The organism is Serratia sp. JSRIV004, assembly GCF_019968705.1.
Taxonomy (GTDB): domain Bacteria; phylum Pseudomonadota; class Gammaproteobacteria; order Enterobacterales; family Enterobacteriaceae; genus Chania; species Chania fonticola_B.
In genome coordinates, this window is sequence record NZ_CP074140.1 from 4535761 (window position 1) to 4591593 (window position 55833).

Genomic DNA, 55833 nt, shown 5'->3' on the forward strand with positions numbered 1-55833 from the left:
GGCGTTGATGGACAAGATGAACGATATCATCGCCAAACATTACCCAGGGGTACTGCCAGAACGGGTATAACCATATTCTCAGAGCCAGACGAGCTACCGGGCTGATGAGCACTTAAATCATGTTAGCCCTTATCCTACCTCTCTTCTATTTCCCCTCAAAAAGGGGTGAAAAAACTTTTAGGCACCTAAATAGGCACCAGCGAAAAGTTGAACTAGAATCTACCTAATTAAATTCAATTAGTTACATATCCAATTCAGACTCCCCCAGCCACCAAATAGGTCGCCAGTGATACCAGATAGACCCGGCGACAGTAACGAAAAAGCCCGCAATTCACATTGCGGGCTTTTTTGTGTTTTAAATTCAATTATTTAAAATAAAATCAGTGAGTTAATATTGTTTTCCTTTGCTAAGGATACCAACATCACCTCTTAACAACCTTGGGCTGATGCTGAGCCAAAATCAGGTTAAACAGTTACCCACTGCGTCATCACCTACTTGACGTTTTTTTCTCCGCATAATCCCTAGTCTTGATGGGTATTTAATGCGTGGTTTTCCATGGGTTAAGCAGTAAATTTTTATCGCATAATAAATAATTTTCATTATCATTGCGTTTCCGCAGTCAAAACTCATCCCGCTAAGAGTAGTGATAAATGAAAAAGGTCATCTGTGCGTTAGGAATGGTGCTCGCCTCGGCCAGCTCTGCTTTGGCAACCACGTATCCTCTAACCATTGAGAATTGTGGCTATAAAGAGACGTTTACCAAAGCCCCCGAGCGCGTCGTCGCACTGGGACAAAATACCGTCGAGATTCTGCTGCTATTGGGATTGCAGGACAAGATAGTCGCCAGTGCGTTTTGGCCGACTAAAGTGCTGCCGCAACTGGCTGAACAGAATGAGAAAATCAAAACGCTGACGGTAGAAATACCAACGTTGGAATCCATTCTTGCGCAAAACCCTGATTTTGTTCCCGCACAACTGCCTTTACTGCTCGGCCCAGAAAGTAAAGTCGCCAAGCGCGAAGATCTCGCCACCGTTGGCGTGAATAGCTACATGTCTCCTGGTATGTGTGCAACCAAAAAAGACATTGGCGATATGTACGGTAGCCGCCAAAAACTGTGGGACATGACCTTCCTTTATCAAGAGATTGCAGACTTTGCCAAAATCTTCAACGTCGAAGATCGCGGCCAGGCGTTAATTGCCGATTTTAAACAACGCGAAGCAAACCTTCGCCGGGAGTTCGGAAAAAACAACCAGGATCTTTCGTTTGTCTTCTGGTTCTCTAGCTCTTCCCCCTCCTCTGACGCCTATGTCGGCGGCAAGAACAGCGCCTCCGGTTTTATCGCTAATCTGTTAGGCGGCCATAACGCCATCACCTCAGAGACTGAGTGGCCAACCGTCGGTTGGGAAAGCATCATTGCCGCCAACCCCAATGTGATAGTGGTTTCAAGCCTTGACCGAAATCGCTGGGCGCTCGATAACGCAGAAGAAAAGATTAAATTTCTCAAAACCGATCCTGCTGTTAGTCAATTAGATGCGGTGAAAAAAGGCCACATCGTCGTGATGGACGGCCAGGCAATGAACCCAACGATTCGTACCCTCTATGGTGCAGAACAAGTTGGCGAACAGCTCAGAAATCTTGGGCTAGATAAATGACAGCAGTGGCGCAACCGATGAAACAGACGTTTCTGCTAGCCGCGTCGACTGTTTTTTCAGCGGTGTTGCTAGTGCTGGTGATCGCGATTGGCGTTAGCGTGGGTGAGCTTTCTATCCCGCTGCGAAGCGTGTTCTATGCCATAAGCAATAAACTCGGGCTGACAGAAGTGCCCCTTAGCCGCATTTACGAAAGTGTGATTTGGGACTTTCGCCTGAGCCGTGCGCTTGTTGCGGCTTGCTGCGGTGCCGGGTTGGCCATATGCGGTGCGGTGCTGCAAAGTCTGCTGAAAAATGCGCTGGCAGAGCCTTACGTGCTTGGCGTTTCTGCAGGCGCTTCAACCGGCGCGGTTTCAGTGGTCGTATTGGGCATCGGTACCGGCGCCGTGTCGCTCTCCGCCGGGGCATTTGCGGGGGCATTTGCCGCCTTTGCCTTTGTCGCCTTTTTGACCAATGGCGCACGTGGAGGCAATGAGCGCACCATTCTGGCGGGCGTTGCTGCGTCCCAGCTCTTCAACGCGATTACCGCTTACACCATCAGCACATCCGCTAGCGCGCAGCAGGCGCGTGACGTGATGTTCTGGTTGTTGGGCAGTTTCAGCGGCGTGAGATGGCCAGAATTTCAACTGGTGCTGGTAGTCGTGTTGGTAGGGCTTGCAGTGTGCCTTTACTATTCTCGAGCGTTGGATGCTTTTACTTTTGGCGATGATGCAGCCGCCTCGCTGGGCATCGCCGTGCCCTGGGTCCGCCTGCTCCTGTTCACCATCACTGCGCTGATCACAGCAACCATCGTCAGCATGGCAGGTTCCATCGGCTTTGTGGGCTTGGTCGTTCCGCATGTCATGCGCTTCTTTTTTGGGCCATTGCACCGCAGGTTACTTATCACCTGCGCATTGGCAGGTGCCATCTTGATGGTGCTGGCCGATATAGCTTCGCGCTTACTGATAGCCCCGCAAAGTCTTCCGGTCGGCGTGGTCACCGCGCTGGTTGGCGTGCCGTTCTTTGCCGTTATCATCTACCGCTCAAGGAATAAGTGATGAGTATCGCCGCTGAAAATATTACCTGGAGTGTGGGTAAAAAAATCATCGTCAACAACGTCTCGCTGAGCGTTTCGAGTGGTGAAACCGTCGGATTACTAGGCCCTAATGGCTGCGGAAAGTCATCACTGCTGCGGATCCTCGCTGGATTACGGCGCCCCCACTCAGGTACCGTCACGCTGGACGGGCAAAATATCGCTCAGATAACCAAAAAGCAGTTGGCGCGTCGGGTGGCCTTTGTGGAACAGCACGGCATGACCGAGGCCAATATGCGCGTTGTCGACGTGGTCAAACTGGGGCGAATTCCCCATCACTCTCCATTTTCCAATTGGACCGCGCAGGATGACGATACTGTCACCGCCGCGCTCCAGCGCGTGGATATGCTCGGCAAGAGTGAACAGGGGTGGCAGAGTTTATCGGGTGGCGAACGCCAGCGTGTTCACATTGCACGAGCTCTTGCACAATCGCCGACGGAGATCCTCCTGGATGAACCGACCAACCATCTGGATATCCGTCATCAGATACAGTTGATGAAACTCGTCAGCGAACTGCCAGTGACCAGCATTGTGGCTATTCACGATCTCAACCACGCCTCCATGTTCTGCGACTCGTTGATTGTAATGCAACAAGGGCAGATCGTCGCCGCTGGTAGCCCGCAGGAGATCCTCACAGAGTCTCTGCTTTGGGATGTATTCAAAGTAGAGACCAAGATTGAAATTTCGCCCTTCCACGGAAAAAAACATATCCACTACATCGCTTAATACCGGGTTATTAGCATGCCTTTGCCAATTATGCGGTCAGTGACTCAGGTCTGGCCGCCTGTATTACTGGGCAGCCAGTTTGTTTTTAATATTGGCTTTTACGCCGTTGTGCCGTTTCTGGCCGTGTTTTTACGCGAAGACATGATGCTGTCCGGCGGACTCATCGGGCTGATATTAGGTTTGCGAACGTTTTCGCAGCAAGGCATGTTTATCGTTGGTGGTGCGTTATCCGATCGCTACGGCGCACGTATCATTATCCTCTGCGGCTGCATGATCCGTGTGGCAGGCTACCTGCTACTGGCTCTTGGCGAGTCACTATCTCCGATTATCATTGGTGCCTGTCTTACAGGCATCGGCGGTGCCCTGTTCTCTCCATCAATCGAAGCGTTACTGGCAAAGGCTGGAACGCAAAGCGAATTACAAGGGAAACGCAGCCGGGCAGAATGGTTTGCGTTGTTTGCGGTTTGCGGAGAGCTGGGGGCTGTACTGGGGCCGGTGGCAGGAGCATTATTGACAGGGTTGGGTTTTCGTCAGGTTGCACTGGCGGGGGCGGGTATCTTCGTGATAGCACTGGTGGTGTTGTTTTTCTGCCTTCCAGCTACGAATGTCAGAAAACAGACACTAAACATCCTTCCGTGGTGGACGACATTCCGTAAACCACGGTTTGTCGCTTTTATTATCGCCTATAGCTCGTGGCTGTTAAGTTATAACCAGTTATATTTTGCGCTGCCGGTGGAGATCCAACGTGCCGGCGGCAGCGAAAAAGATCTTGGCCCGTTGTTTATGCTGGCATCGCTGCTGATTATTGCCCTACAGTTACCGCTTGCACGCTTTGCTCGTCACATCGGGGCTGCGCGCATCCTGCCCGTGGGTTTTCTGCTTATTTCCGTCTCATTTCTTAGCGTCGCGCTGTTTGCTTCTACCCCTCCGCCAGAAAACGGATACCGGCTTTTACCTGCGGCCTGTTTTGTGACGTTATTGACCCTGGGGCAAATGCTGCTGGTGCCTTCAGTGAAAGACTTGATCCCATGGTTTGCTAACGAATCGACGTTGGGCGCACACTATGGTGCGCTTGCCTCAGCCGGAGGGTGTGCGGTACTGGCGGGAAATTTCTTGCTTGGCAACCAGCTTGACGCCGCATTGGTTCCTTCCTATGAAGCCATTTTCCCTTGGCTACACTTGGCGTTTTTCCCATTTTGCAGCGCGATAGCAATGGTTGTGATTTGTCGCCCTATGCGAAAATAGACCACACAGCACTCATCCGATCCTGGGATCGTCGTGACACTAACTTAAGGAAGATACTATGGTGATTTACAGTTTTTTCGTGAAGGGCGAGCAGATTGTGGTACTGGATAACTCTGTACCTGATTTCGCAGATAATCAAAAGCGCCTGTTAGATAAAGGCTATGCCAAGCAATTTGAAGAGTTGCAAGCCACCTCCCCGCAAGCGGCCCTTGCCAGATTTAAAGACATTAAGGGTGAGGAATACAAAACAGCGCATGCCTTTACCACTGGGGGCGTGTTTACCTCACTGATTGGTGCTTTATTGCCGAAAGGCTGACAGCACAGCTTGCTGGGGGCTCAGGTGAATGACTTTTGCCCCCACTCACCAATTAAAGACTGCCCCAGTCCGGCAGCTTGTTTACCCGTTTTCGCCAATAGTGAAATAACGCCATTGAGAAGCCAAACAATATCCCAGCCAGCAAGCTTGTCTGCAGCGCCACCAATACGCTGTAGCATTGGCTTTTCCAAATCGTAAACCACATGAACAGACCCCATACAGAACCAAAAAAGCCACCGAAGCACAGCACATTCTGCCAGAACGGCATAAACGGCGGCGGTGGGATCTGGACGCCTAACTTCCACAGCAGGCGCTGGAGCGGTGGAGCATAATTGCTACGCCACATTTTTTTCTCTGCCATCAACGCTAATGCCCGTTCTTTCTTCTCTTGAAACGTCATCGTCGAATCCCTTCACTGGAAACAGGTCTTCTTTTTTATCAGGTAGAAACATGTTTGAAAACCAGTGGAGGAATATTTTTATTTACCATCTGGATATCTAGCCACCTTAAGTAAACTTAATTATCGGTAAGTGTTATGCTAACAATTAATATCTCACCCGTTCTAAAAAAAATTAACTAAAAGAGTAAAAAGCACTTTCAAAACAATCAGCTATACTGTAATGATAATATTTACCTTTGGGAAAGTTACCGTGCAGACAAAACTAGACCTCAACCTTGCCCGTATTCTTTGCGAGGTGATCGACGCAGGTTCAGTTTCTGCCGCCGCAATGAACCTTAAAATCAGCATCTCCGCGGTCAGTATCGCGCTAAATAAACTACGCAAGCACCATAATAACACGCTGTTTTTCAGGCAAGGCAATGGCATGATGCCGACAGCTTTAGCACTGGAGCTATACAAATTTTATCAGCCAGCGCTCAATCTGTTTGACGAAGCAGAGAAATTCCAGGCTGATGCCATGTTGCCAAGCCGTGTGCAAAAACTACGTATTGCCACTGTCCCGCTGTTGGACTTGTTTCTGGTGGACAAATTTTTGGACGCCCCGGAATTTTGCAATGGGGCGGGTTGGGATGTCCTTGCAGTTTCTCAGGATCCCACAGTGCGAATAGAACGCCTGCGCAGAAAGCAGATCGATCTCGATATCGGCACGGCATTGTCGAACGACCGATCGTTGCTCTGTTATCCCATTTTCTATGGGGGGATGACGATGGTTTGCGCGAAAGATCATCCCCGCATCAAACAATCGGTGACGTTAGAACAATTTCGTCAAGAGTCACTATTAGGCTTTATCTATTCGGAAGAAAAACTGGGTAAGGAAATACCCGGTATTCAGCATAATGATGAAGATCTATTATTCCGCAACTTCCGCTCATCATCCATTATTACTATCCTGCTGCAAACGGCAAAAAGAGAGCTGGTTACAATGATACCCTCCGCATTGGCACCTTGGGTGTGTGAAAGGTTCGGTTTACGCGTGGTGGAGCATGATTTCCCCATTAAACATACCGTTGGTTACTATACGCACATTCATCGTTCAGAAAAGAACAATCCTTTGCTACAAAAGATAATCAACTTTTTATCTGAGCTAGGATAATTTCATCAACATCATTAGATCGAAGAACACCAGTGGTATAACCCCGAGCTCCAAGGGGTTATATCGAGTGTCTCAACGTTCTATATTTGATATTGACTGTATTACTTTCAGTTTATTGTTTATACTCAAAAACTACGGAATGGAACCTGCCGATAACAATGTATGTTTTTCATTAATAAGGATATGGCTATATGCATACTATGACTAATTGAGAGGTCACAATGACAAATCGCAAATATCTTACCCTATCTGAAGTGGAACGCCTGCTGGAGGCCACCAAACAAGGCTCTGACCCGGAGAGAGATTACTGTTTAATCTGGATGTGCTTTATCCACGGGTGTCGGGTCAGCGAGATCAACAGCTGGCGCCTGTCGGATATCGACCTCCCCAATAACCGCATATATGTCCACCGTTTAAAGAACGGCCTTTCTACTATCCATCCTCTGTATGAAGTTGAACTTAAGGCGCTTACCGGCTGGATGAACGTACGCTCTCGGCATAAATATGCCGCCAGTGAGTGGTTGTTTTTATCGCAAAAAGGCAACCGGCTTTCACGCCAGCGAATTTATGACATATTGCGTGATTGCAGCCGCCGTGCAGGATTAGAAGTGGATGCACACCCCCACATGTTACGCCACGCCTGTGGTTTCGCTCTGGCAGATAGAGGTATGGATACGCGGTTGATCCAGGATTATCTGGGGCACCGTAATATTCAACACACCGTGCTTTATACCGCGACCAACGCCCAACGCTTTCTGCGTGCCTGGTAATCAATAACTAGTAGGAAAACCACTCGGAAGGAATGTAATAATTTGTGATTCTATGGACATATTGTTCCAAACTGACCACGATACTAAAGAGTAATAATTTTCTTGTCAATAACCCTACATTCTTCGCTGTTTCCATTCATTTAACTCAACAAATTCAATAGATTATTTTTAACTCCTAAAAATCCTTCTTTTTATTCCAACAGAACTTAGCAAATCTTTTAACAATAAAAAAAATCGCATGTCGAGTTTGTTAAACAAATTATCGGAATAAAAAACCACTCAGAAACGCAAAAACACCGTAAAAACTCCAGGAAAACCCCTCATCCGATGGAAAACCAGTGGTAACCACCAAACTGGTCAAATTGGAACAAAATGAACAGTTATCTGCTCACTTCGTAACCCGAACAACCAAGGAAAACATGCGTAGAAACGCATAATTATTAATGAGATGCGCGCATCTCGACCCAAAAGGAAGTTTTACATGAAAAAGAATCTGCTTGTTGCTGCTCTGATGACCGCCGGTGTTCTGTCTGCTTCTGCTTTCGCGGCTGACGGCAAAATCAACTTTGTTGGCGCCATCACTGACGACGCCTGCACCGTGGTAAACGACATGAGTAACCCGCTGACCGTAACGCTGGGCACCGTATCCAGCAAAGCGTTCACCACCATCGGGTCTACTGCAGCACCGACCAAGTTCACCATCGCGCTGACCAACTGCCCGGCCACCATGACCTCGGCAAAAGTGAAGTTTGATGGCACCGCAGACGCCAACGAAGGCAGCATCCTGGCTCTGACGCAGGAAGCTGGCGTGGCCACCAACGTGGGGATCCAGTTGACGGATAAAGCCAACGTTGTTGTGCCATTGTACACCGCGTCTTCATCCTATGCGCTGGTCCCGGGTGCCAACAACCTGGACTTCGTGGCACGTTACTACTCCACAGCAGCAAGCGTGACCGCTGGCCCGGCTAACTCAACCAGCAACTTCACCATCATTTACAACTAATCGGCTGTCCCTCCCACCACGTCCTGGTTGGGAAGGCATCCCCACGGGCCGGCTTCGGTCGGCCCATCTTTTTTCGGAGCTTTGAATTGTTATGAACACCTGGTTAAAAACCCTTTGCCTGCCTCTCTTGCTGACCGGCGCGCTGGCGCAGGCGGCCGAAATCGGCGGCGTTACCGTCGGCGGCACCCGCCTGATTTACAACGGCGGCAAGAAGGAGGCTTCACTGAGCGTCACCAACACTGACATCAACCCCTATCTCATCCAGTCCTGGGCGGAGACCCAAAACGGTGGCGCTGAGAAAGCCCCCTTTATTATCACGCCTCCGTTGTTTCGCCTCGACGGTAACCAGCAGAACCTGCTGCGTATCGTGCGCACCGGCGGCAGCCTGCCTGAAGACCGCGAGTCGCTCTACTGGCTGAATATCAAGTCCATCCCGGCAGGTAGCAAGAAGGAAGGGGCCAACACCCTGCAGATTGCCGTCAAGACCCGCATCAAGCTGCTTTACCGCCCGCAGGGCATCAAGGGCACGCCGGAAGAGGTGACCAGCAAGCTGACCTGGTCACAGAGCGGAGCCCAGCTGACCGTCACCAACCCGACGCCGTTCGTCATGAACTTCCAGCAAATCAAGGTGGGTGGCCGTGAACTCAAGGACATCACCTACGTACTGCCGATGGGCCAGGCCACCTTTACTCTCCCGGCCGGCGTCAGTGGCCCGGTCAGTTGGAAACTCATCAGTGACTACGGCGGTACCGGCGCAGAGCACACCCCGGGGCACTAACAGCATGTTGATGCGGAGCATGGACATTCAGGAGCGGGAGGGCGCAATTCTCCCGCACGCAAGGAGTAGTGAAGAATGAATAATAATAAACCCCGAGTGCGCCTGAGCCAGGTGGCCTGCTTTGTAGCAGCCCAGATGGCGCTGATGACCGGGACAATGATGACAGCCCAAGCGCGGGACTACTTCAACCCCGCCCTGCTTGAACTCGGCAACCCCGGTCAAAAGGCCGTCGACCTGACCTCCTTTGAGGACAAGGGCGGCCAGATGCCCGGCACCTACCGGGTGGACGTGTTCCTCAACAATGAAAAAATGGAAACCCGCAACGTCGAGTTCCGCCAGGGCAAGGACGCCAAGGGCAACGAGACCCTGCAGCCCTGCATCCCGGTCGACGACCTCACCAGTTGGGGCCTGCTGACCAAAAAGTTCCCGGAACTCGGTGCACCGGGCAGCGCCTGCGCCAACCTGGCGGCCATTCCCCAGGCCAGCAGCGATTTTCGCTTTGCCCGCCAGCAGTTGTTACTGAGTTTCCCGCAGTCGTCCGTGAACAACGCCGCCCGCGGCTGGGTCGACCCGAAGCTGTGGGATGAGGGGATTCCGGCGGTGCTGCTCAACTACAGCGTCACCGGGGCCAACAACTACGCCAAAAACGGGCGTGGCGATGACAGCAACAGCCAGTACGTCAACCTGCGTCCCGGCGTGAATATCGGGCCCTGGCGGCTGCGCAACTACACCACCTGGAACCGCTCCAGCAGCAGCGGCCAGGATGGGCAGACCATCGACAAGTGGGACACGGTCTATACCTACGCCCAGCGCGACATCATCGCACTGAAGAGTCAGTTTACCGCCGGGGATACCACCACCGCGGCCGACGTGTTTGACAGCATTCCGTTCCGCGGGGCCCAGCTGGCCTCCGACGACGAGATGGTGCCGGAAAGCCTGCGCGGCTATGCGCCAGTGGTGCGCGGGATCGCCCGCAGCAACGCGCAGGTGACTATCCGCCAGAACGGCTACGTGATTTACCAGACCTACGTGTCGCCGGGCAGCTTTGAAATCACCGACATGTACCCGTCCGGTGGCTCCGGTGACCTGAACGTCACCATCAAGGAATCCGACGGCAGCGAACAGCAACTGGTCATTCCGTTTGCCTCCCTGCCGGTGTTGCAGCGTGAAGGACGGCTGAAATACTCGGCCACTACCGGGGTCTACCGCTCCTACGACAACAGCGTGGACAAGACTCCGCTGAGCGAAGGTACGGTGATTTACGGCCTGCCAGCGGGCTTCACGATTTACGGCGGCGGCCAGTTCAGCAGCAAGTACCAGTCGCTGGCGGCCGGGGTCGGCAAGAACCTGGGGGACTTCGGGGCGATGTCCGTCGACGTGACCCAGGCCTGGTCGAAGCAGAAAGACCAGGAGAAAGAGAGCGGCCAGTCATGGCGCGTGCGCTACAGCAAGAACTTCGTGCAGACCGGCACCAACTTCTCAGTGGCGGGTTACCGCTATGCGACCAGTGGCTACTGGGGCATGCAGGAGGTGCTGGACACCTACACCAGCGGCAACAATACGCCGATGCAGGAGCGCCGACGCAACCGGGCGGAGCTGACCTTGTCACAGGACCTGTGGCAGGGCGGCGGCAACCTGGGGCTGACGGCGGCACGGGAGGATTACTGGGATACCGAGCGGCGCATGGAGTCGTACAGTGCCAGTTACAACAACTCGTGGAACGGCATCAGCTACGGACTGAGCTACACCTACAACCGCAACTCGCAGGCGGCCTACGGAAACAGCATGGGCGATAGCAGCATTGGCGGCGGCAACCGCGGGCGTATCTACGACAAGGACCAGCAGTTTGCCCTCAGCCTGAGCATACCGTTGAACCGGCTGTTCGGGGGTAAGCACCCGACCTACGTCAACTACATGGCCAACAGCAGCAAGAACGGCAACACCACCAACAGCGTGAGCGTAGGTGGCACGGTACTGGACGACAACAACCTGAGCTGGAGCGTACAGCAAGGTTACGGCACGAAAGGCCAGGGCAACAGTGGCAGTGCCAATGCCGACTGGCGGGCAACCTACGGGGAGCTCAACGGGGGGTATTCGTATGACAAGAACAGCCAGCGCGTGAACTACGGCGTGCAGGGGGGCATTCTGGCCCACGAGAACGGTGTGACCCTGGGTCAACCGTTGGGTGAAACCTTGGTACTGGTGGCCGCACCGGACGCGAAGAGCGTCAGCGTTCAGGGGCAGACCGGGGTGAAAACCGACTTCCGCGGCTATGCGGTGGTGCCGTATGCCAGCCCATACCGTAAAAATGACGTAACGCTGAACACCGAGACCTTCGCCGACAACACCGACGTGGCGATTACCACCCAGACGGTTATTCCAACGCGCGGTGCCGTCGTCAGAGCCCGTTACCAGACCAGCGTGGGCAACCGGGTGTTGATGACGCTGATCTATCAGGGCGGCAAGCCGGTCCCGTTCGGGGCCATCGTGTCGGCGGGGAACAGCAAGGACGCCGAAGGCTTTATCGTCGGGGACGCGGGTCAGGTATACCTGACCGGGCTGGCGCAGAGTGGGCAACTGAAGGTGCAATGGGGCAACGGCGCGGATGAACAGTGCCGCGTGGATTACAGTCTACCAAACGGTGTCCAGGGTATAGCTGCTATAAACGGACAATGCCGGTAGCCGCTAAATAGTTAGCCCTTTTGACAACAGTACATTATTTAAAGGTATGAAAATGAATGTTTTATTTTCAATTAACAAAAAGCGAAGCTGGTCAATAATGCTGCGGATGTTACTCTTGCTTTGTCTATCGGTATTAACGATGGAGAATGCCTATGCACTCAAGTGCGTGAATGCGAGCGACCAGTCATTTTCATTCGTTGAGAACATAGGGAGCGTAGCTGTACCCATTACCGCACCGAATGGCACACTGATATGGCGTTCAGAAAACAGAACGATGACTATAACGTGCTGGAAGGATTTCGGTGGTACAACGGAATCTCCGTATGCTTATTTTAACCCTGCATCAGCCTCTTTAGGCGCAGGCATTCGCGTTGGCATGAATTTTAATGGCACTGACGTACCCAATATTTTCAGCGCCTCAAAATTGGCTGTACCAGGCGTCAGAGTCCCTGAATGCTTCAACACCGAGGCGGTGTGTAAACCAATCACGTCAACGACCTTTACCATTAGCTACTATATCTATATTAATAAATATGGAACACCCAGTGGCAGTAATTATTCTGGGCCAAACACCTTGGCAGTCTTTCAACTGGACGGCGTTGGCGGATTAAACATCACCCCCAACTCAAACTATCGCTATTCGACCACGAATATGCAAGGGATCCGTTTTACCGCCTGTGAGGCCGCTATTTCTGTTTCGCCGAGTTCGATAGATTTTGGCACGGTAGCCGCAACGTCGGCTTCAGCCAATACGGTAGCCGCAAGTAGTAACTTTACCGTTAACATTACCAAGAGTTGTAACGATCCATTTAAGCTAACCGCATCATACAGTTCGCCAACCAACCGACTGGATGCCAATACGCTCAATGTGCTTGCCGGCGTTGGCGTAAAAATAAAAAACCTGACCACCGGCAATTATATCCAATATTCGGACGTTGAAGATCTTGCAGATTTAACCATCGTCAATAGTGCCTCTGTTCCTTACCTTGCCGAAATGGTTTGGCAAAATAGTACCCCAGCCTTGGGAACATTTAGTACGGCGGTAACAATAACAGCGTATTACAACTGATTTAATTCCCCCTAAAACGTATCAGGAGATAACTATGTTTATCAAAAAAAATGGAATTTCAATCGCTATTGCTAGCGCCACTTTATTCGTCAGCATGATGGCAAGTGCAGCACCGGTTACCGTAACCATTACCGGCAAAGTTATTGCTGCTGCCTGTACCGTCGACAACAGCGGTGCTTACACAGTTACCATGCCCGATGTGACCGCCGCCACCCTGAACCCGGCCAACTCCTACGGCACCTGGAAGACCTTTGACGTCACCCTGAGCAACTGCCCGGCGGGCACCACCTCCGTCAAGGCCACCTTTGACGGTACCGCCGACGGTGCCGATGCCAACAAGTACGCCAACACCACCGGCACCGGTTATGCCACCAACGTCGCCGTCCAGGTGCAGAACCGCTCCGGCACCGTCGCCGACAAGGGCAAGAACAGCACCATGACCGTCAACGTCGACGCCAGCCGCAACGCCACCTTCGACCTTCAGGCCCGTCCGTACAGCACCCCAGGCGGCGGCACCGTCGGCAACATCACTACCGTGGTGCTGATGAACTTCACCTACAACTGATTGCGTTAACCCCTGGCAGGAGAGCCACTCATGTTTAAACGTGTCTTTATGCTCAACATGTTGCTGTCCGCCCTCGCTGTCCTGCCGGGCACGAAGGCGCAGGCCACTGATGTCAACATCACCGGCAAAGTCATCGCCTCTTCCTGTACCGTCAGCCCGGTGCTGGCGGCAGGACAGACGATCGACCTCGGCACCCTGGGCAGAACCCGCTTCCAGTTCGCCAATGATGCCGGAACCTGGAAGAGTTTTACCCTCAACCTGACCAACTGCCCGGCCGGTACCACCACGGTCAAGGCCACCTATACCGGCACCCCGAACGGCACCGATGCCACACTGTTTGCCAACACCGAACCGGTGGCCACTGCGGCCCCCAACATGGCGGTGCAGATGGCTAAGGATAGCGACCACACGGCCGTGCTCTCCACCGGCAGCACCATGGACGTCACCGTCGACACGCTGACCGGCACCGCCACCTTCCCACTGGCGGCCCGCCTGTATACGCCCACCGGCGGTGCCCAGGCCGGACAGGTGTCCAGCAGCGTCCTGGTGAACTTCACCTACCAGTAATCATCAGGGGGCCTGCCTCGGTGGGCAACCTACACCACAAAGAGAGGGAAGCATGTCTTTTCTAATGGAGAATACCGGCGTACCTGTGCGCACCCTGCTGGTGCTGGAGCCCTACGACATTCCCTGGTTGGGGATCCAGCAAATGCTGCGCACCCAGCTGGGCCACCGCGTCTCGCTGATACGTCTGCACGACACCGACCGGCTGGCTGAAACCGCCCAACGCCATCAGGTGGACGCAATACTGCTCAGCGCCGTCGGCCACCGTTCCGAGGTGCTGCCCCTGTTGCAGCAACTGTCCCTCATCCTGCGCAGCTCGAAGCAAGCACACATCGCCGCCTACCTGCGCAAGGACCTGCCCCACCTGGAGGATTTGCTGCAGGCCTTCGGCGTCAACACGCTGTTCCGCGGGCCGCTGGACGCAGCAGATCTGGCCCATTACCTGCTGCCCCATCGCCCGGTCTTTCACCCCGTTCGGCTGACCCATCAGGAGTGCCGGGTTGCCCAGGCCCTGTTGACCGGCAAGAGCGTCACCCGGGTGGCCCAGTTGATGCGCAAGGACATCCGCACCATCAGCGCCCACAAGCAGGCGTTGCTCGGCAAGCTCAACATGGTCAGCCGTGGCGAACTGCAGGTACTGGGCGGCCAGTTGATGGCCGACGAGGTCCGGTTATGACCCCGGATACCCGCGCACCAACCACCAGCAAACAGGGGATCCTGATGCACGCCTGCCCGCTGGTTCGTCAGGGACTGCTGTGCCTGCTCAGCGAGCAGTTGCCGGACTTTCGCTTTCAGAGCGTTGACTCCTTCAGTGACCTGGGCCGTCAGCCCGGCCTGACGACCGCCGACCTGGTGGTGAGCGACCTGAGCGATGATGAACATAGCGTGGCCTACGGCGCCGACTGGCTGGTGTGGCTGCAGAGTATTCTCGGCAACAGTCCGTTGGTGGTCATCACCGAGGAACTGTCACACCCGCAGTGGCTCGCACTATCCCGGCAACCCGCGCTCTCTGCGCTGGCCTTGCAAACGCCGCAGGCCGAACTGGGCCCGCAGTTGCGCCAGATACTGGCGGGCACACCGCTCATCAGCCCGCGGCTGCTGCCGCAGTCGCCGCCAGTACCCGCACTGGCCCGGCTGACCGGGGGGGAGCTGCAGGTGTTCGCGCTGCTGCATGCCGGATACAGCGTGACGCAGATTGCCGCGCATCTGCACCGCAGTGTGAAAACGATCAGCACCCATAAACGGCACCTGATGTACAAGCTGCAGGTCGACAATGAAATCGCTCTGTTTGCCCGGGTGAAAAACCTCGATGAACAGACCTGCGGCCTGGATAACGGACAGCAGTTTGTCAGACAGTCCCCGCCCTGCGTGCCGTAGCCCCCCGCCGTCAGGACTGGATTTATCCCCACCGTCACGGGGTTGACAGTGACTACACACTAATCTCACACAGGATGTGTCCATGATTTATCTGGCTACCGATGATTACTATTTTTCCCTGGGCGTCGAAGCCATTTTCCATGGCCTGAACCGACCTATCACCCTTATCCCCCTCGATGAGGCAGACGACACCGGGGTTCTCCCTACGTTGACCAGCGACGATACGCTGCTGCTGGCAGTGGAACAGACGGAAATGCTGACCCTGCTGCTGGTCTGGGCACGCCGTCAGGGAGCCCGGGCGCTGCTGATAATGGATAACGCCTCCGCCCGGACGCTGAACAACATCACTCAATGGTCGCAGGGGGTGCTGTCGAAGAAGATGCCGCTGGCCAACCTGCCGTTGTGTGTCGGGGCGGGCTGCGCCCACCTCAAAGACCTGTCGTTCCTGACGGCACGGGAAATCAGCATCATGGGGTCGCTGGCCGGTGGGAAGACACCGCACCGGATTTCACGGGAGCTGAACCTCTCGGTGAAGACGATCTTCTCGCACAAGCTGAGTGCGTTGAAAAAGCTGGGGCTGAACCACCTGAATGCACGCTCGGTGCTGATCTTCGGCAAGATCTTCCAGGGCCTGGCTCCGCTGTGACACGCATAGATCAACCTGGGGCGACCTTACGTTCGACCCAGGCTGTTCCTCCCCTCCCCCAATCGCCAACGTTATCCCCTAACCAACAGCAGTAAAATCCTGGTTCTACCAGAATAATCATCATCTGACTTATAGCTCATTGTTTTAAATGAACTTTATTGATTCGTAAAAGTGGATTTTATGAATCGTGCGTATCCTCATCTAAGATTTCTCTGTAGATTCTGTCTCACGCCTTAACGAGGCATTCAGAATACCTTACTGGGAATAAACAAATGACACAGAGAAAATACCTGCTGGCAAGTGAAGTAGAAGCCATGATTAATGCCGTGCCTCAGGGGCTGAATTATCATCGCGATCGCTGCTTGATTATGATGTGTTATTTTCATGGTTTAAGGGCCAGTGAATTATGTCACCTTAAGCTGTCTGATATTCAGGATGAGTATATTTATATCTCCCGCCTGAAAAGTGGGTTATCCACCACACACCCTTTACAGAAATGTGAACTGGAAGCCCTGGCCTTATGGTTGGAAAAGCGTCAAGGCTGGCTCAATAACGACACGCCTTGGTTATTTTTGTCCCAACATGGCAACCCACTCTCCCGCCAGCAATTCTATGAATTGATTAAGAAGTACGGCATTGCCGCCAAGCTAAACGTTAAGGCCCACCCACATATGTTGCGCCATGCCTGTGGCTACTCCCTGGCAGATAAGGGGAAAGATACGCGACTGATCCAGGATTACCTGGGGCACCGTAATATCCAGCATACCGTGCTGTATACGGCAACCAATATGGCGCGCTTTAACAGTATTACCTTTGACGTTGAGCAGCAAGCGGCTTTGTAATCGATTTTATTCCGCAATGGAATAGACAATAGTTTAAGACGCAAAGTAAATAATCAAACTTCTTACCCAGTCTATCAACCCTGGTGGACAAGTGCCGCCAAAAATCATTCAGCAGGATATAAAAATGATATATCTAGTTTCCGATGATAGCCGAGATGGATCCACTAAATGCAATCACCCTGACGATCGGCCTGTTTGTGTTAACGTTTTTCAATCCTGGCGCCAACCTGTTCGTCGTGGTGCAAACCAGCCTGGCTTCCGGCAGCCGAGCAGGCATGCTCACCGGGCTTGGCGTAGCGCTGGGTGACGCCCTTTATTCCGGGCTGGGCCTGTTTGGCATGGCAACGTTGATCACCCAATGCGAGGGGGTCTTCTCGTTCCTCAAGGTCATCGGCGGGTTATATCTTCTATGGTTTGCCTATAAGAGTATCAATAAGCAGGCAACGCCACACTCTCCTGCGATGCAACAACCGCTCAGTGCGCCTTGGTATGTCTTCTTCCACCGTGGCCTGATCACCGACCTCTCTAATCCGCAGACGGTGCTGTTTTTCATCAGCATCTTCTCCGTAACCCTGAGCGCCAATACGCCCACCTGGGCCAAACTGAGTGCCTGGCTGGGAATAGTGCTCAGTTCGGTTATCTGGCGCGTTTTTCTCAGCCAGGCATTTTCCTTGCCAGCAGTACGGCGCACCTATGCCAGCATGCAACGGGTAGCCAGCCGAGCGATCGGTGTGGTGATTGGGACTTTCGCCATTAAGTTGATTTACGAAGGCTTCACGCGCCGCTCCCTATAGCCGGTATATATCGTTGTGAATGAACCCAAGTTTGGCCTTTGTCTGACGCTTGAAAAAACACGTGCATTTTCCCGTCAATTACTTTAGCATTTACTAAATTTAGCAAATACTAAAATGATTAATGACTGACGAAAACGCCTCACTACTTGCCAGCGCCAATGCCGCCGCGACGTTGCTCAAAGCCATGAGCAACCCCCGCCGCCTGTTGATCCTTTGTATGTTGGTGGACGCGCCAGGCACCAGTGCCGGTGAGCTGGCGCTAGCTACCGGGCTTAGTCCATCAGCGACCTCACAGCATCTGGCCAAGATGCGCGAGGAAGGGCTGATTGAAAGCACCCGCGATCGGCAGCGCATCAACTACTCAATTAAAAATAACGCCGTGCAGCAGGTCATCAGCACGCTAAAAGCCATCTATTGCCCCTGAGGACACCATGAACATAAAAACGATAACTGCCCAGCAAGCGCAAAAATTAATCATGCAGGGAGCACGGTTGCTGGATATTCGCGGAAAGGATGAGTATGCCCACGAGCATATTGCCCAAGCCAGCTTGCTGTCGCTGACTGATATTGAGAAAGGTGGCAAACCGCAGGCCGTTAGTGAACAGGATGTGGTGATTTTTCACTGTCAGTCTGGCCGCCGTACGGCAGAAAACGCAGCGCTATTGGCAGGGGCCGCAACGCCTGCCAAGGTTTATCTGCTTGAAGGCGGTATCAACGGCTGGAAGCAACAGGGATTGGCTGTCATCAAGGGTAACAACCAGCCACTCCCCCTCATGCGACAGGTGCAGATTGCTGCTGGCTTCCTTATTCTGGCTGGGACAATCTTGGGGTATGTAATCTCTCCCCTGTTCTTCCTGTTGTCCGGCTTTGTCGGTGCTGGATTGCTATTTGCCGGTATCAGCGGATTTTGCGGCATGGCAACGCTGTTGGCCAAAATGCCTTGGAACCAGCCAAAATAGCGAGATGCCCAACCTTAGGGGCGCCGCTGCGCCCCCAACATCAAGGCGAGGCAAGATCCAATGAGTAGACTCGTGACGACTCACCCCACGGGTGATAACCAAGCCCATCAAAGCTGAACCCCAATTTCTCGTAATAACCCACATGGTCGGTACACAGATGCAAACGGGGAAATCCCAGTTCGCCTGCGGCCTTGGCTACGTGATTGACCAACAATGCGCCGCATCCCTGCCCGCGATACTGTTCATCGACGTACAATGCACATAGCCACGGATACAGCTCCATACGGCTGATAAAGTCATTGGTAATCAAACCCGCGCAACCCACAACGGTTTCCCCATCCAGCAACAAATACCACTGCGGCAGCGGGTTTACCGCATCGATACAATGGGTTATCGAGTCTTGATACAGCATCATGGTCTCTGGCGATGCCCACTGACGCTGGAAATAATCGATAGCCACATCGCGATAGGCTGGCTCCTGACGCACCGAAATAATATTCACCCAAGCTCCTGATTTATTCTGTGGTCGCTACATTATGCCCTATTTTTGTTGGCAGTCAGTTGCTGAACGAATACCATTAATGCGCCGCGCTGTTATGCGGTTTATTTAATACAGGAGACGTTATGTCGCAAAATATCTATGACAATCAAACCTTCTTCGACGGCTATGCACAGCTCAGCCGTTCGGTACAGGGTTTAGATGGCGCGCCGGAATGGTCAACCATCCGCAGCATTCTGCCCGATTTGCAGGGCAAAAAGGTGGTCGATCTTGGCTGTGGTTACGGTTGGTTCTGCCGCAGCGCTCGTGAGCAAGGCGCAGCCCAGGTACTGGGAATGGATCTTTCAGAGAAGATGTTGGGCAAGGCAAAAGAGATGACCAAAGATCCGGCGATTGAATACCGTCAGCAGGATCTGGAGGCGTTACAGCTCCCAGCAGCCAGCTTTGATTTGGTCTATAGCTCGCTAACGCTGCACTATATCGAAGACCTCGGCAAGCTGTTCGCAACCGTTTATCAGACATTGGTGAATGGTGGGGAGTTTATTTTTACCGCCGAGCACCCGATTTATACTGCGCCAAAGCATCAGGGCTGGTTAGTGGATGAGGCAGGGCAAAAATCCTGGCCAATCAATGGCTATCAGCAAGAAGGACAGCGTATTTCCAACTGGCTGGCGGAAGGAGTGATCAAGCAGCACCGTATGCTGAGCACCTATATCAATCTGTTGGTCCAGCAGGGATTCACCATCCGTTATCTTAACGAGTGGGGTCCTTCGGCTCAGCAAATCGCCGACAACCCGGCACTGGATGAAGAAAAAGAACGTCCGATGATCTTTATCCTGGCGGTACAAAAACCCGCTGCGTAATGGCTATTCGCTTTATTAAATATCGTTAAAACATCCAATATTGGGGAGGCTGCCTCCCCCCAATACTTTCCAGGCTTATTCACAGCGAACGGTTCTGGGCAACTTCAGGACAACACCGTTTCACTGTCGGTACAACTTACTCGCTCGCCATTTCGCCTTCGTGGCTTTCCGGTTCTGGCTCGCTCTGAACTTCCTCAACCGGCGGCATTTCCAAACGCAGATCGATCCAGCGCCCTTCAGGAATATCCATCGGCTCCCCTGCAACGATTGCTGCGGTATCAATATCAAAGCGGCGTTTGCTGACCTTGACCGTGATAGTACCGTCTTCGGCCGCTTCGGTGGCGACGAAGCATAGGCGGTTACCGTTGACGTCTTGTGGGACTTCGATATTCCAGCCTTCCAGCGCGAAACCTAGCGAACCCGTCACTTTGTATACGCCAACCGAGAGTCGCTCAGCGGTAACGCCCGCAGCCTCGCCATTTACCGCCGCCAGCCCGGACAGGGTAAAGCCATCCAGATATTCGTCGGGCATTTTCTCTAGGTTGCTGGAGAGACGGGCGATAGGTGAGGCTTTCTTAATGAAACCATTTGAATCAACCGTAGTATTGCCACTATGCCATGCGGAAACAAAGTCTAATGTTCCATTGGAACGTGTCCAACCGGCATGTAGCTTTATTGCCCCTGGTGTAGCTCCATGAGATGTATAGATATGCCCTGAGTAAGCCCCGGAAATAGAAGCCGTCATCCCAACCATTGCGGAACCACCTGCTGGTGCACCATTTTGGCCTTCCACTGCACGATGTATACCGGAAGGTGATGAGTTTCTAGTAAAATCAAAAACCTCTGAACTATTTGTGACACCCAAACCGAAGTCGCCAACTTTAATTACAGCTTTATCCCCAACATATAAATTATTTAAAACATGTGCAGTACCTGAACGAGAGTTAACAAAGAATACAGGCTTACCTCGTTCAACCCCCGGACCTAATATCTCATTTCCACAAGTGGGAATAATCGAAAAACCAAACCAAGTACCAATTGTAAAATTATTTGGTCGATCGAAGCTTGCTGTATCATGCCCTCTAAATATAACCGGAAGATTGGAAACGTCAGGAACATCTGTAGGTTGAGAGTGAATTGAATTAAATGTTAAAGTTCGTGGGACGTTAAGCTGACCATCCGCTTTACCAATTAGGCTATGCGAAGCACCTCCCCATCGAATCGTCATTTGTCCTGTTGATGTGTCGCTATAAACCGCACCTTTTTCTATCCCTGCAGCATCTCTAAATCGAAGCAATAGGTTAGGGGTAGTACTTCCGGACTGCATAATTTGATCACCAGTTGAGTTAACTCCCCCTGCAGTTGTCAAATATCCTGCTGCGCTAATTCTTGCCGATAGGTCCGCAGTTGTGCCATTTGAGCTCCAAAAGTTCCATCCTCCCTGGAAGGCACCTTTGTGAGTGATAAAGTCTGTCGCACCAGTAAGGCCATCATCAGCCGATGTTTTTCTATTCCATGAAACCCAAGCCCCTTGTGAAGCTGGTATAAAACCAGTTGCATTTGAAGATGTAGATAATCGAACGGGTTTAGAAAATAACACCGAACTCGCAATACTCTGGTCAAGAGTCGATGACCTAGAAACATAATCAGTTTGGATCTTCGCTAATGTTGGCACAGTTAGCTTTGTACCATCATCCTTGGTAAAGATCATATCCCCAGAGCCAGTGAACCAACTCACCGTATCATTGCGGCTGCCTTGGAAGAAGGTCAGCATTGCCGCAAAGCGAGCGGAGAATTGGCTGATGTCACCTTCATAGGTAGTGATAATAGCGTAACTCTGCCCGCTGGCCGTTGAACCGGCATAGTTGCTATTCAGGGTCAGTGAGGTATTGCTATTAACCTGTTTAACTTCATACAACTTATTATCCGGGGCCAGTAAAATCATACCTGGCATTACACCAAACTTGGCATCGGCCCAAGCGGTGCCGGTACCCGTCACGGTGGCGTTATTAGCGATTAAATTGATAGTGCCTGTTTTGTACCACATAGATTCTTACTCCAAAAAATGAAAAACCACTCGCGGCGGTTTTTAGTTAGTAATGTTATTAAAAATAATATTCTGTGTTGAGCGAGACAATATAATGGAGCATTGCAAGAAAACCCCCACCCAGTTTGCCTCGTATCCATTATTGAACACTCTCAATATCAACTGATTATCACTACTACCGGCTTTTATGGTTATGGGTATGCTGCTTATTATCTCAGGTAAATAGCCATTAGCACTATAGTCTCTATATGATTTAGCTATCACATTGCCATTTAATAACAAAGCAATTGAGCCATTGGCACCACCATACCCCCATACACTTGCTACATTCCCCGGAGCCACAGATACCCCTCGTTCTGGATAGTGACTTAATCCATTAGGTAGCAGCCCTTGTATTACACCTCTTTTCTCAAAGCTGGACGCCATTATAGTAACCAATGGAATATCAACATAAGACTCCCTATTAATGTGCCTAGAGATGTTAATCACGTTAGACATACTGTTGCTATCTACTAGATCGCCTATTATTTTATTGGCGTAAATAGTTCCCGAGAATGTTCCATTAGCCCCAGTGATATCGCCCCTAAAATATCCACCATCCGCATAGATATTTCCACGAACAGAAACCTGATTAAACTGAGCGTTACCGTCAGACTTATTGATAGCCCAGCCCTGCCTCCCATCAATGAAGTTATCAGAGCCTATCCACCCCGTTATTTTCGCGTTAGTAATCGTCCCATCAGCAATAAACGCCGAGTTAATAAACGTCTGGCCATTTTGCACGGCGAAGGGAACAGACACATTGCCTTCATCTTTGGTCACCAAGGCAAATCGATCGGCCCGCACCAGGAATTGCCGGTTACCGGCGTCATCCACCCCCAATGCCAAACCGGCAACGCTGCTTTCCCCCTTCTTACTGGTTTCAACTTTTACCGACCAGGTTGCAGAGACCTTGCCATCCAAGGTCGCCTGCGCAGAACTCACCTGCTGGACTGCCGCCTTGTTATCCCCCACCGCCGTATTCAATAACTTGATATCGTTAGCCGTTGCCGATTGGTTATCGGTCACAGTTTTCGACAGCGAAGTAATAGCCGAAGTATTGTCACCAGTAGCGGATTGCAAAGCGCCAATTTGCTGAGCCGTCGCGCTATTGCTATCGGTCAGCGTTTGGCTCAGGGCGGTAACCGAAGCCTCATTCGCCCCTGTTCGGCTGGTCAGGTCGTTAATCAGCTTGGCCTGGGCGCTGTCCGTATCCACCAGCACCTGCAGCTGCTGATTGAGTTGGGCATTGTTGTCCCCCACGGTGCCTGCTAGCGCTGTCACCTGCTGGGATAACGCCTTGTCTGCTTCCGCACGTACCGTCTGCTCCGTCATCAAGCGCGCATCAACATCACCAAAGCTTGCCCGTAATTCGGTGATCTGCTGCGCCTGGGCGCGCTGATCGTCCGCCATTACGTTCTGCTGGGTCTTGATCGATGCGGTGACCACGTCATTGCTGATAACGTCTTCCGCCTGCTTTAACGACTGTTCGATATCCGCCTTGGCAATGGCTTCAAGCGAGCTGCTAAGTGAAGCCTGCGAACCTGCCGAGTCAGTTTGTGCCTGCTTCAGCTCGCCGATCGCCGCGCTGTTTTCGCCAGAGGTCGCCGTTAATGAACCAATCTGCTCCGCCATGGCCGAGTCTTGATTGGCCAACGTCTGCAGCCGATCGTTGATGGCCGCCGTGTTTTGCCCAACGGTGGAATCCAGCGAACTCAATTGTCGAGATAACGCTTCATCCGCCGTGGTTCGCGCTTGCGATTCAGCGGCGATCGCCGCTTTATTTTCGCCACTGGCCGCCCCCAGGCCGCTAATTAACGACGCTTGAGCACTGCCACTATCCACCAGCGCCTGCAAACGCTGATCCACCTCGGCCTGATTACTGCCGACATCTGCGCTCAGATGGTCAAAGCGTTGTGACAACGCGCCGGTCTCGCTGGCCCTGGTGGTGATCTCCTGCTGTAACTGCGCAGACACGTCGCCAAAGTTCGCGTCCAGCTGCGTGATCTGCTGGGCCTGCGCCTGCTGCCGATCGGCGAAAACGGTTTGCGCCGTGGTTAACCGGGCGCTGCTCTCGTCCAGACGTTGAACATCGTTATCCTGCTTAAGCGCCTGTTCGATATTCGCCTTGGCCGTGGCCTCCAATGCCTGTTGCAGGCTGGCCGTGCTGCTTTCGGCTTCGGTTTGCGCGATGCCAAGGCGGGTGATGGCCGCCGTGTTTTCCTGGCCGGTAGCCTGGATCACGTCAACCCGTTGGCTCAGCGCACCGTCGGCATCGGCACGGGATTTCGCCTCTGCCTGGATAGCCGCAGTGTTACTGCCCGTGCTGGCTTCCAGGCCGGAAATCTGCTGGGCCTGAGCCGAGTCTGTCGCCGCCAGCGTTTTTAGCTGTTGGGTTACGTCAGCACGGTTTTCGCTAAACTCGGAAGTCAGCCCGCTGAGCTGCTGGCCCTGCGTTTTCTGCTGATCGGCCAGCGCTTCGGTTTTCTGCGTAACCTGCGAGTTAACCTTGTCCTGTTCCGTCTTGTTGCTGCCGATTGCCTTGGCGTTGGCAGAAACATTGGATTCCACCTTAGCCAAAGCAGAATCGGCATCGGCCTGCGCCTGCTCCAGCTTGATAATCAAACCCTGCTGATTATCCGCCGTGGCTTTCACCGAGCTGATATCCTTGGCTAACGCCCCATCGGCATCCACACGCGCCGCTTGCTCCTGCGCGATTTGTGCGGCGTTCCCTTCGGCCTTGGCAATCACCACGTCAAGTTTACTGGCCAGTTGCTGATCATCATCCTGCAATTGTGTGATCTGCGAAGCAACCTGAGCCATTGCCGCGTTGGTGCCACCGGTAAGGGCATCGACCTTGGCTTGCAGTTCGGCATCTGCTCGCGCCAAGCTGGCGCGGGTGCTGTCAATTTCCCCGCGTGCGTCCTTGATATCGCTATTCAGAACCTCCTGGGCCTGGGAGAGTTTTTGGCGGTTATGCTCGATGGTCAGGCTGTTTTCGATGGCGGCTTTGCCCAACTGCGTCAAATCCTGTTGCAGCACGTCGACAGCATTGCTCAGATCGGCATTCCGGCCCGCCAGCTCGGCGTTAACCTTGTTCAGCGCCGCTTGCAGGGTATCGACATCCCCTTGCAGCGCATCCCTGTTCGCCTCGATATCGGCCTGCGCCTGGGCGATCTTCTCGGCCAGATCCTGGACGTTCTGATCCGAAGGCAGGCTGTTGATCTTCTCCAACAGATCTTTGCCCAGTTCGGTCTCGGTAATGCTTTGCGCAATTTGCGCCAGCACCACGTCCGCACTGTCCGAAGCCATCCCGCGCACAAACTCGCTCCAGTCGGACTGGTTGCCGGTTTTGTCGGTAAAGGCCGCACGGAAATACAGCACCTGCCCGGCACGCAAACCTTGCATGTCATAGCGATGCTGCGGATAAGGCACATCGGCCAATAAGCGTTCGTCGGCGAAATCCGCCCGGCTGGCTACCATCAGGGTGGTTTTCAGGCCGTCGGCAGAGTTCTGGCCAAAGCCCCAGGCAAGCTGGATGCCAAACACCACATCCTGGGTTGCCGTCAGCGCAACAATCTTGGGCGGCGCACCCGCTTTTCCTGCCAGATAGCTCGGCTCGGCATGACCCCACTGCGAGGAAACGCCCACCGCATTCACCGCACGCACCCGTACGTCATAGTTACCGGCATAAATACCGTTAACATCAAACCCGAGTGAAGGCGTCGCCCCCACATTTACCCAGTTGCCATTATCTTTGCGCCACTGCGCTTCATAGGTCACCGCGCCTGCGACAGCCCGCCAGTGCACCCGCATTGAGGCAACGTTAATCCCCTGGCTGACGTAGTCGTAGCGCGAGATGGCGATATTCGCCGGAGCAGGCATTGCTCCTGGTGGCGTGACGGTGATTGGCGGCGCATCCAGGCGGATGCCGTTATCGATAAAGGCGTATTTATCCGGATCGTGCTCAACGGCGTTAATGGCGAAGGTGCCATCATCGTTGGACTGGACCGACACCACGCGGAACTGCTGGATCGCCAGGTTGTCGGAATCGAAACTCCAGACCGCTTCAGGCTCTGGTTGCTGGCGGAACGGGGCGGTCAGCGTCACCGTAAGCTTGTCTGCCGCGATACTGGCGATAGTGCGAGTTTGTGCCGTGCCGTCCGGCAGATTGACGATCAGGCGATCGCCTTTGCCAAACTCCACTTCACGGTCCAGCACCACCACGCGATCCTGCGCGGAATGGATGCGCCCGCCGTTGGTCTTGCCTGCCAGCATGGCATCCGCAATGCCGATGATCCGAGCTGGCAGCGGGATATTGCCGTCCAACCCGACGGTAAAGCTGACGGTACGATCTTTGGCGTTACTCAGGATCGCCCAGCGCCCACGGCGGTGAGCCTCGGTGCGCCGCGTGCAGCCAATGGCGGTGATTTCAGTCTGGTTAACGCCGTAGCGCTTCACCAGTTCGTTATCGTAAGCCGCTTCCACCGCGTCGGCATAATGGTTGGCCGGATCGCCCCATTTCACCAGCGCCGAGGTATAGCGATTCTTGTAAGAACCCGACGCATAGGCAAATTCACCGCCAATGACGTTGGCCCGCGAATAGACGAAATCCACATCACGTGGCATATCCGCATAGGCAAACAGCTGGTCGTTGCCCCAGTAGGTAATGCCGCGGAAGATGGCGGCGATATCACGCAATACGGTGTAGGCATCCTGCTGCGACTGGATATACACGTCGCACAGGAAACGCGGTTCTTTGCCCCCGCCCCCCAGACCATCATCAATCAGCTCATCGCAATACTGCGCGATGCTGTACAACCCCCATTTGTCGATCTCGGCGGCGGTCACCCGGTTGCCTAAGCCGTAATTCTTGTCCAGCGCGATATCGTAAAACACCCAGGCCGGGTTGTTGCTCCAGGCCCACTTAAAGCTGCCATCCCAATTGCCGCTGTAGGTTCGCGCCAGCGGATCATAGTTGGCCGGCACGCGGATGATTTTGCCCTTCGGCTTGAGCGTAATTTTCGGTACCGAGCTGAACTGCTGGGCATCGAACTCGATAAACAGCAAGGCGGTGTTGGGATAGCGGAACTTGGCGTCTACGATCTCGGTGTAGGTCTGGATCTGGGTCGTGTTTACCAGCTTGCTGCTGGTGGAGTCTGGGGTGATGCGCTTGATGCGCAGCGTCCAGCTGGTGGTTGCCTTAGGTAGATTAATCCGGTGATCGCGCTCGTACAGGCTGGTGGTTTTGCCCTTTAGCGTGCCGGTGACCACGGTTTGATAGGCTCCGCCGTCGGTGGAAAGCTCAATCAGATATTCTACCTGCGAACCGTTCATATCGCCGTTATCTTCCTGCTGGAACAGCGCAGGGAAGCCCATGCGTATGCGCAGCGCGTCGATATCGGTTCGGGTGAAGGTTTTGGTCCAGACGTTAGTGGTGGTCAGCTTGACGTTGACCGGCGTTTCAGACTCCACATCCGGCATGCCCTGGATATAATCCTGAGTCTGGGTGCCGTTACGTACCTCCCACTTCAGGCCGGTAAAGTTTTCACTGCCATCGGGGTTATGCACCGGGGTGCCGTCGAGCAGGATGCGGGTGCCGTCTAACTCACCGGCAATTTCCCCTTCAGACAGCGCCAGCAGGATTTTGATTTTAGCGTTGGACTGCAAATCATCGGGAGCTTCAACCGGCGTATGCGCCGATCCACCACCGCCCTTGCGCCCATGAATAAGTGTCTTTGTCATATCACGCCCATAAAAAAAGGCCGCGAGTGCGACCTAAAGAAAAATGCCCTAAAGGGGCGTTATTGCTGATTTTCGGCGTAAATACCGGCGGAAATCACCGCGCCACCGATTTCCCGCTCGCCGTACAGCACCGGCACTGGGTAGCCCTGCGCCGTGGTGTTGACCGGTGAGCCAAAGGCATAGGACGGTTTGTTTTCTACCGATTGGGAAGAGGACATGCCGAAGTTCGGCTGTGGCGTCATCAGTTGCGTTACACCGCCGAGTACCATCGATGTCCCCATCATTGTTAAACCGGTTACCACAGCACTTTTAGCCGCTAATGCCGTCCCCCAAGCTGCCATCGATCCACCAGCGGTAAAGAATGCCCCGACCAACGCCGCCACGCCGATGACAATCTGGAACATCCCGCCACTCTTACTCCCGGCAATCACCGGCATAATGCGGATATCGGCGTTGCCTTTGGAGGTAGCAAACTCGGCCAGGCCGATATTCTGCGAGCCATTGAAGAAGGCAAACTGCACGCCGTCCTTATGGGCATTCATCATAAAGCTCTCAAATCCGGGCAAGGTGATACACAGAGCCCGCAGCGCTTCGCGCGTATCCGCCACCACCAGCCGATGAGTTTTACCGAACTTTTTGCCCAGTTGGCCACCCAACCGGATCAGTCTTGTTGTTTGCATCATAGAAGCTCCTTTCGGCGGACTACGCGTACCGTCCGCTCCTGAAAATATCCGCTGTAGGGATAACGCTGGCTGAGCTGGCCGAACAGGTGATGCAGCATCACGCCGTCTCCCAGATAGATGCCCGCGTGGTTGGTGACCGGGGCTGAAACCTGCATCATGATCATGTCGCCCGCGCGCATCGGCCCCTGAAATTCTCGGAACCCTTCGGCGTACCAATGATCGTCATACAGGCGGGTTTTGCCGTCGATCCACCATTCATGTTCTACCGAGTAATCGTTCAGCGCGATGCCGTGTTCGTGGCGATAATAATCCCGGATCAATGACCAGCAGTCGGCATGCCCCAACAGCCAACTGCGCCCAACCAACGGGCGCTCACCGCGTGGCACAACTTCGGTGTAATCCCCTTCCGGCCACGAGACGATGCCCCAGACAATGCCCGAGTGATCGCACTGCAGGCGATCCATCTCCGAAGGGATCAACACGGGCACATCTGGGTGGCTGTGGATGATGCGAATGATCTCGCCTTGATCCTCCGCCTGCGCGTATTCCTGGGGGGAAATGACAAAGTTATCCAACGCGTTTTCCGCCACATTGCGGCACGGCAGATAACGCGCCTTACGCCCGTTCTGCACCACAAAACCGCAGGACTCATTGGGATACTCCGCTGCGGCATGCTCACAGATGGCCTGCATGATTTCAGCCTGCATCATTACCTCCCCAACAGGTTGGAGCCTGGGAACCCGCCAAAGGCCAGGGGTTGCGCATCACCAAAGCGTTTTTTGCAGGAGGACACCCGGCCACCACAGACGTCCAACGCCGGATCGTCGATCGGTTCATCGTCCTTATCAAAACAGGCTCCGCCGCTGTAATCGCAACCCCTGCCGCTGCGGTACCAACCCCGTATGCACCAGGTGCAAAGCCCGTGAATTTGCCGCGAGGGCAATTGTTGGCCTTGCAGATCGAACGGTGTGCAGAGCTGGAACTCCACCACGCTGTTGGTTTCGGTGCTTTTGCTGTCAATGTAGAAAACCTGCACTCGCTCCTGCGAAGCATCGGCAAGCGCGTTCCCCTCGGGGAAGTTGACCGCATCCAGGTATTTGGCAAAGGTGTCGTGTACCCGCACTTTCGCCTGCACCATGTCGTTGAAGGTCAGGCACAGTGAGGACACCAGATTGCTGAGGTTGGCGACGCTGAGCCTGGGCGTTGGTTGCGAACCATCGCTGGTTGCTGCCAGGCCGGTGATCTCGTAGGGATAGGCTTCATACTCGTTTCCCTGCCACCAGATCGATTTTGGTTTCAGCCGCTGGGCATCGTTGCCCGCCGCCGCGATCTCGGCCTGAGTGTGGGGAATATTGTGCGCATGAAAACGCATGATGGCCGCGCCAAAGGCGGTGCCATCAATTTCAATCAGCTGGATCAGTTCCCCAGGCACCAGCTTTTGCACTTGACTGTTAAATGACATGATTGCACCTATACGCCGAAGGCTTGTTCAAAGGCAAAACTCAACGCCTCCACATTGCGCGCAAGCGGTGTGACGGAAATTGAATCCGATTTGACGCGAAATAGCGCTTTCTTGCCGTTGGGCGGCGTCCAGAAAAAGGCGACGAGCACGTGTTGATTTAAAAAGGCCAGCATCGACTGGGTCACGGCCGGATGGCCAGTATAGGCCAATTGCCACTGCTGCACCGCCTGGTTCAACCCATTGCTGCTGACCTGTTTATAGCCGTCGCCGAACTGCGCACTTCTGACGTTATGGACAAAGTTACCGCTAGGCGAGGCCTGGGTTTGCCATTGAAAGGTATCGATAAGCATAAAAACTCCGAGCAGTAATAACCGTCAGTCGCTGGGCCAGACATTGCCCCCGATAAGGAGCGATTGGTCAGGCCTGATGCCAGGCTGCGGTTGTTACTATTGATGATTGATAAGAAGATTCAGCGGGCCGCTGAGGCATTCCAGATCAGGCCGCCCGGCTTTAGCTCTTTGCCCAAACGTTCGGTGATCGCCTGATTAACGATGCCCTGCACCAGCTTGCCCATGCCGTCACCGGCAGAGGAGCTATTGGCCGCATTCGCGGAGCCGTCATTGTTCATTACTACGGTGCTGTTGACCGTAATGCCGCCTCCCTGCTCTGCCGCCAGGCCGTACATCGGGGCTTTGTTGCCGCCCACCAGCCCCCCCTCCGCATAGCCGCGCATCATGGCGTAGAGATTGCCCACGCCGATCCGCTGGGTAGCTTCTTTGGTCATCACGAACTCGCCACGGTGTACCACGCCCGCCTGATCGTATTTGCCGCCGTCACCGGTATAGCCACCACTGGAATGTCCTGTTGCTGCAGCCGATGGGTTAATCCAACCCATTGCTTTTTGGATGACAAAAGCTACTAGCAGTTGGTTAATCACCTGGATAATCATTTTCAGGATTGAGGCGGTAAACTCTTGGAAGTTGGCTTTGCCAGTGGTCACCATGCTGGTAAGCATGTCTGATAAACCGCTAAAGGTCGCTTGGCCGATATTGGCCATTGAATCATATACATTGGTCGCAGAGTCCAGATATTCGTTCCAACCTTTTTGTGCTCCTAGCAGCCAATTCCCGCGTTTTTTATCATCATCAACATAGAATTGCTCCTGAGTATCTCTAGCTATATTGTATTTCTCTGCACCAGGTCCTGTAGCTTTATCGTCAATACCAAATTTTCCGCCCCCCTCAATGAAAGCATTTTTAAGTTGATTACGCTCATCAATGCGAGACTGCTCTCGTTTACTTAGCCCATACTTCTTCAACTCCTGTACAGAACGATTTTCCACCGTTCTCGTGTATTGCTCCATCTTAAGTTCTAATTCCAATCCTTGGCGTTTTTCCTGATTAAACTTTTCCTGCTGCTCAGTTTCAAGGATTGCCGTTTTTAGCGCTTCTTTACCCTTGAGAATGGATTGTTCTTGCAATGACAGACGGTTTTCCCCACGAAGACGATTTATTTCCCTATCCAGCATCGCTAGACGTTTCCCTCCTTCGGTAAGGCTGATAAGCTTATTATCCTGGATCATGAGCGCATGATTTTCATCATTCAATAAAGCCAACCGCTCTTGCTCTTGCTTGAGTATGTTCGCGGGCTGTTCGTCATAATACTTAGGAGAACTTATAGCTACTGGCGGTTTATTATCAGCATTGATCTGGTCAACCGCTTTTTTACGATCCTCATCACTCCAATCTTTCGGGGCTTTTGCGACCATCCGCCAAAGCTCAGTTAAGGCGGCGTTGCGTTTTTGTTGCCATGACTGATTTTTGGATAATACATCATTTTGATATTTTAGGGACGCCGTTCTGGCTTCATCAGCTTGCGTTGCATTATTAGTTGATTTCGTAACAACACCATTCAAATCTATAACTGTCTGTATTAATGCTATTTGCGCTTTTAAATCATTGATTCTAGCAAGTTGATTATATCTCCGTTGCTCATAATCATCTCCACCTAACCCTTCCCCAATCCTGCTGGTATAACCATATGAGACCGGTTTTTCTCGTTCAGGTAAAAGTGCCTTTTGTCGATTATCAAGCTCACTCTGTAATTCCGCAAGATTATTTTCCATTGATATTGGCCGCCCAACATCTAATAGCGAATCCCACATAGATTTTTTAGCATCATTTACAGCTTTAATCGCTCGCTCTATCAAGCCAAGATTATCTAAAATTTTTCTGCTACGTTGCCGCTCCGCCTCGCTGTACACTTTTGCAGCAGCCTCACCAGCTTCCTCCTTGTATCCTCGTTTCTCTAATGACGAAATATATTCGTACTGGGATGAGGTTAAATAATGCATCTGTTTATTTAACTCTACAGAACTTTTAGTCGGGCTGTCATAAAGTCTCTGGAAGTTACTGATGGTCACATCAACAGATTGGCCAGTTGCTTCCTGCATTGCAGCTGCAGTCTTAGCTACCGTTTCTAGTTGGCTTGCGTTGAATGAACCTGAACCAACTACCTGAGCAAGTATGCCTGCAGCAGTATGCTGTGTAATTCCATCACCCGAGATAGCTTTTGCCATTTCTTGTAACTGGGAAGATGATTTACCTGCGTAGTCGCCGGTGAGAATTAACTGTTTGTTAAACTCTTCGGCCTCTTTGGCACCTTGGTAATATGCGGTACCCAGTAATGCTGTAGTGCCCACAGCTACAGCAATCAGAGGTCCCATCCTTCCTAATGGAGCAAGTACTTTCTGCACCTGATCATAGGTATCTACTAGCTGTGAACCTTGGTCCAAAGCCTCTTTCCAACCAAAATCTCCAGAGGTAGAGCCAGAAATGGAAGCTGTATTCGAAGCTTGTCCCTGAATCCCTTCCAGCGCTTGCCGGTATTCTTCTATTGCTGCAGTGCTTCTTCTCAAGTTAACGATAAATGCATTGGTACTATCTCCTAGCTGAGACAGTTGTCTACCAATATTGCTATAACGGCTGATCTCCTGCATTCCGCTGCGTAACGTACGATTCAACATTTCGAATCGACTCGTTGCCACAGAAATGTTGCTTTGCAAATCAACCAGATCTCTATTAGCTCGCTGCAAATCACTGGCATTAACACGCAGCGTCATAGTTGTAATATCTGCCATGCCTTACTCCTGGCTATAACAATAAAGCCAGCTCAAGGCTGGCATCATCGCAGACGATTATTTTTGGTGGATCACCTTAAGCGCTGCGGTTTCCATAATTCGGATGTCATTTAACACGCTTGCTTCATCCTCCACGGCATAAACCCGCATTAACCAGGGAAGGCAATTGTAATCTAACCCCGTAATACCTCCCATACCGGTACGCCATTGGGTTGCCATCGCCTGAAAAAGTTGGAATGCAGGCTGCATATCCGGCCAAACATCGAGAACGGTTGTTTCATAGTCATCAGGAGATAGACCAAATGCGGCCAGTTCTTCACGGGGCGTTTCCGGCGAATAGAAGGCTTCAGCAAGCGCGATTAGTTTTTTTCTCGTACCGCCATCAGCTCTTTGGTATAAGCCGTAGCGATAGCATCAAAAGCACGTGGATAGTTGTCCAGCAAAGTGATTAGACTTTCCTGATTCAACTCATCGGGTAAAGTCCAAGTGGCGCAGATCTCACGTAAGAAGTCGGCCATCGGTAGATTGCTATAGTTGCCAGAGCTCAACTGCTCTTCGCTGGCCTCACGAAGCGCTTTCTCCAGTTTTTCCAATTCACTGCGCTTTTTGTGTTTGAAAGTAAACGTCAATACCCCATCACTGTCACCTGCGCGAGGAATGCTAACGTCGACTTTAAAGGTTGGATTCGGTGTCAGGTTAAATTCGGTCATGATTATCTCTCTATCGTTGAATAATTCGGCAAAAAAATCGAGCCCGAAAAATATCGGGCTCGCTGATGGACTGTTTAAGCAGTCACTTTGTAGAACGTCATATCGCAAGACTGCACCGCCAGCGCCACCTGTACGGTTTCAACCTGGTTAACCGCGGTGGTCGGTTGCGGATCAAACGCCGGTACCGCAGACCAGTAGCGCAGCTCCTTGGCTTTTGGCACATGCATGTAGAACGCCAGCGTGATGCCATTGCGATCGGCATCCTGCAGCAGGCTGTAGATCGGCTGAGAAGCATCGTGCGCAAAGGTAAAGGTCTGCGTTTTGGCCGCTTTAAAGGTGGCCAGGTTACGCTGACGATCGTCTTCCAGGAACTGCACCTGCACGTATTGCTGATCGCCGCCAGACTGCGCTACCTCGGTGATCTGAGGAATTTGCGTCCAGTTGGCGATCTTCTGCAAGGAGCCTTTGCCGCCACCGGCCGGGAAGAAGCTCACGTCGGTAGTATTGATGGCACCGATGGTGATGCTGGTATCCACTTGGGCAGTGATCTTGGCCACCAGGCTGTCGATCAGGCCCCAACCGGAGCGTACCATTACGATATCACCCACTTTCAGAGTGTGGCCGGTGGCCACGGTAAATACGGCGCCGTTAGCATTGCTGACTGCGGTAGTGACTACGCCTGGTGCTGTTGGCGCGCCAGCAAATACGGTGGCGCCATTTGGTAATGCAAAACCCATGGTAATTCTCCAATTTCAGATATAAAAAAACCGCCGGATGGCGGTATGCTTGGTTTACTTGCTGGAGAGTTTCCCCCCAGCGATGTTGACTACACTATTGTGGCATTAATACCCGGCCCAATAACCGATAGTCACCGGCAGGGTATATAATTCATCTTTGGCAATCGCTGGCAGGATATTGCCACCAGCGTTGACATAACAGTTAAAAGCATCGTCCGCCAGCACCAATCCCCTGGGGAATAATGAAATTATCTCTTCCGCCAGTTGATAGCCAGTTTTCGCGCCCGTCCCTTTCTTCATCACAATGTTAACCTGATAATTCCCGCTGTAGGTCTGCACCTCTTGGGAAATACCTAACGCCACCGCAGGCTCCGGAGCAATAAACGGTTCCAGATGAAGATCGTCATCCGCCGTAAACGTCACGTTTGCCAAGGTGTATTTAATACTGTTCTCTTCAGCCCAGGCCGTTAACCTGGACTCAAATAAATCATTAATACGCAAGGTGCTCATGGCGCCTCCTGGTTTAACCCTATTGATAAGAGTGCATCACCTTGGGTTAAACCAGTAATAGCACTCTAGCTGATATAATTCGTAGCGAGAAGTTTATTTTAAAAAATATTTTTACCAACTGCGAAACGCAATAACCACGCTATCAATTTACTAGATAAAACTCGTAGCGAATAGATTTTATTAATTTATTTTTCGCCATTAATTTAAAATAACAAAACCACCCCGCATTGCGGGGTAGTAATTACTTCAATTTAAAAATTTTTTAATTTTTATTATCGGTCATCGTTTATCTGTCCATTTCCAAACGAATATTCTGGCTGACCAGACAACCCTCGATAAAACTTTCTGCCACCTGCATCTGTTGCCTTACCCGGCCTTCCGAACATTTCCAGCCGCGAGCGATGGCGGACTTCGATTGCCCGTAAACGTAGTAACGCAAGATCAGTTCCAACTCCTCCGGCTGACGAAGGGCCTGCAGGTGAGCAACGGCGCGATCGACCACCAAGCCGTCCTCGTCACAGCAAGAGGCCTGCTGTTTGCTACTGCCCGGCAGCAACCCTTTAAAACCGGCGGCGATATGCGAATATCCCAGAGAAGAACTTTCCCGTGCCCACACGCCCCAGCGCCCCAAAACCTGTTGAATGTCCCGCATAAGACCTCCTTATTTTTATTGGCTCTAGTGTACCCAGACGAGGCAAAGCCGCCCATCGATGGGTGTTGTAGGAAACCTCACAGGACAAAGCAGGGGGAAAACCGAGCAGAAAACGAAGGTATTGGTGCAGCACTATGACGGGAGGATAGCGCCAGCGGTGGAAAAAAGCATTCAATCTTAACCTTCGGAGGAGATGCCTCCCGCGAAACGGGCGCAGATCAAGACATGGCAAACTGCTCGAGTACCTTGCCTTCCATACGATAGCGCACCCATTCATCTTGCGGAGCCGCACCAATGCTGAGATAGAAATCAATCGCTGGCTGATTCCAGTCCAGCACACTCCATTCCAGGCGTCCGCAACGGCGTTCGCAGGCAAGCTGAGCGATATGGCGCAGCAAGGCTTTGCCCGTTCCCGCCCCACGGCACTTGGGAGTGATATACAAATCTTCCAGATAGATGCCGTTTTTACCCAGCCAGGTCGAGTAGCTCATAAAGAACACCGCATAGCCTGCTGGCTCGCCGTTGACACTGCAAATCAGCGCCTCTGCGCAGGCGTTGGGGCCAAACAGGCTTTCCTCGATCTCTGCCTGGTTGGTACGCACCTCATCACGAGCCTTTTCGTACACGGCCAGCTCGATGATCATATCCAGAATTAGCTTGGCATCGGCTTTCACCGCCGGGCGAATTTCAATTGTCATGATGTTCCCTAAATAGAGTGATTTTCCTGCTTCCAGCATAATACTTAACCAATTCAGGCACAAACGGCAATTTATCGGGCATCTAAGCAGGCCCCCCCCTGCGTAAGGTGGCAGTTGAGGAATGTTTATAGAGGGATCCCTCCGGTCTCCTATACTCAGTTTTCCCCCTAACAGATCTGGAGAAACGATATGTCATTTAGCGTGGGTGATTTTGTGCAGCGTAAAACCGGTGGGCCAAAAATGACCGTTATCGAAGAGGATGGAGAGGCGCTGATATGCAGTTGGGTCGAACTGGGGGTAGAGCAACGCACCGAGGTGCAGGCCAACGAAGTGAACCCCTATCACGAAGACGGCGACTTCGGCGTCTGCTGATATTCCGTGAGCTCTCTCACGCCATCTCCCTAGATAAAATGTGAAGTTGATCTAGTATTTACCAGGTACAGCAACCTATTTTGGGTAGTGGTTAAGGGGTTCACAATGAGCGAAAGTGTAAAAGACGGCACCATTCTGTTGGCCAGAATTTTGCTGATGATCCTGTTTCTGATTTTCGGTTGGATGAAGCTGACCAACTTTGGTGCCACGGTCACGGCGATGGAGGGCTACGGTACGCCAATGCCTTACCTGGCCGCGGTTGTCGCCGTGGTGGTGGAGTTCATTTTCGGTATCTTCATCGTGCTGGGGGCCTTCACCCGGCCGATAGCCATCATTTATGCGCTTTATGTGCTGGGTACCGCCTTTATCGGCCACCCGTTCTGGCGTTTTAGCGGGGCAGAAATGATCGGCAACGAAATCAACTTCTTTAAAAACATCAGTATTATCGCCGGTCTGCTGCTGCTTGCCGTCACCGGTGCTGGCCGTTACTCTCTGGATTATAAGTGGTTTAAACGCTAGCTCTCCCCTGTGGCGGCGCTCCCCTGCGCCGCCATGCTCATACCTTAGCGGCTATGTTTGGCATGCCGTTCGAAGTTATCCGCCTTGGCAGCAGCAGACTTACGTAAGGTGACATAGCACGCCCCTTCACCACCGTCACGTGGCAGTGCCCGGCAAAACGCCTGCACCTGCTCAAACTGCCCCAGCCATTTGGCCAGGTAGCTGCGGATGATGTTCGGATGGCTTTGATCTGTCCGCCCACGGCCATGCACAATCAGCAACGAACGCAGGCTGTCTTTCTCCGCCTGGATGATAAAGCGGAACAGCGCCTGGCGGCAGTTCTCGACCGGCTGACGCAACAGGTTGAGGCTGACCTGTGGTGGATAGTGGCCGTGACGCAGCTTGTCTAGCACCCCTTGCTGAATACCTTCGCCCTTATATTCCAGCGGGGTATCGCAGGGAATAATGTCCAGAAAGCCGGTGCTGAGGAAGTTCTCCAACTGTAACGCCTGAGCTTCCCGGCGAGCACGTTTATCGACGGGATCCTGCGCCTTGAGGTACAGCGTGGATTGCCCCGCGGATAACGGCCTCACATCGGCCATCGCCTGGGCAAAAAAATCGTTCTCTTCGTTGCTCATTTCACATCACTCTCGGGAGATTTCACCCATTGGGGGCTATTGCTTTTAGTGAGAATGGCTTGATTGTAAGACGCCTTGCCAGGGTTGCAAGCAAGGAATTGACGGCAACGGGTGAGGTTGTGAGCGGTTTTCGTTATACTGCAGGCCATTATTGAGTGCCGCAAAGGATCCAACCCATGAATATGCGCGAGCTGGAAATCCAGTTTCAGAATGCAATGAATGAGTTACAAGCCAGCTTCGAACAGCAGCACCGTGAATGGCAACAAAGCTACCAGGCTCTGCAACAGCAACTGGCCGAAGCGCAACGGCGTGAAATCGCGCTGCGCATGCAGAATGAACAGTTGGTCAACAAACTAAGCACCGCCAGTTCGGTGCCGGAACAGCATGCCCTGGTCAAGCAGATCAAGATGCTGGGTGCCCATTTGGATGCGCTGGCACAAGATGCCGCCACCTTTAATCGCCATGTCCATAATAAACAACGGGCCGCAGACAATTTCAGCGGCGAGCAACACTGACAATTTCGGGCGCGGATGCTGCGCACCAAGACGGTAAAAATCATACATGACGTGGATCATCATCGCCGCCCTGATCGTAGTTTTCATTATTGGCTATCGTGTCCTGACCTCCGACACCCGCAAGGCGATAGATTCACTGGCGCATTTGCTGAAAGTAAAACCGATGCTGGTGGAGTCCATGCTGCAGGAAATGGGCAACCGCCACAGCCAAAGCTTTATCCGCATGTTGAACAACGGTTATACCGAAGAGATGCATCAGGCCGCCTATATGCTGTTTATCTACCTGACGTTTATCAAGCAGGCGGACGATGAGCAGATTGGCCTGTGGCGGGAAACGCTGCTGCGTGCCGGGCTGTCGCCGGAACTGCATGCCGAACACACCGAGGCGGCGCTGTTTTACTTTGCCGAACTGGATCTGGATGCGTTTGAACTGGCGCAGTTCCGCCGGGCCTACAACGAACGCTATAACCGGGAAGCATTGGGCAACTGGTGAAGCTTTCCCCCGCTTACGGGGGAGAGTTTAAAGGAACATGCTGTAGAGATAGCGCGAGAGCGCATCGCGGGAGCTGAAACCGTGAGGAATGCCGTAACGCGTGTTGGGCGTATCACCGCTTAAATCCAGGGGAAACTCAAGATACTGCTCGCTGTTACGCATCAACGAGGTAGGCGTGGCAAAATGGAGGCTCTTCTCTTTCAATGCCGGGTGGATCACCAACGCCATTCTGCCCATTCGCGCTTCCCGATTCACATACACGTAGTGCTCGCCCTTGCGAAAACCGTAGGTCTGATCGGTGACATAATCACGCTCAAAACCGGTACTCTCTAACACCTTAGCCACTTCATCCGGCCGTAAATACATCTATTTCTCCTCTCAGTTCTGGGTAGCTTTGCGACCTTACCGTAATCAGGAGATGAAACAATTAATTTATCCGTACTCATTCTGGTTTAGGAATAATCTGCAGCTATTGGCCCCCCGCCTGCTGTCTACGCCATTCGCTGGGGCTCATCCCCTGAACCCGCAGAAACTCACGGTTAAAGTTGGATTTGGTGCTGAAACCGGCCTCCAGCATAATCTCGGTCACCGGGCGATCGCTGCTGCTCAACCACTGCGCCGCTTGCTGAATGCGTAATTGATTCACGTATTGGGATACGTTCATCCCCGCTTGCTGGTTAATCGCCTGGGAGACCTTACGTGCCGGTATGCCCACCTTGCGTGCTAGCCGGGCTAGGTTCAGTGCCGGTTCCAGATAGAGATCGTCCTGGCGGAGCCGCTGGTTGATCAGTTCAAAGCAGTGCTCATCATCCTCTGTTAGCGCCTCGGTTTTCACTGGTGGCAAGGGCTGTTCTTCGGGTTCCTGCTGTTGGCGCTCACGGCCAAGCACCAGTCCGACTCCCAAGACCATCATCACATTGCCAAAAGCCGCCAGTGCGCCAGCATGCCTCCCGGCGAATAGCGAATAATCCAGGGTGATCGCCAACTCGGTCAGGCCGCAGACGATCAGCAGGCCGCCCAATCCGCACCATAAGCGATAGCTCAGCCAACTGTCCGCCAGCGCCACCTGCTGCAAGGCATTCTCACCGCGCCGCAGGTACAGCAAAATAGCCGCGCCATAACCGAGATAGCCAATAACGATCAGCCCATCCAGCGCCGCCAAGACGCGCCACTGCGCCAATAGCACCAATAGCGGGAACGTCAGATGCCCAACAATGCGCCAGCCCATCGGCCCACGGGCTTGCAGCATCAGCACCAGATAACACAAGGGCGGGATCAGGGCGGCCCCCAGCGGTTGTAAAATAGCGACCCAAGGTTGCTGATAGCCAAAACGGATCCCCACCAGCAGGCTTTGCCAGGCGCAGATCAACAGCAACAGCTGTAGCAGCCAACGGTGTGGCCGTGGCCAACCAAGGCGCACGATCAACCCCAGGCACAACAGGCTGAAGAGAAAAGACAGCGGGATAAGCGGCATGTTACCTCTGTGGTTATTCGGGAACGCCCCAGTGTAGTGACCATAATCAGCTAAAACAATTGCTTAACGACCTGGATCGCGATCGAGGTCGCGCCAGGAGAACGCGAATGCGATGGTCTGGTTTTCCCCTTGAAGGAGTCATCATGAAAAAGTTATGGATCTTGTGCCTGCTGTTTAGCAGTGTCGCCACCGCCGCGCCCTGGCAGGTTGCCAGCCGCCTGCAAACGTTTTATAACGGCGATCGCCCATTGGTTAGCCGTATCTATTATCCCACTCATGCCCAAGGCCAGCCGCAACAGGTTGGCGGCAGGCCGGTATTTGCAGGCATCCCTGCTCTGCCAGACGCCCCACCGGCAACCGGGCATTTTCCCTTGGTGATCATCAGCCACGGCAGCGGTGGCAACAATAGCAGCCAAGCCTGGCTGGCGAAGGCGTTGGTGGAACAAGGAATGATCGTGGTTGCAGCCAATCATCCGGGCAGTACCAGCGGTGATTCCATCCCGGCAAAATCGCTCGAACTGTGGCAACAAACGCGCGATATCTCGGCGCTGATCGACGCCATGCTCAAGGATGGCACATGGCAGCCGCGGATCAACGCACAGGCCATTGGTGTGGCAGGGCATTCCAAAGGGGGTTACAGCGCGATATCTGCAATTGGCGGCCAAGTCGCGTTAAAGGATTTTATCGCCGGTTGCCAGCGCCAACCTCGCTCGCCTAACTGCCTGTTTTATGCCGGTGTTAACAAAAACAGCATCTCTGCCACCCAGTTTGACGCTAATTACACCGATGCCCGCATCCGCTTCGCCATCGCCCTGGACCCAGGCATGGTGCCCTATCTGCAACCGGCCAGCCTGCGCCAAATCAGCGCGCCGCTGCTGGTTATCGCCGCACAACGCTTTATGCCGGGCAGCGATCCGGAAAGTCTGGGAGCTGAGTCGTTGGCAACGCACAGCGGGCAGCAGCCAATCAAGGCCGTCGTCTTGCCGGGCAGCAATCACTTCGATTTCTTACAGCTTTGTACGCCAGCCGCCCCGGAGATATTAGCAGAAGAAGGGGAAGCCTTTATCTGTGGCTCTTCCCCCACCGGGCGTGAACGCGCCCACCAGCAAACCATCGCTGCCGTGCTGGCTTTTATTCAGCCGTGGCTATCCGCGCCCGCAGGAAATCGATAAACGCCCGCACCTTCTCCGGCACATGGCGCGTGTTGGGATAGAGCGCATAAATGCTCTGTACCGGGAACTGATGATCTGGCAGCAGGTGGCATAACTGCCCGTTGGCAATAACGGGCCGTACCAACCATTCTGGCAGCAGGGCCACCCCCGCACCTTGTAACGCGAAAGTCAGCAACGCGGTGGCGCTATCGGCCATCAGCCTGGCGTCATCTTCCACCCTGAACAACACCGCCTGACGTTCAGGGGTGAGCACTTGCCAACTCAGCGGCGAAGGGAGGCGGCTGTGGGCCAGCCAGGCAGCCTGAGCCAGTTGAGGCAATGACGCGATCGGCAGCCGTGCAAGATAATCCGGAGACGCTACCGGCAAGATAGCGAAGTTATCGATCAGCGCCGCATGATGGTTGGAGTCCGCCAACTGACCCAGACGGATAGCCACGTCAAACCGCTCGGAAATCAGATCCGCGTGATAGGAAGAAGAAACGTGCTGAATGCGTAAGCGCGGATGCAACTGCGCGAAGGCGGCCAAGGCCGGAACCACAACCTGCGCACCATATTCCGGCGTGCTTGTGATGCGCAGAATGCCACTCAAGCCGTGATGATCGCGACGCACATCGTCGAGCAGGTACTCCGCATCTTGTAATAGCCGTTGGCAACGTGGATAAAAACGCTCGCCAGCATCGGTCAGTGACAGCCGCCGCGTACTGCGCACCAGCAATGAAACGCCTAGCTCGCTTTCCAACTGCTTGATGTTAAAGCTGACCACCGCCTTGGTTTGCCCCAGTGCCTCCGCCGCAGCGGTAAAACTGCCGGTGTCGACCACCGCCGCAAACATCGCTAATCTGGCTAAATTGAGCATCGTTCACCCACCCACTGTCAAAATATTTTTGACAGTGTAATCGCCCAGCGCCGATTTATCAGCCCTTTCCCGCCCGCTACACTGCACGCCTTCAACCGGAGGCTTCATGGCTTATCGCACTAAAGTGGCAATCGTCTATCTGCTCGGATTCTTTGTCGATCTGATCAACATGTTTATCGCCAACGTCGCCTACCCGGCGATCGGACACGCTTTGCAGGCCAACATCAGCCAACTGGCCTGGATCAGCAACGGTTACCTGCTTGGCCTGACGCTGGTGATCCCGCTCAGCGCCTGGCTAGCGCAACGCATTGGCGGGCGGCAGGTCTTTCTGCTGTCGTTGGTGCTGTTTATGCTGGCAACCACGGCGGCAGGCCGCGCTGGCTCGATCGAAGCACTGATCGGCTGGCGGGTGATACAAGGTATGGGCGGAGGGTTGCTGATCCCGATTGGCCAAACGCTCACCTATCAGCTGTTTCGCAGCCATGAACGCGCCGGGCTTTCTGCCGCCATCATGCTGGTGGGGCTGCTGGCCCCGGTGCTCTCCCCGGCATTGGGTGGCCTGATTGTCGATCATCTTGACTGGCGTTGGGTGTTTTACAGCAACCTGCCGCTGGCGGCACTGGCTTTGCTGTTGGCCGTTCTGTGGCTGCGTAACGAGCCTGCGGCCAGCGAGGTTAAGCGGCTGGACGTCACCGGGCTGATTAGCGCCTGCCTGGCACTTACCTTGATCCTGCTTGGCCTGACCCGTCTGAGCGACCCCCATTTGCTGTTGCAAGGCGCTAGCTTGCTGTTCGCTGGGCTGTTGGTGTTTGCTTACTACCTGCGGCACAGCCTGCGCCATCCACACCCGCTGCTGAACCTGCGGTTGGTGCGGGACCCACAATTGCGTATCGCCATGATCGTCTACCAGTGCATCCCTGGTCTGTTCATCGGCGTCAGCCTGGTGGCGATGCTGTACCTGCAAAACCAGCTGGGTATGTCGGCCACTCAGGTGGGCGGGCTGATGGTTCCCTGGTCACTGGCCTCTTTCGCTGCTATCACCCTGACCGGCAAGGTTTTCAACCGTTGCGGCCCGCGCCCGCTGTTTATTGCCGGTTGCGCTTTGCAAGGCCTGGGGATGCTGGCCTTATCGCAGATCGGAGATGCCGGGCAGCATAGCTGGCAAATCTTCGCGTTTGCCTTGATGGGGCTGGGTGGCAGCCTATGTAGCAGCACGGCACAAAGCTGCGCCTTTCTCACCATTGCCGACACCCAGTTGGCCGATGCCAGCGCCCTATGGAATATCAACCGCCAGTTGAGCTTTTGCTTTGGCGTTACCCTGCTCAGCCTGTTGCTCAATCTGTTGCTCGGCCATATGGAGGCGCTCATGGCCTATCGTTACTGTTTTTATCTCGCCGCAGCCAGTACGCTGTTCCCGATGCTGCTGTGCCTGCGTATTACCAACCGCGCCATCGTGCGCCATCTCAACGCTGAACAGGGATCCTGATGAATCGTTATTTTACCGAAGTGATTGACGCCCATGTGGCTATCGCCGACTGGCTGGGAAAAGGGGCTGGGGAACTGCAACCGCTCTTGGCGCGGTTTCAGGCAGATTTTTGCATGATTGCCTTAAACGGCAGCAAGCTGGGGTCCAACGAACTGGAGGGATTTTTCCAGGCGCATCGGGCTGCAAAGCCGGGGCTGGAGATTGCGATCGAAGAAATGAAGATGGTCGCAGAATGGCCAACGGGGGCCGTAGTCAACTATCGCGAGAAGCAAACGCTGCCAGGCCAACCTGCGACCCTGCGTTATTCCACCGTGGTCTTTACTCAGACCGCAGACGGGCTACGCTGGCTGCACCTGCACGAAACGCCTATCGGGCAATAATTACAGGAAGCTGCTGGCCAGGAACAATTGCCAGGCAACCACCAGACCACATAGCGTGACGGCACTGAAGATCACTTCAAACAGGTAGCGGTTCATCATGATGACCTCACCTCAAAAGAAGACACCCGGAAAACCGGGTGTCAGAGTATTCAGCAGAGGAGGCGGAACCTTTGACGGCTCCGCTATCTTCACTTATTTAGCTGCAGGAGCTGCGGCTTTCTTGCTTGATTTGTGGTGTTTTTTAGCAGCCTGGGCTTTCTGAGCGGGTTTGGCTGCGGCTTTTTGGTGCTTTTTAGCAGCCTGAGCTTTCTGAGCTACTGGAGCTTTGGTCGCGGCAGCTTTGTGGTGTTTTTTAGCGGCCTGAGCTTTTTGAGCGGGTTTGGTGGCGGCTTTGTGATGCTTTTTGGCAGCCTGAGCCTTCTGAGCTACTGGCGCTTTTTTGCTGTGCTTTTTAGCGGCCTGAGCTTTCTGCTCTGGTGCTTTTTTGGTGGCTTTCTTGTGTTCTTTCTTGTGGTGAGTCGCTTTAGCTGGAACTTTCTCAGCCGCAGGAGCCGCAGTAGTAGGAGCCGCAGTAGGTGCCGGTGCAGCCGCAGTATCAGCAGCGAAAGCAACAGAAGACAGGCCCATGGTGGCAGCAACGATCAGCGCTAATACTTTTTTCATCTTTAAATCCTCAGATTGTGTTTTTCGGTAAGCCCGGTTGGGCCGTTGAGGAGATAATAGAGGAATCAATTCGCCGTTTCCGTGAGTGATTGGTTTCGCTGAGTAACCAAATGTACAGAGCTTGTCGCCAGGCCCTTAGGCGGGGATAAGCCCCGAAAAAAGCTTCGTTTTTCGCGGGGATAGCCATTAATTTTCGTGATCGCCAGCACACTTCTCAAAATGGTCTACACTTAAAGGACATGTGTCGTAACGGAGAGTCGAATGTTTAACAAGACAGAGAAAGTAGAACGAGACATCGATCAGGACGTGAACCTGCTGGCCGATACGCTGGATGAAGTATTACGTGACTCCAGCAGCAAGACCAAAGAAGAACTGCATGAACTGCACAGTAAGGCAAAAGGGATATTACGCGATGCCCGTGCACGCTTCAGCGGTTCCAGCAGCCTGACACAACATGCTCGCGACGTAGCCGGCAATGCCGATAGCTATGTACGAGAAAAACCTTGGCAGGGCGTAGGCATCGGTGCCGCTGTTGGTATCGTGCTCGGCGTCTTGCTTGCACGGCGTTAACCCATGTAGCTGGTTTTAACCATAAAAACAGATGTGCGTCTGGCCCACGGTTTTCCGTGGGCCGCTTTATTTTCCGCCCTCGATAATCGCCGCCAGCCGGTCCACCGCGCGCTCCGCTTCGCAATAGCTGGTGAAGTTGCCAAAGCCCATCAATAAACCATTATCGGCAGGCGTAGACATCTGCCAATCCGACAATGCCTGTATCGACAACCCCTGTTGCCAGGCTCTCTTTGCCAGCTCACTGTCATTGAGCCCAGCTTGCAAATGCGCCAACATCTGGATGCCCCCGGCCTGCGGTGCCACCGTCAAATAGTCTGCAAGCCGCTGTGTCAGGGCCTGCACCAACCATGCGCGCCGCTGGCGATACAGCAACCGCATGCGCTTCAGATGGCGGTAAAAATGCCCGCCGTTGATAAAATCGGCCACTCCGGCTTGCAGTAACGGTGGGCAACCGCAGCCTCGCAGCTGGCTACAGCGCTCAAAAGCCGCCGTCTGCTCTGCGGGCACCACCAGATAGGCCATGCGTAACGCCGGAAACAGGGTTTTGCTGAAGGTCCCGGCGTACAGTACCCGCCCCTGACGATCGAGGCTTTTTAACGGCGGCAAAGGTTTGCCGTAGTAGCGGCATTCGCTGTCGTAATCGTCTTCGATGATCCATGCCGAGTGACGGGTTGCCCAATCCAGCAGCGCCATACGCCTGGCCAGGCTGAGGGTAACGCCCAGCGGGCTTTGGTGAGTCGGCGTCAGCACCGCCATGCGGGCGTCTGGCCGGGTGGCAATACCGGCGTCAATATCCATCCCTTCCTCATCAACCGGCACTGGGACAATTTGCATGCCGGCGGCGCTAAACAGCGGCTGGGTAACCGGATAACCAGGGTCTTCCAGCCAGACCGCCTCTCCCGGTTTCAACAACGCGTTGATCACCAGCTCTAGCAAAGCCTGATAACCCGCACAGATAAATACCTGTTCCGGCCGACAGACAATGCCACGGGAAAGGTGCAGGTAATGCACGATTGCCTCGCGCAGTTCCGGCAGGCCATTAGGTGGTGGGTGTGCCAGTGAGGCCATCGTGGTGCCACGCAACTGCCGGGCAACGATGCGCTGCCATACCGCCCGTGGGAAGGCATCCAGCGCGGGCAGGCCAAGCTGGAAGGGTTGAGTCGGCCCGGCGGGATGAGACTGAAATGCGGAAGGTGCCGGAGTTGCCAAGGTGGGTACCGCTGACAGCTTGGGGCGCTCAGGCATTTTCAGCAACTGGGAGGAGACATAGGTTCCCGCCTGGCCCCGGCTTTGCAGAAAACCTTCAGCCACCAGCGCAGAGTAGGCATTTTCTACCGTCGCACGTGCTACCCCCAAATCGCTTGCCAAGCCGCGTACCGAAGGTAAACGGCTGTTAGCTACCAGGGTTCCCTGCACGATCGCGTCTTTGATCCGCAGATAGATCTGTCGGTATAGGGGCTCGGCCAGTTGGGGATCCAGCCGTAGGGCAGCAAAAATAGGGCGTGTCATGGCCTGGTTAAATAATCATTTTATGGCTCTATAGCATAGACCATATCGCGGCTAAAGTAGCGCCATACATTGGTTACGTCATTAATCCGAGGTTTGAACATGATCAAGCAACGTTTGCAGTACGCCGAACTGTCACCGGCCCCTTATAAAGCCATGGTGAGCGCATTGGGCGGGCTAGAGAAAGGCCCGCTGGATAAAGCGATCATTGAGCTGATGTTTATGCGCGTTTCGCAGATCAACGGCTGTGCTTTTTGCCTGGATATGCACGGCAAAGCGCTGCGTGCAGGGGGAGCGAACCACGCCAAGCTGGATACGTTGGCGGGCTGGCGCGTCAGCCATGAATTCAGCGAGGCAGAACGTGCCGCGTTGGAATGGGCCGAAGCGGTGACCCTGATTGCGGCAACCGGCGCACCGGACAGTGCCTTTGACGCCCTGAAAGCCCATTTCAGCGATGCCGAAATCAGCGATCTGACCTTTGCCATCAGCATTATGAACGCCTTTAACCGCCTGGCAGTCAGCATGCGGCAGTAATTTTGCTGGCCGGGGCAACCCGGCCTGCTCGATCCTCATCGCAAAAAATATTTCCCCACCGCTTTTCCAGCCTCGGCGCGGCCTGCGCCCAAAAAACCGAAAAACACCACATATAGTGGTGTTGATAATACAAATATCCACATATAGTATTCATTCATCAACACAGGGGGAAACGCTTGGGTTGGTGACGCCGTCAGAAACGCCCTATCATGCTCAACTTTCTGACTTATCCGCCTTTCCTTCAATACAAAAGGTAAATGCGAATCATGAGTATTATTATTTACACCAAACCAGATTGTGTCCAGTGCAATGCCACCTACCGTGCCCTGGATAGACAAGGGATCGACTATCGCGTGGTCGATTTGACTCAGGATCAGCAGGCGATGAACCACGTTAAATCACTGGGCTATCAACAGGTTCCGGTGATTATCGCCGGTGACGATCACTGGTCTGGTTTCCGCCCGGACAAGATCGGCGCGTTAGCCAACGCCCTAACCTCCTGAGGTGTGCCATGGATCCGCTGGTCTACTTCTCCAGCAGTTCGGAGAACACCCACAGATTCGTTGAGAAGCTGGCACTGCCCGCGATACGCATCCCGATCGCGGGCAGTAAAAAAGTACTGATGGAGCACCCTTATATCCTGATCGTGCCCAGTTACGGCGGCGGCAGCAGCGTCGGTGCCGTACCGATCCAGGTGATCCGTTTTCTCAATGATCCGCAGAATCGCGGTTACCTGCGCGGTGTGATTGCCGCAGGTAACACCAATTTCGGCGCCGCGTATGGCATCGCCGGTGACATCATCGCCAAAAAATGCCAGGTACCGGTGCTTTATCGATTTGAGCTACTCGGCACCACACAAGACGTCGCAATCGTTCAACAGGGAGTCACCGCATTTTGGCAACGACAGAACTGACCAGGTCCGCCAGCGCCACGCTGGATTACCATTCGCTCAACGCGATGCTCAACCTTTATGACGCCGAAGGGCGCATCCAGTTCGATAAGGATCGGCTGGCCGCCAGGCAATACTTTTTGCAGCACGTGAACCAAAACACCGTGTTCTTCCACAATCTGGCGGAGAAATTGCGCTATCTGGTGGATGAGGGATATTACGAAGCAGCGGTGCTGGAGCAGTATGAGTTCGCCTTTATCAAGCAGCTGTTCCAACAGGCCTATGCCAGGAAATTCCGCTTCGAGACCTTCCTCGGCGCCTTCAAGTATTACACCAGCTATACGCTGAAAACCTTCGATGGCCAGCGCTATCTGGAACGCTATGAAGACCGGGTGTGCATGGTTGCGTTACGGCTGGCGGCGGGTGATACCGCGCTGGCGCAGGATCTGGTGGAAGAGATCATCTCCGGGCGCTTCCAACCCGCAACCCCCACTTTCCTCAACTGCGGCAAACAGCAGCGCGGCGAGCTGGTTTCCTGCTTCCTGCTGCGTATTGAAGACAATATGGAGTCGATTGGCCGCGCGGTGAATTCGGCACTGCAACTCTCCAAACGCGGCGGCGGTGTGGCCTTTCTGCTGAGCAATATCCGCGAGGTTGGCGCACCGATCAAGCGCATTGAGAACCAGTCCTCCGGGGTGATCCCGATAATGAAAATGCTGGAGGATGCCTTCTCTTACGCCAATCAACTGGGAGCACGTCAAGGCGCTGGGGCTGTGTATCTGCACGCCCATCACCCAGACATTCTGCGTTTCCTGGATACCAAGCGGGAAAATGCCGACGAAAAAATCCGCATCAAAACCCTGTCGCTGGGGGTGGTGATCCCGGATATCACCTTCGAGCTGGCAAAAAATAACGAAGTGATGTACCTATTCTCTCCCTATGATGTGCAACAGGTGTACGGCGTACCGCTGTCTGAGATCAGCGTCAGCGAAAAATACCGTGAGATGGTGGATGACAAACGCATCCGCAAATCCCGCATCAACGCCCGTGAGTTTTTCCAACTGCTGGCGGAGATCCAGTTCGAATCCGGCTATCCGTACATGATGTTTGAAGATACGGTCAACCGCAGCAATCCGATCGCCGGGCGCATCAATATGAGCAACCTGTGCTCGGAAATCCTGCAGGTTAACAGCGCCAGCCGTTACCATCAGGACCTGAGCTATGCCGAGATCGGCAAAGATATCTCCTGCAACCTGGGTTCGCTGAACATTGCCAAAGTCATGGATGCGCCAGACTTCGGTAAGGCGGTGGAAACCGCGATCTACGGGCTGACGGCGGTAGCGGATATGAGCGATATCGGCTCGGTGCCGTCTATCGCCGCCGGGAATCAGGCTTCTCATGCCATCGGCCTGGGCCAGATGAACCTGCACGGCTATCTGGCGCGCGAACGCATCTTCTACGGTTCGGACGAAGGCATCGACTTCACCAATATCTACTTCTACACCGTGACCTACCACGCCCTGCTCGCCTCCAACCGGCTGGCAATAGCACGCGGCAGCAGTTTTGCCGGTTTCGAGAACTCCACCTACGCCAGCGGGGAGTATTTCAGCAAATACATCGAGCAGGAGTGGCAGCCAAAAACCGCGCGGGTACGCGAACTGTTTGCCAACGCCAATATCGCCATACCTGGGCGTGAGGAATGGTTGGCACTGCGCGCTGCGGTGATGATGCACGGGCTGTATAACCAGAACCTGCAGGCGGTGCCGCCTACCGGCTCCATCTCCTACATCAATAACTCAACCTCCAGCATCCATCCGATCGTCTCACGCATCGAGATCCGCAAGGAGGGCAAGATTGGCCGGGTCTATTACCCAGCCCCCTACATGACCAACGACAACCTGGAGTATTACCAGGACGCCTACGAAATTGGCCCGGAAAAGATTATCGATACCTACGCCGCCGCCACGCAGCATGTGGATCAGGGGCTGTCGCTGACGCTGTTCTTTCGCGATACCGCCACTACCCGCGACATTAACCGCGCGCAAATCTACGCCTGGCGTAAAGGCATCAAGACCATTTATTACATCCGTCTGCGCCAGATGGCGTTGGAAGGCACCGAGGTGCAGGGCTGCGTGTCCTGCGCGCTGTGAGGAAGATTATGACAATGCAACGAGTGCAGGCCATCAACTGGAACAAGATTGATGACGACAAGGATCTGGAGGTGTGGAACCGGCTGACCAGCAACTTCTGGCTACCGGAAAAGGTGCCGTTGTCGAACGATATTCCATCCTGGGCTACGCTGACCGCCAAGGAACAACAGCTCACCATCCGCGTATTTACCGGGCTGACGCTGCTGGATACCATCCAGAATACCGTTGGCGCACCGGCGCTGATCGCCGATTCTATTACCCCGCACGAGGAGGCGGTGTATTCCAACATCAGCTTTATGGAGGCGGTACACGCCCGTTCCTACAGTTCGATATTCTCCACCCTGTGCCAAACCCGGGATGTTGACGAGGCTTACCGTTGGAGCGAGGAAAACGCCACGCTACAGAAAAAGGCCAGCATCATTCTGGCGCACTACCGCAGCGACGATCCGCTGTTGAAAAAGGTCGCCAGCGTGTTTCTGGAGTCGTTCCTGTTCTATTCCGGCTTTTACCTGCCCATGTACTGGTCGAGCCGGGCCAAGCTGACCAACACCGCCGATCTGATCCGCCTGATCATTCGCGATGAAGCGGTGCATGGCTACTATATTGGCTACAAGTTTCAGAAAGGCCTGGAGCAGGCCAGCCCGGCCCGCCGCCAGCAGGTGAAGAACTTTGCCTTCGATTTGCTGCAGGATCTCTACGACAACGAGGTGCGTTATACCGAAGAGCTCTACGACGGAGTGGGCTGGACGGAAGAGGTGAAAACCTTCCTGCACTATAACGCCAACAAGGCGCTGATGAATCTGGGCTACGAGGCGTTGTTCCCACCGGCAATGGCACAAGTAGACCCGGCAATCCTGTCGGCGCTGTCACCCAACGCCGATGAGAACCACGATTTCTTCTCCGGCTCCGGCTCTTCCTATGTGATGGGCAAAGCGGTGAATACCGAAGATGAGGACTGGGAATTCTGAGCCTGATAGGGAACAGGATGCTGCGCCTCTAGCTAAAACCTCAACAATTAATAACCCAGTTCCTTCTGGCTACGGATGGCCAGAACAAATACCGTATCAATATCGGGCACGTACTTATAAAGCGCCAAATATCCTCGCGTTTGCTGGCCAATAATCAACTCACGCGTTCCTGAGCCAAGTGGCCTGCCAATCAACGGATTATGTTCCAGTACCGTAATCGCCTGGATAATCTCCTGAATTCGCTGCCCGGTATCGGCTACCTCATAATGCGCCAAATGGTCGAGAATACGCTCGATATCATCCCTGACCTCTGGCGCCAACTCGATTTTGGTCATCGCCCCCCCAGTTTTTTCGCTACAGGCTGGGTGGCCGTGCTATTTCCGGCTACATAGCTTTCCAGATAACCGCGCATATCGTCCCAGGAAATGGTCTCACCCGTGGCGATAATGTTGGCATAACGCTGTTCCGCCTGTTCCTCGAAATCGCGACGTAACTCTTCCCGCTGAGTTTTTTCCGTAATAGCCTGCAGAATAAAACTGTGAGAACTCACGCCAACCTTGTCTGCTGCGGCCGCGACGCGAGCTTTAAGTTCTTCAGGCAGGCGGATGGTGGTGGTTGACATGGTCAAACCTCGGCGATGACAAAAAATGTAGCTCAATTGTGCTACACCACTCTTGAATACTCAATAGCTATGGTTGTTTTTTCATCAGCAAGAGTCACTTAACCTCACCGCTAGCCCCCTCACCCTAACCCTCTCCCACAGGGGTAGGGGACTGAACGAGCCACATTTCAACTACTATGTTCTACTTATACATCAACAAATTACAGATTAACTCCTCAAGATCGGTATGAAAGTACCAGGACCTATCATGTACATTAGTCGACCCACCTTCGCTGAGATATTCGCCTATCTCCCTGTGGGAAAGGGTTGGGGTGAGGTACGGTGATCGATCATGGACTTTAGTTGACTCACCTTCGCTGAGATTTTCACCTATCTCCCAACAGAGCAGGGGCTTTCAGCTCCCTCTCCCTGTGGGAGAGGGTTGGGGTGAGGGGTCATCAATAGAAATGCGACAGCACCAGCAGCGACAGCGAAACGTTGATCGCTCCGCCGATGCGCGTTGCGATTTGGGCGAAGGGCATCAGTGACATGCGGTTGCCCGCAGTCAGGATCGCCACGTCACCGGTTCCGCCTTGTCCACTCTGGCAGCAGGAAACAATGGCCACGTCGATCGGATGCATACCAATCTTCTTGCCAACTAGGAAACCGGTGGCCACCAGCGTGCTCACCGTGGCCACGATCACAATCAGGTTCTGTACGGTGAAGGCATCCACCAGCTCTTGCCACGGCGTAATAGCAACCCCTACGGCAAACAGGATCGGATAGGTCACGGCGGTGCGGAAGAATTTATACACCACCTGCGATCCTTGCTGAATACGTGGCGAAACGCCGTGTGCCAGCTTCACCGCCACCGCGGCAAACAGCATCCCTACCGGGGCCGGCAAGCCGATCAGCCGGTGTAACAACATGCCCACCATATACAGCAGGATAGCCAGCAGCGCGCCACAGGCGATAGTGGCAACATCCACGTTACCGCTCAGTTTCTCGGTTGCCGCGACCTCGCTATCACCCTGCTTGCTCGGCATCAGGCTGCCTTCGCCGGTAAGGTGCGGATAGCGTTTCCCCACTTGGTTCAGCAGGCCAGCAATCACGATCGCCGTCAGGCTGCCCAACATCACGATCGGCAGGATACGCCCCAAAGCTACGCCCTGCTCCATATGCAAAATGGCGGCATAGCCCATCGACAATGGGATCGCCCCTTCCCCCACGCCACCGGCCATGATCGGCAGGATCAGGAAGAAGAAGATCTGGAACGGATCCAGGCCCAACGCCATACCCACCGCCATCCCGACCAGCATACCGGCAACCTCACCGCACAACATCGGCACAAAGATACGCAGGAAACCCTGGATCAGCACCTGGCGGTTCATGCTCATAATGCTGCCGACGATGATGCAGCAGATGTAGAGATAAAGAATATTGGTCGACTTGTAGAATTTGGTGGTGGATTCAACCACCACGTCCGGCAGCAAACCATAGTGCACCAGTGCGGAAGGTATAAAGGTGGCGCAGATGGCGGCAGCCCCCATTTTCCCCACCAGCGGCAGACGCTTGCCAAACTCACCACAGGCAAAGCCGAAGAACGCCAGCGTCGCCACCATCACCACGATATCGCTGGGTAATTTCCCTGCCAGGCAATCGAGCAGGATCAGCACTCCGGCCAGCACGAAGAAGGGCAGCGGTATAATCCCTATTTTGTAATTATCCAGAATATGCCACCACTTTTCGCGCAGCGGAATATCGGCAGTTTTATCTTTGGTAACGAGGTAGGAATCATCGGTTGTGCTCATAATCTGGCCTCTTATTGTTTGTTCGGCCATCATAGAGAAACGCTTGGAGTCACCGCTGTGATTTTGTTCAAAATAAACAAGGGTTTTTAATGGGGATTATGGTTTCTATGGTGTTAATACGATTTATGTAAAATAACCTGTGGAGTTAATGAGTTTAATAATAGGTTTGTTTTCATTCCTCCTTACAATAAAGCCGTGCCGCTGCTCACAACTTGATCTTGGGCAATATTACTTCAAGGGCGACTCATGATAGGGTAGTCACCCAAACGGACACCAGGACTCGCGGCAAACCATGCACATCAAACTCTCTTTTCATATCAAGCTGTTCCTGTGCCTGGTCGCCTTTTCCTGCGTGTTGCTGACGCTGATCGGGGTTTACACTTACTACAAACTGGATGCGCAGTTGCACCGGGATCTGGGTGCCCGCGCCCAAGTGCAGGCTCGTGAGATTGCGCTGATCCCCTCCCTGGTCACCGCAGTTGAAAATAACGACACGCAATATATCGCTACACTGATGAAAAAAATCCGCGCCAGCAGCGATGCCAGCTATATTGTGATCGGCGATAGCCATACCATTCACCTTTACCATTCCGAACACGCCGACCGTTTGGGCACCCCCATGGTGGGGGGCGATAATAAAGAAGTGCTGGAAGGCAAAAGCATTATCTCGATCCGCAATGGGGGGATCGGTATTTCATTACGCAGCAAGGCACCGATTGTGGATGACAATAACCGGGTGATCGGTATTGTTTCCGTCGGGTATCTTAAATCCCATATCGACAGTTTAAATGCCCATACGCTGACCCAGATCGTGGCCTCGATCGTTTTGCTATTGATGGCACTGTTTATCTTTTCCTGGCTATTATCGAAAAACCTGAAACGCCAGATGTTTTCATTAGAGCCGAAAGAGATCGCGCTGCTGGTGCGCCAGCAAAAAGCCCTGCTGGAAGCTATCTATGAAGGGGTGATCGCCATAGATCCGCAACTGCGCATCATCACCATTAACCACGCCGCGCGTGAGCTGCTGGACCTGCGCCAACCGGCCAATAATCTGTTGGGCCAGCATATCGGTGAGATCATCCAGTCGCAGCCCGATTTCTTTGCCGCTACGCAGCTGGGGCACGACACCCATGACGAGGTGTGCCGTTTCAACCATGTGCGAGTCATTGCCAGCCGGGTGCGGATCATGCAGGAAGATGAGCTACAGGGTTGGGTGATCAGCTTTCGCGACAAGAACGACATCAACACCCTCAGCAGCCAGCTTAGCCAGGTAAAACGCTATGCTGACAACCTGCGCATCATGCGCCACGAACAGCTGAACTGGACGGCCACGCTCGCTGGCTTGCTGCATATGCAACGTTATGACGAAGCCGTCCGCTATGTGGAGGCCCAGTCGGAAGGTGCGCAGGAGATCCTCGATTTCATTTCCCAGCGCTTCAGCTCCGCCGCCTTGTGTGGCCTGCTGTTGGGCAAATACTCCAGCGCACGGGAAAAAGGCATTGAACTCCGCTTCGACCCCGCCTGCCAGCTGCGCCAAATCCCCGCCGCGCTGAATGAAACCGAGCTGATGTCGATTATTGGCAACCTGTTGGATAATGCGTTCGATGCTACGCTGCGTTGCGCAGCGCCGCACGAAGCGGTAGAACTCTATATCAATGACAGCAGCAACGAGCTGGTGATCGAAGTGGCCGATCGCGGCACCGGGATTGCACCGCAGGTTCGTGATACGCTGTTTGAACAAGGCGTGACAACCAAAGATAAGGGCGACCACGGTATCGGCCTGCACCTGGTGGCCAGCCACGTCGCTCAGGCACATGGCAGCATCGAAGTGTCGGACAACGATCCGCACGGCGCCATTTTCT

The 55833-nt window shown here is 53.6% G+C and carries 60 protein-coding genes (2 of these 60 cut by a window edge); 36 read left to right on the forward strand and 24 right to left on the reverse strand.

Annotated features, from left to right (window positions below; genetic code table 11):
- The 6 genes from KGP21_RS21660 to KGP21_RS21685 all read left to right on the forward strand — a co-directional run.
- A protein-coding gene (locus tag KGP21_RS21660; protein ID WP_223536264.1) for a DUF4942 domain-containing protein crosses the window boundary here: on the forward strand, positions 1–70 show its 3' portion. The gene continues 782 nt to the left of window position 1, outside the view; 70 of the gene's 852 nt are visible here — the last part of the coding sequence; its start codon lies beyond the left edge, outside the window; it ends in the stop codon at positions 68–70.
- A 581-nt stretch (positions 71–651) separates the two neighbouring features.
- Positions 652–1653, forward strand: a complete 1002-nt coding sequence (locus tag KGP21_RS21665) for an ABC transporter substrate-binding protein (protein WP_223536267.1) — start codon at positions 652–654, stop codon at positions 1651–1653.
- Between the two features lie 17 nt (positions 1654–1670).
- The gene (locus KGP21_RS21670) at positions 1671–2687 is read left to right on the forward strand and encodes an iron ABC transporter permease (RefSeq protein WP_223498240.1); all 1017 of its coding nucleotides are present in this window, start codon (positions 1671–1673) and stop codon (positions 2685–2687) included.
- Positions 2687–3448 (forward strand): ABC transporter ATP-binding protein, encoded by a 762-nt coding sequence (locus KGP21_RS21675; protein ID WP_115160049.1) that lies wholly within the window; start codon positions 2687–2689, stop codon positions 3446–3448. Before KGP21_RS21670 ends, KGP21_RS21675 begins: the two co-directional genes overlap by 1 nt.
- A 15-nt stretch (positions 3449–3463) precedes the next feature.
- Positions 3464–4693, forward strand: a complete 1230-nt coding sequence (locus KGP21_RS21680; RefSeq protein ID WP_223536270.1) for an MFS transporter — start codon at positions 3464–3466, stop codon at positions 4691–4693.
- A gap of 58 nt (positions 4694–4751) precedes the next feature.
- Positions 4752–5009, forward strand: coding sequence for a hypothetical protein (locus KGP21_RS21685; RefSeq protein WP_094982620.1), 258 nt, complete (start codon positions 4752–4754; stop codon positions 5007–5009).
- Positions 5010–5061: 52 nt separating this feature from the next.
- On the opposite strand, the gene KGP21_RS21690 is transcribed toward KGP21_RS21685, so the two are convergent.
- Positions 5062–5409 (reverse strand): DUF6404 family protein, encoded by a 348-nt coding sequence (locus KGP21_RS21690; RefSeq protein WP_223536273.1) that lies wholly within the window; start codon positions 5407–5409, stop codon positions 5062–5064.
- 250 nt (positions 5410–5659) lie between these two features.
- Between KGP21_RS21690 and KGP21_RS21695 the strand changes: the two genes are divergently transcribed.
- The 15 genes from KGP21_RS21695 (at position 5660) to KGP21_RS21765 (ending at position 18611) form a co-directional block, all read left to right on the forward strand.
- Positions 5660–6562: a LysR family transcriptional regulator gene (locus tag KGP21_RS21695; protein WP_223536276.1), complete on the forward strand. Its 903-nt coding sequence runs from the start codon at positions 5660–5662 to the stop codon at positions 6560–6562.
- A gap of 221 nt (positions 6563–6783) precedes the next feature.
- Positions 6784–7332 (forward strand): tyrosine-type DNA invertase, encoded by a 549-nt coding sequence (locus tag KGP21_RS21700; RefSeq protein ID WP_223536279.1) that lies wholly within the window; start codon positions 6784–6786, stop codon positions 7330–7332.
- A gap of 481 nt (positions 7333–7813) precedes the next feature.
- The gene (locus KGP21_RS21705; protein WP_218519007.1) at positions 7814–8335 is read left to right on the forward strand and encodes a fimbrial protein; all 522 of its coding nucleotides are present in this window, start codon (positions 7814–7816) and stop codon (positions 8333–8335) included.
- 91 nt (positions 8336–8426) lie between these two features.
- Positions 8427–9113, forward strand: a complete 687-nt coding sequence (locus tag KGP21_RS21710; protein WP_223536283.1) for a molecular chaperone — start codon at positions 8427–8429, stop codon at positions 9111–9113.
- Between the two features lie 75 nt (positions 9114–9188).
- Positions 9189–11795 carry a fimbria/pilus outer membrane usher protein gene (locus KGP21_RS21715; protein ID WP_223536286.1) on the forward strand — a complete coding sequence of 869 codons (2607 nt, stop codon included), beginning with the start codon at positions 9189–9191 and terminating at the stop codon, positions 11793–11795.
- A 52-nt stretch (positions 11796–11847) separates the two neighbouring features.
- Positions 11848–12864, forward strand: coding sequence for a fimbrial protein (locus KGP21_RS21720; protein WP_223498246.1), 1017 nt, complete (start codon positions 11848–11850; stop codon positions 12862–12864).
- Between the two features lie 34 nt (positions 12865–12898).
- Complete coding sequence (locus KGP21_RS21725; protein ID WP_223498247.1) at positions 12899–13429, forward strand: fimbrial protein; 531 nt, start codon at positions 12899–12901, stop codon at positions 13427–13429.
- 30 nt (positions 13430–13459) lie between these two features.
- A complete protein-coding gene (locus tag KGP21_RS21730) occupies positions 13460–13996 on the forward strand; it encodes a fimbrial protein (protein ID WP_223536288.1) in 537 nt (178 codons plus the stop codon).
- 52 nt (positions 13997–14048) lie between these two features.
- Entirely contained in the window at positions 14049–14669 is a 621-nt protein-coding gene (locus tag KGP21_RS21735; protein WP_223536290.1) for a LuxR C-terminal-related transcriptional regulator, read from the forward strand.
- The gene (locus KGP21_RS21740; protein WP_223536293.1) at positions 14666–15370 is read left to right on the forward strand and encodes a response regulator transcription factor; all 705 of its coding nucleotides are present in this window, start codon (positions 14666–14668) and stop codon (positions 15368–15370) included. The genes KGP21_RS21735 and KGP21_RS21740 overlap by 4 nt, the downstream gene beginning before the upstream one ends.
- A gap of 82 nt (positions 15371–15452) precedes the next feature.
- Positions 15453–16016, forward strand: a complete 564-nt coding sequence (locus tag KGP21_RS21745; protein WP_223536296.1) for a helix-turn-helix transcriptional regulator — start codon at positions 15453–15455, stop codon at positions 16014–16016.
- Between the two features lie 272 nt (positions 16017–16288).
- Positions 16289–16858 carry a tyrosine-type DNA invertase gene (locus KGP21_RS21750; protein WP_218518999.1) on the forward strand — a complete coding sequence of 190 codons (570 nt, stop codon included), beginning with the start codon at positions 16289–16291 and terminating at the stop codon, positions 16856–16858.
- A 155-nt stretch (positions 16859–17013) separates the two neighbouring features.
- On the forward strand, positions 17014–17652 hold the full coding sequence (locus tag KGP21_RS21755) for a LysE family transporter (protein WP_223536299.1): 639 nt from the start codon (positions 17014–17016) through the stop codon (positions 17650–17652).
- A gap of 121 nt (positions 17653–17773) precedes the next feature.
- Positions 17774–18076, forward strand: a complete 303-nt coding sequence (locus KGP21_RS21760; protein ID WP_179249280.1) for a helix-turn-helix transcriptional regulator — start codon at positions 17774–17776, stop codon at positions 18074–18076.
- A 7-nt stretch (positions 18077–18083) separates the two neighbouring features.
- Positions 18084–18611 carry a rhodanese family protein gene (locus KGP21_RS21765; RefSeq protein ID WP_223536302.1) on the forward strand — a complete coding sequence of 176 codons (528 nt, stop codon included), beginning with the start codon at positions 18084–18086 and terminating at the stop codon, positions 18609–18611.
- A gap of 40 nt (positions 18612–18651) precedes the next feature.
- Here KGP21_RS21765 and KGP21_RS21770 read toward each other — a convergent pair whose 3' ends face one another.
- Complete coding sequence (locus KGP21_RS21770; RefSeq protein ID WP_094982623.1) at positions 18652–19113, reverse strand: GNAT family N-acetyltransferase; 462 nt, start codon at positions 19111–19113, stop codon at positions 18652–18654.
- A 122-nt stretch (positions 19114–19235) separates the two neighbouring features.
- Between KGP21_RS21770 and KGP21_RS21775 the strand changes: the two genes are divergently transcribed.
- Positions 19236–19973 (forward strand): bifunctional 2-polyprenyl-6-hydroxyphenol methylase/3-demethylubiquinol 3-O-methyltransferase UbiG, encoded by a 738-nt coding sequence (locus tag KGP21_RS21775; protein ID WP_223536305.1) that lies wholly within the window; start codon positions 19236–19238, stop codon positions 19971–19973.
- 136 nt (positions 19974–20109) lie between these two features.
- On the opposite strand, the gene KGP21_RS21780 is transcribed toward KGP21_RS21775, so the two are convergent.
- The 13 genes from KGP21_RS21780 to KGP21_RS21840 form a co-directional block, all read right to left on the reverse strand.
- On the reverse strand, positions 20110–22020 hold the full coding sequence (locus KGP21_RS21780; protein ID WP_223536308.1) for a hypothetical protein: 1911 nt from the start codon (positions 22018–22020) through the stop codon (positions 20110–20112).
- Positions 22021–22062: 42 nt separating this feature from the next.
- Positions 22063–27804, reverse strand: a complete 5742-nt coding sequence (locus KGP21_RS21785) for a DUF1983 domain-containing protein (protein ID WP_223536310.1) — start codon at positions 27802–27804, stop codon at positions 22063–22065.
- Between the two features lie 59 nt (positions 27805–27863).
- On the reverse strand, positions 27864–28487 hold the full coding sequence (locus KGP21_RS21790; RefSeq protein ID WP_223536312.1) for a tail assembly protein: 624 nt from the start codon (positions 28485–28487) through the stop codon (positions 27864–27866).
- On the reverse strand, positions 28484–29194 hold the full coding sequence (locus KGP21_RS21795) for a C40 family peptidase (protein ID WP_179247093.1): 711 nt from the start codon (positions 29192–29194) through the stop codon (positions 28484–28486). Before KGP21_RS21795 ends, KGP21_RS21790 begins: the two co-directional genes overlap by 4 nt.
- A gap of 2 nt (positions 29195–29196) precedes the next feature.
- On the reverse strand, positions 29197–29949 hold the full coding sequence (locus KGP21_RS21800; protein WP_115160038.1) for a phage minor tail protein L: 753 nt from the start codon (positions 29947–29949) through the stop codon (positions 29197–29199).
- A gap of 8 nt (positions 29950–29957) precedes the next feature.
- Complete coding sequence (locus tag KGP21_RS21805; protein ID WP_024486957.1) at positions 29958–30299, reverse strand: phage tail protein; 342 nt, start codon at positions 30297–30299, stop codon at positions 29958–29960.
- Positions 30300–30418: 119 nt separating this feature from the next.
- Positions 30419–33088, reverse strand: a complete 2670-nt coding sequence (locus KGP21_RS21810) for a phage tail tape measure protein (protein ID WP_223536314.1) — start codon at positions 33086–33088, stop codon at positions 30419–30421.
- 57 nt (positions 33089–33145) lie between these two features.
- Positions 33146–33337 (reverse strand): DUF1799 domain-containing protein, encoded by a 192-nt coding sequence (locus KGP21_RS21815; protein ID WP_024530935.1) that lies wholly within the window; start codon positions 33335–33337, stop codon positions 33146–33148.
- Between the two features lie 110 nt (positions 33338–33447).
- Positions 33448–33798, reverse strand: coding sequence for a phage tail assembly chaperone (locus KGP21_RS21820; RefSeq protein WP_029711939.1), 351 nt, complete (start codon positions 33796–33798; stop codon positions 33448–33450).
- Positions 33799–33872: 74 nt separating this feature from the next.
- Positions 33873–34535, reverse strand: coding sequence for a phage tail protein (locus KGP21_RS21825; RefSeq protein ID WP_021807643.1), 663 nt, complete (start codon positions 34533–34535; stop codon positions 33873–33875).
- Between the two features lie 105 nt (positions 34536–34640).
- Positions 34641–35045, reverse strand: coding sequence for a phage tail terminator-like protein (locus tag KGP21_RS21830; protein WP_071683971.1), 405 nt, complete (start codon positions 35043–35045; stop codon positions 34641–34643).
- A 286-nt stretch (positions 35046–35331) separates the two neighbouring features.
- On the reverse strand, positions 35332–35697 hold the full coding sequence (locus tag KGP21_RS21835; protein ID WP_021807641.1) for an antiterminator Q family protein: 366 nt from the start codon (positions 35695–35697) through the stop codon (positions 35332–35334).
- 218 nt (positions 35698–35915) lie between these two features.
- On the reverse strand, positions 35916–36395 hold the full coding sequence (locus KGP21_RS21840; protein ID WP_209523724.1) for a GNAT family N-acetyltransferase: 480 nt from the start codon (positions 36393–36395) through the stop codon (positions 35916–35918).
- Positions 36396–36584: 189 nt separating this feature from the next.
- Here KGP21_RS21840 and KGP21_RS21845 point away from each other — a divergent pair, with 189 nt between their 5' ends.
- Positions 36585–36767, forward strand: coding sequence for a YodC family protein (locus KGP21_RS21845; protein ID WP_223536316.1), 183 nt, complete (start codon positions 36585–36587; stop codon positions 36765–36767).
- 105 nt (positions 36768–36872) lie between these two features.
- Positions 36873–37286, forward strand: a complete 414-nt coding sequence (locus KGP21_RS21850; RefSeq protein ID WP_021178944.1) for a DoxX family protein — start codon at positions 36873–36875, stop codon at positions 37284–37286.
- A gap of 44 nt (positions 37287–37330) precedes the next feature.
- Here the strand turns inward: KGP21_RS21850 and smrA are convergent, their stop codons facing one another.
- Complete coding sequence (gene smrA / locus KGP21_RS21855; RefSeq protein ID WP_037376550.1) at positions 37331–37903, reverse strand: DNA endonuclease SmrA; 573 nt, start codon at positions 37901–37903, stop codon at positions 37331–37333.
- A 176-nt stretch (positions 37904–38079) separates the two neighbouring features.
- Between smrA and KGP21_RS21860 the strand changes: the two genes are divergently transcribed.
- Complete coding sequence (locus tag KGP21_RS21860; RefSeq protein WP_021178945.1) at positions 38080–38418, forward strand: MbeD/MobD family mobilization/exclusion protein; 339 nt, start codon at positions 38080–38082, stop codon at positions 38416–38418.
- Between the two features lie 46 nt (positions 38419–38464).
- A complete protein-coding gene (locus KGP21_RS21865; RefSeq protein WP_059201588.1) occupies positions 38465–38911 on the forward strand; it encodes a DUF1198 family protein in 447 nt (148 codons plus the stop codon).
- Between the two features lie 27 nt (positions 38912–38938).
- On the opposite strand, the gene KGP21_RS21870 is transcribed toward KGP21_RS21865, so the two are convergent.
- Complete coding sequence (locus KGP21_RS21870; RefSeq protein WP_021178947.1) at positions 38939–39277, reverse strand: DUF2002 family protein; 339 nt, start codon at positions 39275–39277, stop codon at positions 38939–38941.
- 103 nt (positions 39278–39380) lie between these two features.
- On the reverse strand, positions 39381–40385 hold the full coding sequence (locus KGP21_RS21875) for an AraC family transcriptional regulator (RefSeq protein ID WP_223536318.1): 1005 nt from the start codon (positions 40383–40385) through the stop codon (positions 39381–39383).
- Between the two features lie 143 nt (positions 40386–40528).
- On the opposite strand from KGP21_RS21875, the gene KGP21_RS21880 reads away from it, so the two are divergent.
- On the forward strand, positions 40529–41557 hold the full coding sequence (locus tag KGP21_RS21880) for a dienelactone hydrolase (protein ID WP_209530176.1): 1029 nt from the start codon (positions 40529–40531) through the stop codon (positions 41555–41557).
- Here the strand turns inward: KGP21_RS21880 and KGP21_RS21885 are convergent.
- Positions 41517–42413, reverse strand: a complete 897-nt coding sequence (locus KGP21_RS21885; protein ID WP_223536321.1) for a LysR family transcriptional regulator — start codon at positions 42411–42413, stop codon at positions 41517–41519. The genes KGP21_RS21880 and KGP21_RS21885 overlap by 41 nt on opposite strands.
- 106 nt (positions 42414–42519) lie before the next feature.
- On the opposite strand from KGP21_RS21885, the gene KGP21_RS21890 reads away from it, so the two are divergent.
- Both KGP21_RS21890 and KGP21_RS21895 read left to right on the forward strand, forming a co-directional pair.
- Positions 42520–43899 (forward strand): MFS transporter, encoded by a 1380-nt coding sequence (locus KGP21_RS21890; protein WP_223536324.1) that lies wholly within the window; start codon positions 42520–42522, stop codon positions 43897–43899.
- Complete coding sequence (locus tag KGP21_RS21895) at positions 43899–44279, forward strand: DUF4440 domain-containing protein (protein WP_115160030.1); 381 nt, start codon at positions 43899–43901, stop codon at positions 44277–44279. The genes KGP21_RS21890 and KGP21_RS21895 overlap by 1 nt, the downstream gene beginning before the upstream one ends.
- Before the next feature lie 192 nt (positions 44280–44471).
- Here the strand turns inward: KGP21_RS21895 and asr are convergent, their stop codons facing one another.
- Positions 44472–44942: an acid resistance repetitive basic protein Asr gene (gene asr, locus KGP21_RS21900; protein WP_223536327.1), complete on the reverse strand. Its 471-nt coding sequence runs from the start codon at positions 44940–44942 to the stop codon at positions 44472–44474.
- A gap of 261 nt (positions 44943–45203) precedes the next feature.
- Between asr and KGP21_RS21905 the strand changes: the two genes are divergently transcribed.
- The gene (locus KGP21_RS21905) at positions 45204–45512 is read left to right on the forward strand and encodes a YqjD family protein (RefSeq protein WP_021807630.1); all 309 of its coding nucleotides are present in this window, start codon (positions 45204–45206) and stop codon (positions 45510–45512) included.
- A gap of 66 nt (positions 45513–45578) precedes the next feature.
- Here the strand turns inward: KGP21_RS21905 and KGP21_RS21910 are convergent, their stop codons facing one another.
- Positions 45579–47021, reverse strand: a complete 1443-nt coding sequence (locus tag KGP21_RS21910; protein WP_223498263.1) for a PLP-dependent aminotransferase family protein — start codon at positions 47019–47021, stop codon at positions 45579–45581.
- A gap of 99 nt (positions 47022–47120) precedes the next feature.
- Here KGP21_RS21910 and KGP21_RS21915 point away from each other — a divergent pair, with 99 nt between their 5' ends.
- The 5 genes from KGP21_RS21915 (at position 47121) to nrdF (ending at position 51559) form a co-directional block, all read left to right on the forward strand.
- Entirely contained in the window at positions 47121–47552 is a 432-nt protein-coding gene (locus tag KGP21_RS21915; protein ID WP_021807628.1) for a carboxymuconolactone decarboxylase family protein, read from the forward strand.
- A gap of 266 nt (positions 47553–47818) precedes the next feature.
- Positions 47819–48055, forward strand: a complete 237-nt coding sequence (gene nrdH / locus KGP21_RS21920) for a glutaredoxin-like protein NrdH (RefSeq protein WP_021807626.1) — start codon at positions 47819–47821, stop codon at positions 48053–48055.
- 8 nt (positions 48056–48063) lie between these two features.
- Complete coding sequence (gene nrdI / locus KGP21_RS21925; protein WP_021807625.1) at positions 48064–48465, forward strand: class Ib ribonucleoside-diphosphate reductase assembly flavoprotein NrdI; 402 nt, start codon at positions 48064–48066, stop codon at positions 48463–48465.
- On the forward strand, positions 48447–50591 hold the full coding sequence (gene nrdE, locus KGP21_RS21930) for a class 1b ribonucleoside-diphosphate reductase subunit alpha (RefSeq protein ID WP_223536330.1): 2145 nt from the start codon (positions 48447–48449) through the stop codon (positions 50589–50591). The genes nrdI and nrdE overlap by 19 nt, the downstream gene beginning before the upstream one ends.
- A gap of 8 nt (positions 50592–50599) precedes the next feature.
- Positions 50600–51559 carry a class 1b ribonucleoside-diphosphate reductase subunit beta gene (gene nrdF / locus KGP21_RS21935; RefSeq protein WP_037376549.1) on the forward strand — a complete coding sequence of 320 codons (960 nt, stop codon included), beginning with the start codon at positions 50600–50602 and terminating at the stop codon, positions 51557–51559.
- A 47-nt stretch (positions 51560–51606) separates the two neighbouring features.
- On the opposite strand, the gene KGP21_RS21940 is transcribed toward nrdF, so the two are convergent.
- The 3 genes from KGP21_RS21940 to KGP21_RS21950 form a co-directional block, all read right to left on the reverse strand.
- Positions 51607–51894: a type II toxin-antitoxin system RelE/ParE family toxin gene (locus KGP21_RS21940; RefSeq protein ID WP_021807622.1), complete on the reverse strand. Its 288-nt coding sequence runs from the start codon at positions 51892–51894 to the stop codon at positions 51607–51609.
- Positions 51891–52181 carry a CopG family ribbon-helix-helix protein gene (locus KGP21_RS21945; protein ID WP_021807621.1) on the reverse strand — a complete coding sequence of 97 codons (291 nt, stop codon included), beginning with the start codon at positions 52179–52181 and terminating at the stop codon, positions 51891–51893. Before KGP21_RS21945 ends, KGP21_RS21940 begins: the two co-directional genes overlap by 4 nt.
- A 437-nt stretch (positions 52182–52618) precedes the next feature.
- Positions 52619–53971, reverse strand: a complete 1353-nt coding sequence (locus KGP21_RS21950) for a 2-hydroxycarboxylate transporter family protein (protein ID WP_021807620.1) — start codon at positions 53969–53971, stop codon at positions 52619–52621.
- Between the two features lie 292 nt (positions 53972–54263).
- Between KGP21_RS21950 and KGP21_RS21955 the strand changes: the two genes are divergently transcribed.
- Positions 54264–55833 carry the 5' portion of a sensor histidine kinase gene (locus tag KGP21_RS21955; protein WP_021807619.1) on the forward strand. Its footprint extends 23 nt past the window's final position, so only the first 1570 of its 1593 coding nucleotides appear in the window; its start codon is at positions 54264–54266; the stop codon falls past the right edge of the window.

Coding starts and splice junctions, on each gene's coding strand:
- KGP21_RS21850 (WP_021178944.1), top strand. CDS start 36,873: ATGAGCGAAAGTGTAAAAGACGGCACCATTCTGTTGGCCAGAATTTTG.
- KGP21_RS21730 (WP_223536288.1), top strand. CDS start 13,460: ATGTTTAAACGTGTCTTTATGCTCAACATGTTGCTGTCCGCCCTCGCT.
- KGP21_RS21865 (WP_059201588.1), top strand. CDS start 38,465: ATGACGTGGATCATCATCGCCGCCCTGATCGTAGTTTTCATTATTGGC.
- nrdF (WP_037376549.1), top strand. CDS start 50,600: ATGACAATGCAACGAGTGCAGGCCATCAACTGGAACAAGATTGATGAC.
- KGP21_RS21895 (WP_115160030.1), top strand. CDS start 43,899: ATGAATCGTTATTTTACCGAAGTGATTGACGCCCATGTGGCTATCGCC.
- KGP21_RS21805 (WP_024486957.1), bottom strand. CDS start 30,299: ATGCTTATCGATACCTTTCAATGGCAAACCCAGGCCTCGCCTAGCGGT.
- KGP21_RS21810 (WP_223536314.1), bottom strand. CDS start 33,088: ATGGCAGATATTACAACTATGACGCTGCGTGTTAATGCCAGTGATTTG.
- KGP21_RS21880 (WP_209530176.1), top strand. CDS start 40,529: ATGAAAAAGTTATGGATCTTGTGCCTGCTGTTTAGCAGTGTCGCCACC.
- KGP21_RS21685 (WP_094982620.1), top strand. CDS start 4,752: ATGGTGATTTACAGTTTTTTCGTGAAGGGCGAGCAGATTGTGGTACTG.
- KGP21_RS21675 (WP_115160049.1), top strand. CDS start 2,687: ATGAGTATCGCCGCTGAAAATATTACCTGGAGTGTGGGTAAAAAAATC.
- KGP21_RS21785 (WP_223536310.1), bottom strand. CDS start 27,804: ATGACAAAGACACTTATTCATGGGCGCAAGGGCGGTGGTGGATCGGCG.
- KGP21_RS21860 (WP_021178945.1), top strand. CDS start 38,080: ATGAATATGCGCGAGCTGGAAATCCAGTTTCAGAATGCAATGAATGAG.
- KGP21_RS21890 (WP_223536324.1), top strand. CDS start 42,520: ATGGCTTATCGCACTAAAGTGGCAATCGTCTATCTGCTCGGATTCTTT.
- KGP21_RS21905 (WP_021807630.1), top strand. CDS start 45,204: ATGTTTAACAAGACAGAGAAAGTAGAACGAGACATCGATCAGGACGTG.
- KGP21_RS21775 (WP_223536305.1), top strand. CDS start 19,236: ATGTCGCAAAATATCTATGACAATCAAACCTTCTTCGACGGCTATGCA.
- KGP21_RS21820 (WP_029711939.1), bottom strand. CDS start 33,798: ATGACCGAATTTAACCTGACACCGAATCCAACCTTTAAAGTCGACGTT.
- KGP21_RS21665 (WP_223536267.1), top strand. CDS start 652: ATGAAAAAGGTCATCTGTGCGTTAGGAATGGTGCTCGCCTCGGCCAGC.
- KGP21_RS21780 (WP_223536308.1), bottom strand. CDS start 22,020: ATGTGGTACAAAACAGGCACTATCAATTTAATCGCTAATAACGCCACC.
- KGP21_RS21825 (WP_021807643.1), bottom strand. CDS start 34,535: ATGGGTTTTGCATTACCAAATGGCGCCACCGTATTTGCTGGCGCGCCA.
- KGP21_RS21915 (WP_021807628.1), top strand. CDS start 47,121: ATGATCAAGCAACGTTTGCAGTACGCCGAACTGTCACCGGCCCCTTAT.
- KGP21_RS21875 (WP_223536318.1), bottom strand. CDS start 40,385: ATGCCGCTTATCCCGCTGTCTTTTCTCTTCAGCCTGTTGTGCCTGGGG.
- KGP21_RS21755 (WP_223536299.1), top strand. CDS start 17,014: ATGGATCCACTAAATGCAATCACCCTGACGATCGGCCTGTTTGTGTTA.
- KGP21_RS21745 (WP_223536296.1), top strand. CDS start 15,453: ATGATTTATCTGGCTACCGATGATTACTATTTTTCCCTGGGCGTCGAA.
- KGP21_RS21760 (WP_179249280.1), top strand. CDS start 17,774: ATGACTGACGAAAACGCCTCACTACTTGCCAGCGCCAATGCCGCCGCG.
- KGP21_RS21680 (WP_223536270.1), top strand. CDS start 3,464: ATGCCTTTGCCAATTATGCGGTCAGTGACTCAGGTCTGGCCGCCTGTA.
- KGP21_RS21835 (WP_021807641.1), bottom strand. CDS start 35,697: ATGCGGGACATTCAACAGGTTTTGGGGCGCTGGGGCGTGTGGGCACGG.
- KGP21_RS21840 (WP_209523724.1), bottom strand. CDS start 36,395: ATGACAATTGAAATTCGCCCGGCGGTGAAAGCCGATGCCAAGCTAATT.
- KGP21_RS21795 (WP_179247093.1), bottom strand. CDS start 29,194: ATGCAGGCTGAAATCATGCAGGCCATCTGTGAGCATGCCGCAGCGGAG.
- KGP21_RS21705 (WP_218519007.1), top strand. CDS start 7,814: ATGAAAAAGAATCTGCTTGTTGCTGCTCTGATGACCGCCGGTGTTCTG.
- KGP21_RS21945 (WP_021807621.1), bottom strand. CDS start 52,181: ATGTCAACCACCACCATCCGCCTGCCTGAAGAACTTAAAGCTCGCGTC.
- KGP21_RS21700 (WP_223536279.1), top strand. CDS start 6,784: ATGACAAATCGCAAATATCTTACCCTATCTGAAGTGGAACGCCTGCTG.
- KGP21_RS21940 (WP_021807622.1), bottom strand. CDS start 51,894: ATGACCAAAATCGAGTTGGCGCCAGAGGTCAGGGATGATATCGAGCGT.
- KGP21_RS21740 (WP_223536293.1), top strand. CDS start 14,666: ATGACCCCGGATACCCGCGCACCAACCACCAGCAAACAGGGGATCCTG.
- KGP21_RS21870 (WP_021178947.1), bottom strand. CDS start 39,277: ATGTATTTACGGCCGGATGAAGTGGCTAAGGTGTTAGAGAGTACCGGT.
- smrA (WP_037376550.1), bottom strand. CDS start 37,903: ATGAGCAACGAAGAGAACGATTTTTTTGCCCAGGCGATGGCCGATGTG.
- KGP21_RS21800 (WP_115160038.1), bottom strand. CDS start 29,949: ATGTCATTTAACAGTCAAGTGCAAAAGCTGGTGCCTGGGGAACTGATC.
- KGP21_RS21690 (WP_223536273.1), bottom strand. CDS start 5,409: ATGACGTTTCAAGAGAAGAAAGAACGGGCATTAGCGTTGATGGCAGAG.
- KGP21_RS21790 (WP_223536312.1), bottom strand. CDS start 28,487: ATGATGCAAACAACAAGACTGATCCGGTTGGGTGGCCAACTGGGCAAA.
- KGP21_RS21765 (WP_223536302.1), top strand. CDS start 18,084: ATGAACATAAAAACGATAACTGCCCAGCAAGCGCAAAAATTAATCATG.
- KGP21_RS21720 (WP_223498246.1), top strand. CDS start 11,848: ATGAATGTTTTATTTTCAATTAACAAAAAGCGAAGCTGGTCAATAATG.
- KGP21_RS21750 (WP_218518999.1), top strand. CDS start 16,289: ATGACACAGAGAAAATACCTGCTGGCAAGTGAAGTAGAAGCCATGATT.
- KGP21_RS21735 (WP_223536290.1), top strand. CDS start 14,049: ATGTCTTTTCTAATGGAGAATACCGGCGTACCTGTGCGCACCCTGCTG.
- nrdH (WP_021807626.1), top strand. CDS start 47,819: ATGAGTATTATTATTTACACCAAACCAGATTGTGTCCAGTGCAATGCC.
- asr (WP_223536327.1), bottom strand. CDS start 44,942: ATGAAAAAAGTATTAGCGCTGATCGTTGCTGCCACCATGGGCCTGTCT.
- KGP21_RS21725 (WP_223498247.1), top strand. CDS start 12,899: ATGTTTATCAAAAAAAATGGAATTTCAATCGCTATTGCTAGCGCCACT.
- KGP21_RS21815 (WP_024530935.1), bottom strand. CDS start 33,337: ATGCAGCCTGCATTCCAACTTTTTCAGGCGATGGCAACCCAATGGCGT.
- KGP21_RS21670 (WP_223498240.1), top strand. CDS start 1,671: ATGAAACAGACGTTTCTGCTAGCCGCGTCGACTGTTTTTTCAGCGGTG.
- KGP21_RS21715 (WP_223536286.1), top strand. CDS start 9,189: ATGAATAATAATAAACCCCGAGTGCGCCTGAGCCAGGTGGCCTGCTTT.
- KGP21_RS21885 (WP_223536321.1), bottom strand. CDS start 42,413: ATGCTCAATTTAGCCAGATTAGCGATGTTTGCGGCGGTGGTCGACACC.
- KGP21_RS21910 (WP_223498263.1), bottom strand. CDS start 47,021: ATGACACGCCCTATTTTTGCTGCCCTACGGCTGGATCCCCAACTGGCC.
- KGP21_RS21710 (WP_223536283.1), top strand. CDS start 8,427: ATGAACACCTGGTTAAAAACCCTTTGCCTGCCTCTCTTGCTGACCGGC.
- KGP21_RS21950 (WP_021807620.1), bottom strand. CDS start 53,971: ATGAGCACAACCGATGATTCCTACCTCGTTACCAAAGATAAAACTGCC.
- nrdI (WP_021807625.1), top strand. CDS start 48,064: ATGGATCCGCTGGTCTACTTCTCCAGCAGTTCGGAGAACACCCACAGA.
- KGP21_RS21830 (WP_071683971.1), bottom strand. CDS start 35,045: ATGAGCACCTTGCGTATTAATGATTTATTTGAGTCCAGGTTAACGGCC.
- KGP21_RS21845 (WP_223536316.1), top strand. CDS start 36,585: ATGTCATTTAGCGTGGGTGATTTTGTGCAGCGTAAAACCGGTGGGCCA.